General features: G+C 71.9%; 47 protein-coding genes (1 of these 47 running past the window's edge). 30 read left to right on the top strand and 17 right to left on the bottom strand.

Features of this window, described 5'->3' with window-relative positions:
• Positions 1–605, bottom strand: the 5' portion of a protein-coding gene (locus ACIBR0_RS21940) for a DUF4241 domain-containing protein (RefSeq protein ID WP_396718449.1). The gene continues 43 nt to the left of window position 1, outside the view; 605 of the gene's 648 nt are visible here — the first part of the coding sequence; its start codon is at positions 603–605; the stop codon falls past the left edge of the window.
• A gap of 117 nt (positions 606–722) precedes the next feature.
• On the opposite strand from ACIBR0_RS21940, the gene ACIBR0_RS21945 reads away from it, so the two are divergent.
• Positions 723–1,115, top strand: coding sequence for a PPOX class F420-dependent oxidoreductase (locus tag ACIBR0_RS21945; RefSeq protein WP_357028614.1), 393 nt, complete (start codon positions 723–725; stop codon positions 1,113–1,115).
• A 90-nt stretch (positions 1,116–1,205) separates the two neighbouring features.
• On the opposite strand, the gene ACIBR0_RS21950 is transcribed toward ACIBR0_RS21945, so the two are convergent.
• Positions 1,206–2,237: a Ku protein gene (locus ACIBR0_RS21950; protein WP_396718451.1), complete on the bottom strand. Its 1,032-nt coding sequence runs from the start codon at positions 2,235–2,237 to the stop codon at positions 1,206–1,208.
• 85 nt (positions 2,238–2,322) lie between these two features.
• Between ACIBR0_RS21950 and ligD (ACIBR0_RS21955) the strand changes: the two genes are divergently transcribed.
• Both ligD (ACIBR0_RS21955) and ligD (ACIBR0_RS21960) read left to right on the top strand, forming a co-directional pair.
• Positions 2,323–3,264 (top strand): non-homologous end-joining DNA ligase, encoded by a 942-nt coding sequence (ligD, locus tag ACIBR0_RS21955; protein WP_396718453.1) that lies wholly within the window; start codon positions 2,323–2,325, stop codon positions 3,262–3,264.
• The gene (gene ligD, locus ACIBR0_RS21960; RefSeq protein ID WP_396718454.1) at positions 3,254–4,165 is read left to right on the top strand and encodes a non-homologous end-joining DNA ligase; all 912 of its coding nucleotides are present in this window, start codon (positions 3,254–3,256) and stop codon (positions 4,163–4,165) included. The genes ligD (ACIBR0_RS21955) and ligD (ACIBR0_RS21960) overlap by 11 nt, the downstream gene beginning before the upstream one ends.
• 41 nt (positions 4,166–4,206) lie before the next feature.
• Here ligD (ACIBR0_RS21960) and ACIBR0_RS21965 read toward each other — a convergent pair whose 3' ends face one another.
• Positions 4,207–5,367: a hypothetical protein gene (locus ACIBR0_RS21965; protein WP_396718456.1), complete on the bottom strand. Its 1,161-nt coding sequence runs from the start codon at positions 5,365–5,367 to the stop codon at positions 4,207–4,209.
• 187 nt (positions 5,368–5,554) lie between these two features.
• Here ACIBR0_RS21965 and ACIBR0_RS21970 point away from each other — a divergent pair, with 187 nt between their 5' ends.
• Positions 5,555–6,295, top strand: a complete 741-nt coding sequence (locus ACIBR0_RS21970) for a TIGR03089 family protein (protein ID WP_396718459.1) — start codon at positions 5,555–5,557, stop codon at positions 6,293–6,295.
• A 210-nt stretch (positions 6,296–6,505) separates the two neighbouring features.
• Positions 6,506–7,468, top strand: a complete 963-nt coding sequence (locus tag ACIBR0_RS21975; RefSeq protein ID WP_396718462.1) for a zinc metalloprotease — start codon at positions 6,506–6,508, stop codon at positions 7,466–7,468.
• 51 nt (positions 7,469–7,519) lie between these two features.
• On the opposite strand, the gene ACIBR0_RS21980 is transcribed toward ACIBR0_RS21975, so the two are convergent.
• Entirely contained in the window at positions 7,520–8,005 is a 486-nt protein-coding gene (locus ACIBR0_RS21980) for a carboxymuconolactone decarboxylase family protein (protein WP_396718465.1), read from the bottom strand.
• A 168-nt stretch (positions 8,006–8,173) separates the two neighbouring features.
• Between ACIBR0_RS21980 and ACIBR0_RS21985 the strand changes: the two genes are divergently transcribed.
• A complete protein-coding gene (locus ACIBR0_RS21985) occupies positions 8,174–9,103 on the top strand; it encodes an RNA polymerase sigma-70 factor (RefSeq protein ID WP_396718468.1) in 930 nt (309 codons plus the stop codon).
• Between the two features lie 55 nt (positions 9,104–9,158).
• Here ACIBR0_RS21985 and ACIBR0_RS21990 read toward each other — a convergent pair whose 3' ends face one another.
• Both ACIBR0_RS21990 and ACIBR0_RS21995 read right to left on the bottom strand, forming a co-directional pair.
• Positions 9,159–9,428, bottom strand: a complete 270-nt coding sequence (locus ACIBR0_RS21990; protein WP_396718470.1) for a hypothetical protein — start codon at positions 9,426–9,428, stop codon at positions 9,159–9,161.
• Positions 9,425–9,694 (bottom strand): DivIVA domain-containing protein, encoded by a 270-nt coding sequence (locus tag ACIBR0_RS21995; RefSeq protein WP_396718596.1) that lies wholly within the window; start codon positions 9,692–9,694, stop codon positions 9,425–9,427. The genes ACIBR0_RS21990 and ACIBR0_RS21995 overlap by 4 nt, the downstream gene beginning before the upstream one ends.
• 375 nt (positions 9,695–10,069) lie before the next feature.
• Here ACIBR0_RS21995 and ACIBR0_RS22000 point away from each other — a divergent pair, with 375 nt between their 5' ends.
• The 4 genes from ACIBR0_RS22000 to ACIBR0_RS22015 all read left to right on the top strand — a co-directional run bounded on the left by ACIBR0_RS22000 (position 10,070) and on the right by ACIBR0_RS22015 (position 12,750).
• A complete protein-coding gene (locus ACIBR0_RS22000) occupies positions 10,070–10,303 on the top strand; it encodes a winged helix-turn-helix domain-containing protein (protein ID WP_396718598.1) in 234 nt (77 codons plus the stop codon).
• Positions 10,304–10,844: 541 nt separating this feature from the next.
• Entirely contained in the window at positions 10,845–11,399 is a 555-nt protein-coding gene (locus tag ACIBR0_RS22005) for a hypothetical protein (RefSeq protein WP_396718600.1), read from the top strand.
• A gap of 124 nt (positions 11,400–11,523) precedes the next feature.
• A complete protein-coding gene (locus ACIBR0_RS22010) occupies positions 11,524–11,775 on the top strand; it encodes a hypothetical protein (protein ID WP_396718472.1) in 252 nt (83 codons plus the stop codon).
• Positions 11,776–11,778: 3 nt separating this feature from the next.
• Positions 11,779–12,750 carry a lysostaphin resistance A-like protein gene (locus ACIBR0_RS22015; RefSeq protein WP_396718474.1) on the top strand — a complete coding sequence of 324 codons (972 nt, stop codon included), beginning with the start codon at positions 11,779–11,781 and terminating at the stop codon, positions 12,748–12,750.
• A gap of 40 nt (positions 12,751–12,790) precedes the next feature.
• Here the strand turns inward: ACIBR0_RS22015 and ACIBR0_RS22020 are convergent, their stop codons facing one another.
• Together ACIBR0_RS22020 and ACIBR0_RS22025 are read right to left on the bottom strand one after the other, a co-directional pair.
• Positions 12,791–14,470: a DNA repair helicase XPB gene (locus tag ACIBR0_RS22020; protein ID WP_396718477.1), complete on the bottom strand. Its 1,680-nt coding sequence runs from the start codon at positions 14,468–14,470 to the stop codon at positions 12,791–12,793.
• A 100-nt stretch (positions 14,471–14,570) separates the two neighbouring features.
• Entirely contained in the window at positions 14,571–15,986 is a 1,416-nt protein-coding gene (locus ACIBR0_RS22025; protein WP_396718479.1) for a cellulose binding domain-containing protein, read from the bottom strand.
• A 251-nt stretch (positions 15,987–16,237) separates the two neighbouring features.
• Here ACIBR0_RS22025 and ACIBR0_RS22030 point away from each other — a divergent pair, with 251 nt between their 5' ends.
• The 4 genes from ACIBR0_RS22030 (at position 16,238) to ACIBR0_RS22045 (ending at position 18,932) form a co-directional block, all read left to right on the top strand.
• Positions 16,238–17,404 (top strand): glycosyltransferase family 2 protein, encoded by a 1,167-nt coding sequence (locus ACIBR0_RS22030; protein WP_357037956.1) that lies wholly within the window; start codon positions 16,238–16,240, stop codon positions 17,402–17,404.
• Positions 17,405–17,417: 13 nt separating this feature from the next.
• The gene (locus ACIBR0_RS22035) at positions 17,418–17,603 is read left to right on the top strand and encodes a hypothetical protein (protein WP_396718481.1); all 186 of its coding nucleotides are present in this window, start codon (positions 17,418–17,420) and stop codon (positions 17,601–17,603) included.
• A 111-nt stretch (positions 17,604–17,714) separates the two neighbouring features.
• A complete protein-coding gene (locus ACIBR0_RS22040; protein WP_396718483.1) occupies positions 17,715–18,599 on the top strand; it encodes a L,D-transpeptidase family protein in 885 nt (294 codons plus the stop codon).
• A 96-nt stretch (positions 18,600–18,695) separates the two neighbouring features.
• On the top strand, positions 18,696–18,932 hold the full coding sequence (locus ACIBR0_RS22045) for a hypothetical protein (RefSeq protein ID WP_396718486.1): 237 nt from the start codon (positions 18,696–18,698) through the stop codon (positions 18,930–18,932).
• A 13-nt stretch (positions 18,933–18,945) separates the two neighbouring features.
• On the opposite strand, the gene ACIBR0_RS22050 is transcribed toward ACIBR0_RS22045, so the two are convergent.
• Positions 18,946–21,423 (bottom strand): helicase-associated domain-containing protein, encoded by a 2,478-nt coding sequence (locus ACIBR0_RS22050; RefSeq protein ID WP_396718488.1) that lies wholly within the window; start codon positions 21,421–21,423, stop codon positions 18,946–18,948.
• 57 nt (positions 21,424–21,480) lie between these two features.
• Between ACIBR0_RS22050 and ACIBR0_RS22055 the strand changes: the two genes are divergently transcribed.
• Together ACIBR0_RS22055 and ACIBR0_RS22060 are read left to right on the top strand one after the other, a co-directional pair.
• Positions 21,481–22,104, top strand: a complete 624-nt coding sequence (locus tag ACIBR0_RS22055; protein ID WP_396718489.1) for an HAD family hydrolase — start codon at positions 21,481–21,483, stop codon at positions 22,102–22,104.
• A gap of 27 nt (positions 22,105–22,131) precedes the next feature.
• Complete coding sequence (locus ACIBR0_RS22060; protein WP_357039148.1) at positions 22,132–22,518, top strand: cold shock domain-containing protein; 387 nt, start codon at positions 22,132–22,134, stop codon at positions 22,516–22,518.
• Here the strand turns inward: ACIBR0_RS22060 and ACIBR0_RS22065 are convergent.
• Positions 22,479–23,336, bottom strand: coding sequence for a 1,4-dihydroxy-6-naphthoate synthase (locus ACIBR0_RS22065; protein ID WP_396718491.1), 858 nt, complete (start codon positions 23,334–23,336; stop codon positions 22,479–22,481). The two genes, ACIBR0_RS22060 and ACIBR0_RS22065, sit on opposite strands and share 40 nt — an antisense overlap.
• A 397-nt stretch (positions 23,337–23,733) precedes the next feature.
• Between ACIBR0_RS22065 and ACIBR0_RS22070 the strand changes: the two genes are divergently transcribed.
• Complete coding sequence (locus ACIBR0_RS22070; RefSeq protein ID WP_396718493.1) at positions 23,734–24,648, top strand: GNAT family N-acetyltransferase; 915 nt, start codon at positions 23,734–23,736, stop codon at positions 24,646–24,648.
• Here ACIBR0_RS22070 and ACIBR0_RS22075 read toward each other — a convergent pair.
• Complete coding sequence (locus ACIBR0_RS22075) at positions 24,619–25,290, bottom strand: futalosine hydrolase (protein ID WP_396718495.1); 672 nt, start codon at positions 25,288–25,290, stop codon at positions 24,619–24,621. The genes ACIBR0_RS22070 and ACIBR0_RS22075 overlap by 30 nt on opposite strands.
• Positions 25,287–26,906 (bottom strand): MFS transporter, encoded by a 1,620-nt coding sequence (locus ACIBR0_RS22080; protein WP_357033896.1) that lies wholly within the window; start codon positions 26,904–26,906, stop codon positions 25,287–25,289. The genes ACIBR0_RS22075 and ACIBR0_RS22080 overlap by 4 nt, the downstream gene beginning before the upstream one ends.
• An 87-nt stretch (positions 26,907–26,993) precedes the next feature.
• Here ACIBR0_RS22080 and ACIBR0_RS22085 point away from each other — a divergent pair, with 87 nt between their 5' ends.
• Positions 26,994–27,833 carry a DUF3027 domain-containing protein gene (locus ACIBR0_RS22085; protein ID WP_396718497.1) on the top strand — a complete coding sequence of 280 codons (840 nt, stop codon included), beginning with the start codon at positions 26,994–26,996 and terminating at the stop codon, positions 27,831–27,833.
• A 19-nt stretch (positions 27,834–27,852) separates the two neighbouring features.
• On the opposite strand, the gene ACIBR0_RS22090 is transcribed toward ACIBR0_RS22085, so the two are convergent.
• The gene (locus tag ACIBR0_RS22090) at positions 27,853–28,101 is read right to left on the bottom strand and encodes a DUF2530 domain-containing protein (RefSeq protein WP_357033892.1); all 249 of its coding nucleotides are present in this window, start codon (positions 28,099–28,101) and stop codon (positions 27,853–27,855) included.
• 89 nt (positions 28,102–28,190) lie between these two features.
• On the opposite strand from ACIBR0_RS22090, the gene ACIBR0_RS22095 reads away from it, so the two are divergent.
• The 5 genes from ACIBR0_RS22095 to thpR all read left to right on the top strand — a co-directional run bounded on the left by ACIBR0_RS22095 (position 28,191) and on the right by thpR (position 32,772).
• Positions 28,191–29,657, top strand: a complete 1,467-nt coding sequence (locus ACIBR0_RS22095; protein WP_396718499.1) for an NCS2 family permease — start codon at positions 28,191–28,193, stop codon at positions 29,655–29,657.
• Positions 29,658–29,774: 117 nt separating this feature from the next.
• Positions 29,775–30,224 carry a MarR family transcriptional regulator gene (locus ACIBR0_RS22100; protein ID WP_357033888.1) on the top strand — a complete coding sequence of 150 codons (450 nt, stop codon included), beginning with the start codon at positions 29,775–29,777 and terminating at the stop codon, positions 30,222–30,224.
• Between the two features lie 63 nt (positions 30,225–30,287).
• A complete protein-coding gene (locus tag ACIBR0_RS22105) occupies positions 30,288–31,568 on the top strand; it encodes an MFS transporter (protein ID WP_396718502.1) in 1,281 nt (426 codons plus the stop codon).
• Positions 31,569–31,679: 111 nt separating this feature from the next.
• Positions 31,680–32,183 (top strand): hypothetical protein, encoded by a 504-nt coding sequence (locus tag ACIBR0_RS22110; protein WP_396718504.1) that lies wholly within the window; start codon positions 31,680–31,682, stop codon positions 32,181–32,183.
• A gap of 10 nt (positions 32,184–32,193) precedes the next feature.
• Entirely contained in the window at positions 32,194–32,772 is a 579-nt protein-coding gene (gene thpR / locus ACIBR0_RS22115) for an RNA 2',3'-cyclic phosphodiesterase (protein ID WP_396718506.1), read from the top strand.
• Positions 32,773–32,794: 22 nt separating this feature from the next.
• Here thpR and ACIBR0_RS22120 read toward each other — a convergent pair whose 3' ends face one another.
• From ACIBR0_RS22120 to ACIBR0_RS22135, 4 genes are all read right to left on the bottom strand, one after another.
• The gene (locus ACIBR0_RS22120; RefSeq protein ID WP_396718508.1) at positions 32,795–33,781 is read right to left on the bottom strand and encodes an aldo/keto reductase; all 987 of its coding nucleotides are present in this window, start codon (positions 33,779–33,781) and stop codon (positions 32,795–32,797) included.
• A 57-nt stretch (positions 33,782–33,838) separates the two neighbouring features.
• Entirely contained in the window at positions 33,839–34,918 is a 1,080-nt protein-coding gene (gene sepH / locus ACIBR0_RS22125; protein WP_396718509.1) for a septation protein SepH, read from the bottom strand.
• Between the two features lie 185 nt (positions 34,919–35,103).
• On the bottom strand, positions 35,104–36,231 hold the full coding sequence (gene serC, locus ACIBR0_RS22130) for a phosphoserine transaminase (protein WP_396718512.1): 1,128 nt from the start codon (positions 36,229–36,231) through the stop codon (positions 35,104–35,106).
• A gap of 415 nt (positions 36,232–36,646) precedes the next feature.
• A complete protein-coding gene (locus ACIBR0_RS22135; RefSeq protein ID WP_357034035.1) occupies positions 36,647–37,753 on the bottom strand; it encodes a citrate synthase 2 in 1,107 nt (368 codons plus the stop codon).
• Positions 37,754–38,022: 269 nt separating this feature from the next.
• On the opposite strand from ACIBR0_RS22135, the gene pdxH reads away from it, so the two are divergent.
• The 7 genes from pdxH (at position 38,023) to ACIBR0_RS22170 (ending at position 43,988) form a co-directional block, all read left to right on the top strand.
• Positions 38,023–38,667 carry a pyridoxamine 5'-phosphate oxidase gene (gene pdxH / locus ACIBR0_RS22140; protein WP_396718601.1) on the top strand — a complete coding sequence of 215 codons (645 nt, stop codon included), beginning with the start codon at positions 38,023–38,025 and terminating at the stop codon, positions 38,665–38,667.
• On the top strand, positions 38,664–39,947 hold the full coding sequence (locus tag ACIBR0_RS22145) for an MFS transporter (RefSeq protein WP_396718515.1): 1,284 nt from the start codon (positions 38,664–38,666) through the stop codon (positions 39,945–39,947). Before pdxH ends, ACIBR0_RS22145 begins: the two co-directional genes overlap by 4 nt.
• 10 nt (positions 39,948–39,957) lie before the next feature.
• Positions 39,958–40,887 carry an aldose 1-epimerase family protein gene (locus ACIBR0_RS22150; protein ID WP_396718517.1) on the top strand — a complete coding sequence of 310 codons (930 nt, stop codon included), beginning with the start codon at positions 39,958–39,960 and terminating at the stop codon, positions 40,885–40,887.
• Between the two features lie 10 nt (positions 40,888–40,897).
• The gene (locus ACIBR0_RS22155; RefSeq protein ID WP_396718520.1) at positions 40,898–41,500 is read left to right on the top strand and encodes a nitroreductase family protein; all 603 of its coding nucleotides are present in this window, start codon (positions 40,898–40,900) and stop codon (positions 41,498–41,500) included.
• A gap of 136 nt (positions 41,501–41,636) precedes the next feature.
• A complete protein-coding gene (locus ACIBR0_RS22160; protein WP_091593012.1) occupies positions 41,637–41,942 on the top strand; it encodes a type II toxin-antitoxin system VapB family antitoxin in 306 nt (101 codons plus the stop codon).
• A 21-nt stretch (positions 41,943–41,963) separates the two neighbouring features.
• Positions 41,964–43,124, top strand: a complete 1,161-nt coding sequence (locus ACIBR0_RS22165; RefSeq protein ID WP_396718523.1) for an acyl-CoA dehydrogenase family protein — start codon at positions 41,964–41,966, stop codon at positions 43,122–43,124.
• A gap of 99 nt (positions 43,125–43,223) precedes the next feature.
• A complete protein-coding gene (locus tag ACIBR0_RS22170) occupies positions 43,224–43,988 on the top strand; it encodes a DUF4230 domain-containing protein (RefSeq protein WP_396718525.1) in 765 nt (254 codons plus the stop codon).
• The last annotated feature ends 137 nt before the right edge of the window (positions 43,989–44,125 follow it).

A 44,125-nucleotide genomic window follows, 5' to 3' on the forward strand; every position in this document is an offset into this window, starting at 1 on the left:
GTGACCCCGCCGTCGGCGTCCCGTCCGATCCAGGTGCCGTAGCAGCCGTCACCCCAGCCCGACGACACGGTCACCACATTGGCCCCGTCCGCCCCGTCGGGCTCGGCGATCACGAGACCGGGCACCGGCCCGTCCGCTGGCAGGCCGGCGATGAAGACGTCCTCCACCCGGTCGTGGTCCCAGGTCTCCAGCACCGCCATCGCCGCCGGGTCGGCGAGCGTGCCGGTGCCGCTGTCGACCCCGTACCCGAAGTAGTCGTCCGCGTCCAGCGCGGCCATGTCCTGGTCGCCGGCCACCGCCATCTCCCAGCCGACGGTCCGCGCCTCGCGGATCACCAGCTCCAGGGCCGCGACCCGGCGGTCGACCTCCGCGCCGTCCTCCCGCAGCACCGCGGCGACCCAGACCCGCGCCGGGTAGCTGCCGGGTGGCACGGCGACCGTGAACGGCTCCGACTCCGGGCAGACCAGGGGATCGCAACCGATCACCCGCCCGGACGGCAGGACGACCGGACCCACCGGGTGGACCTCCATGACGTACGAGCCGTGCTCGTCGGTCCAGCGTCCGCCGGGCGTGAGCAGCCGGTCCAGGTCGGGGGTGTACGGCATCGGGGTCCTCTCGGCGGGTGGCCGGCGGAGCGTACCCGCCCCGGTCCCGACGCCCGTGCGGGGAGCGGTCCCGGGAGATCCCGGTGGAGTTCACCCGACGGCGGTACCTTCGCAGACATGGCGATCCTCACCGATGAAGACCTAGCCCTGCTGGCCGAACCGCAGCTCGCCCACGTCGCGACCGTCGAGCCCGACGGTTCGCCGCACGTCACGCCGGTGTGGGTGGACACCGACGGCGAGCACATCATCTTCAACACCGCCAAGGGCCGGGTGAAGTACGAGAACATCCGCCGCAACCCGGAGGTCGCGGTGTCCGTGGTGGACAAGGAGAACGACTTCCGCACCCTCTGGGTGAAGGGCACCGCCGAGCTGGTCGACGAGGGCGCCGACGCGCACATCGACCGGATGGCGAAGAAGTACCTCGGGCAGGACACCTACCCGTTCCGCCAGGCGGGCGAGGAACGGGTGATCGTCCGCATCCGCCCCAGCCAGAAGCTCGGCCGCGGCTGAGGTGCAAGGAAGGGCCCCTTCTTAACGCGACGTGTTAAGAAGGGGCCCTTCCTCTACCGCAGGCGTTAAGCGGGGGCCCTTCCTTACACCTCACGCGGTTTTGCGGGCGGCCTTCTTCGGGGCGGCCTTCTTGGCGGCGGGCTTCTTCTCCGCCTCGGTGGCCTTCTTCGGGGCCGCCTTCTTCGCGGCGGTCTTCTTCGGCGCGGCCTTCTTCTCGGCGGTCTTCTTCGGCGCGGCCTTCTTCTCGGCGGCCTTCTTCTCCGCCGCCTTCTTCTGCGCCGAGCGGGCCGCCGAGATCGGCGTCGGCTCGCCGCCGCCACCGGCGCGCTCCGGCGCCTCCTCGCCGCGGGCCGCCCGGGCCCGCTCCACGGACGCCTTCAGGGCCGCCATCAGGTCCACCGCCGCCGCCGGGGCCGCCTCGACCTCCTCCGGCTGGACGACCTCGCGGCCCTCCACCTTCGCGTCGATGACCTCCTGCAACGCGGCGCGGTAGTCGTCGGTGAAGGCGTCCGGCTGGAACTCGCCGGCCATCGAGTCGATCAGGGAGCTGGCCATCGCCAGCTCCGGCGGCCGGACCTTGAGGTCCTCGTCCAGGAAGCCGAAGTCCGGCTTCCGGATCTCGTCCGGCCAGAGCATCGTGTTGAGCAGGAGCACGCCCTCGCGGACGCGGAGGGTGGCGAGCTGCTCCCGCTGGCGCAGCGCCACCTTGACGATCGCCACCCGCTCGGAGTCGGTCAGGGCGTCTCGCAGCAGCACGTACGGCTTGGTGGCCGCGCCGTCGGGCTCCAGGAAGTACGCCTTGTTGTAGAGGATCGGGTCGACCGACTCGGCCGGCACGAACTCCAGCACGTCGATCGCGTGCGAGGTGGTCAGCGGCAGGTCGGCGAAGTCTTCGTCCGTCAGGATCACCATCTCGCCGCCGCCGATGTCGTAGCCCTTGGCGATGTCGTCGTAGGTGACCTCTTCGCCGCAGACCTGACAGGTGCGCTTGTAGCGGATCCGGCCGCCGTCGTCGCGGTGCACCTGGTGAAAACGGATGTCCTTCTCCTCGGTCGCGGAGTAGAGCTTCACCGCGATCGAGACCAGCCCGAAAGAGACCGCTCCCTTCCAGATCGTCCGCATCCCGCTCTCCCTTCCCCGGTATCGACCATGCTCGCATCCGATCGAACCGGGCGCGAGGTGTTCCGCCTGCTACTACAGTCGGATCGTGCCCGGCGCGCCGCTCAAGCCGATGCTCGCGATGACCGGGCCCCTCCCGGCGGGTGACGGCTGGGCGTACGAGTTCAAGTGGGACGGCGTCCGGGCGCTCGCCGACATCTCCGGCGGCCACCAGCACCTGTACGCCCGCTCCGGCGTGGAGATCACCGTCGCGTACCCGGAGCTGATCCCGCTGGCCGAGCAGGTCGACGACGCCCTGCTCGACGGCGAGGTGGTGCTGTTCAACCAGACCGGTCAACCCTCGTTCACGGCGTTGGCCGAGCGGATGCACGTGCGGAACGCCGCCAAGGCGGCCCGGCTGGCGGCCACCGTCCCCGTCACGTACATGATCTTCGACCTGCTGCGGTTGCGCGGTGAGGACCTCACCGGCTGGTCGTACCGCGAGCGGCGGGCGGCGCTCGACGGCCTGGGGCTGGGCGCGGCCCGGTGGGCGGTGCCGCCGGTCTTCCCGGACGGCCCGGCCACCTACGAAGCGGCCGGTGAGCACGGCCTGGAGGGGGTGATGGCCAAGCGGGTCGAGTCGGTCTACCGGCCGGGTGTGCGCTCGCCGGACTGGGTGAAGGTCAAGCTGGAGGTCACCGGGGACTTCGTGGTCGGCGGCTGGCGACCGGGCGCGCGGAAGATCGGCGGGTTGCTGGTGGGGGTGCCCCGGCCGGACGGGCGGCTCACCTACCGGGGGCGGGTCGGCGGCGGGATCGGCGCGGCGATCGAGCGGGAGCTGCTGCGCGAACTGGAGCCGCTGCGCACCGGCGCGTCACCCTTCGCGGACGACGTGCCGCGCGAGGATGCCCGTGGCGCGGTCTGGGTAACTCCCCGGGTGGTGGTGGAGGTGAAGTACGGCCAGCGCACCCCGGACGGGCGGCTGCGGTTCCCCCGGATCCTGCGCCTGCGCCCGGACAAGCCAGCAGAGGAGGTCGACGATGCCAGCTGACCGGTTCAGGGTGGACGTCGAGGGGCGCACGCTGGAGTTGTCCAACCTGGACAAGGTGCTCTACCCGGAGGCGGGGTTCACCAAGGGCGAGATCATCGACTACTACACCCGCATCGCCCCGGTGCTGCTGCCGCACCTGGCCGACCGGGCGCTGACCCGGATCCGCTTCCCGAACGGCGTCACCGGCGGCTCGTTCTTCGAGAAGAACGCACCGGCCGCAACCCCCGACTGGGTACGCACCGAGCGGCTGCCCGCCCCCGGCTCCACCAAGGGGCGGGAGACCATCGACTACGTGGTCGCCGACGACCTGCCCACCCTGGTCTGGTTGGCCAACCTCGCCGCGTTGGAGCTGCACACGCCGCAGTGGAAGGTGGGCGAGCACCCGGACATGATGGTCGTCGACCTGGACCCGGGCGCGCCGGCCGCCCTGAAGCAGTGCTGCCAGGTCGCGCTGCTGATGCGGGACCGGCTTGCTCTCGACGGCGTCGAGTCCTACCCGAAGACCTCCGGGAAGAAGGGCATGCAGCTCTGCTGCCCGATAAGCGCCACCCAGTCGTCCGATGTCGTTTCCGACTACGCCAAGCGCATCGCCCAGGAGTTGGAGCAGGCGCATCCCAAGCTGATCGTGTCGAAGATGGCGAAGAACCTGCGGCCGGGAAAGATCTTCATCGACTGGAGCCAGAACAACGCGGCGAAGACGACGGTGGCGCCGTACTCGCTGCGGGCCCAGTCGGTGCCGTCGGTGTCGACGCCGCTGACCTGGGACGAGGTGGAGGCCGGAGCGGCGGGCAAGCGGCCGGCGACGAAGCCGTACACCGCGACGGAGGTGCTCAAGCGGGTCGAGAAGCAGGGGGACCTGCTGGCCCCCCTGCTCGACGGCGGCCCCGAACTGCCCGGCTGACGACCACCACCGGCGTCACTGGACGTCGGCGGGGCCGCTGGTCAGCCAGCCGGCCAGGTGGTGAAGGAGATCCGGGCGTTCAGGTTGGCCGGGACACCGAAGTACGCGTAGCAGTTGACCAGAACCCGGGTGTCGGGTCCAGCGCTTCCCCAGCCGGCCACCACGCACCAGCCGCGTGGCCGGCTGCCTTCCAGGTTGTCCAGGTGGGCGTTCGCGAGGGCGGTGCCGAAGGCGGTCGCCGTGCCCTGAAAGGCGATCTCGTAGCGGCCGGTGCCGAGATGCCGGCCGGACGCGCCGGTGGACCAGCTACCGACGGTCGAGTTGTAACCGTCGCCGCTGATCCGGCCGTCGGAAATCCAGTTGGCGTAGAGGGTGCCGCTGGCGAACCGGGGGCCGGTGGCGCGACCGAGCAGGTCGACGCGGGAGCCGTAGGTCACCGTGAAGAGCGCGTCGACCGGGTTGCCGGCCGCGTTGACGCACCACACCTGCCGACTGTCAGGCCAGCCGGTCTGGCAGTGCACGGCGGTGCTGCCGAGCGCCGTCACGTGCGTCATCGGGAAGGTGTACCCGACCTCGGTGTCCGGGTTCGGGTTCAGGTGAAAGCGGTACCGGCCGGTGCTCAGCCGCTCGTAGCTGATCACTCCGCCGGTGGAGTCGTACCGGTAGGAGCTGGGGATCGTCCGTACCCCCGTCGGCACCGTCTGGTCGGTCACGAAGTACGCCAGCCGGCCCCGACTGACCTGCCGCACACTGGTGAAGCTGGCCACGAACCGGCTGTCCGTCGGGGTGCCGGTCGCCGCGAAGCAGCGCACCAGGATCAGTTGGTCGTCGCCGCCGAGGAGACTCGGGTACCAGGCGGTGACGGTGCAGTGGACCGGCCCACCGCCGTACGCGACGGCGTGCGCGACCCCGCCGGTGGTGGCCGCCCCTTCGAGGATCACCGTGTAGGCCCCGGTCCCGGTCCGCCTGACGAAGACGTCCCCGCCGGTGGAGTTGGCGGTGTAGCCGCCGCCGGGCCGGTACTCGGCGGTGGTGGTGGGCGAGTTGGCCCAGACCGTGGCGGTCACCGGCTGATAGGTCGTGGGAAGCGGCTCTCCCGAGGCGGGTGCCGGCGCGACCAGTCCCGCTCCGATCAGCAGCGCCGCGAGCACCGCCCCGCCCCGGCGCAGCCGCGGCGTCCCGCTTCGTCCATCTGATCGCATGACAGCAGACCTCCCACGGGACCACGGGCGTGGTGTCGGTCGACGGGCCGTATGCCCGCCTCGTCGCGAGTCTCCCAGCGCCTGTCAAGGCGTGAGGTGCGCCGCCGCTGTCCGACATGCCCGGCCGGTGACTGCTCACGTGCAGACGATCATGCTTCCGGCCGACGGCGGTCGTTAGGGTGAACCGATGACCGGTCTGACCCTTGCCGCCGCCGGGCCCGTCGGCACCGAAGCGCCGCTGCTCACGTACGTCGACGACGCGACCGGCGAGCGGGTGGACCTGACCGCGCGGCAACTCGGCAACTGGGCGGCGCGCAGTGCCGGCCTCCTGCGGGACGGCTGCGGCCTAACCCCGGGCAGCCGTGTGGCGGTGCTGCTGCCGCCGCACTGGCGTACCGCCGCGGTTCTGCTCGGCGCCTGGTCGGTGGGCCTGGCGGTGTCGTTCCGGCCGCGCGCCACGGCCGGGTTGCCGGTCCTGGAGCCGGGCGGCGACCTGCCGTACGACGCGGTGTTCGTGACCCCGGAGCGGCTCGACGACTGGCTGGAGGACGTACCCGAGGGGACGCACCGCTACCTGGTCGGGAACGGGCCGCTGACCGACCGGCCCGTCGGCTGGCTGGACTGGTCGGCCGAGGTGCTCCGGCACACCGACACGCCACCGGACCACGCCTCGATCCGCTCGTCGGACCCGGCCAGCCCGGACGGCACCAGCTACGGCGAGTGGGGTGCCCTCGCCGCCGAGGTCGCCGGTCAGCTCGACCTGCGTGCCGGCGACCGGCTGCTGGTCGACGCGGCCGAGCACGACCTGCCGCTGAAGTGGCTGCTCGCGCCGCTGGCGGCCGGAGCGGCGGTCGTGCTCTGCACCAATCTCGATCCAGCCCGCCGGGACGCGGTGATCGCCGCCGAACAGGTCACCCGCGTTCTCTGACGCCCGACGGTGGGCATCGCCGTTACGCATGTCCTCCGCTTCGTGCCGGTCAGTGTCACGCGTACCTCCTCGACTCGGCCAGGCGATTCAGCCGCTGCGGGTCTGTTGCCGAACGGCAATGACGTGGTCTTATACCTGGACGACGACGTCATTGCCCGCAACATGACAACCCCGCGTCGGATCCGCACCCCCTTCTCGAAAGGTGCATCGATGCACAGGAGACCTACCTTCCGACTGGCGGTCCTCACCGCTACCGCCGCCACCTTCCTGGCGGGCGGTGGAACCTCCGCAGCGGTGGCCACGGCAGCCCCCGTGACCGCCTCCCCGGGCGTCGAGGCGTGCGAGCCGGGTGCCGACGAGCACAGCGTGGCCCGGGTCGCCGAGGGCGCCACCGCGCAGGAGCCGGAGCTGTACTCCAAGAACGAGGCGAACGCGTACGGCGTCATCAAGGACTCGCCGCGCCTGGCCAACGGCAGCGTCACCGTGCCGACGGTCTTCCACCTGATCTCCGATCACCCGCTCACCGCGGCGGAGACGACCCGGTTCAACACCATGATCGCGGACCAGATGGAGGTGCTCAACGACTCGTTCGCCGGCACCACGGCCCCGGATGCCGCCGACACGCCGTTCCGGTTCGACCTGGTGGACACGAACTATGTGGTGAACAGCGACTGGTACACCGTCGTGCCCGGCAAGAACGAGCGGGACATGAAGAAGGCGCTGTACACCGGTGACTCCCAGACCCTGAACATCTACGCGGCCAACATCGGCGGCGGGCTCCTCGGCTGGGCGTACTTCCCGAAGGGCTACAACAACGGCCGCGACTTCATCGACGGCGTGGTCATCCTGGACGAGTCGATGCCGGGCGGCACCGCCGGCAAGTACGCCCTCGGTGACACGCTGACGCACGAGGTCGGGCACTGGCTGATGCTGGAGCACACCTTCGCGCACGGCTGCTCCGCGTCCGGCGACTTCGTCGCGGACACCCCGCGCGAGGCGCACCCGCAGTTCAACTGCCCGGTCGGCGCGGACACCTGCACCGCACCCGGGCTCGACCCGATCCACAACTTCATGGACTACACGCAGGACTCCTGCATGAACATGTTCAGCGCCGGACAGGCGGACCGGATGAGCGACGCCTGGGTGGCGTTCCGTGCCGGTGGCGCCGGCTGACGTAGCACCAGCAGTGGTGGCGGCCGGTCGTTGACCGGCCGCCACTTTTGTTCAGTCGAACGCGGCGGCGAACATGCCCGGCTGGTAGGAACCGCCGCGCTGGTGCACGATCACGGCGAGCCGGTTGGCCGCGTTGATCAGCGCGACCAGGGCGACCAGAGCCGCGATCTGGTCGTCGTCGTAGTGCTTGCGGACCTGCGCCCAGGTCTCGTCGGACACGCCCTGGGAGGCGTCGGCGAGGCGGGTTCCCTCCTCGGCGAGTGCCAGCGCGGCCTGCTCGGCCTCGGTGAAGACGGTGGACTCGCGCCAGGCGGCGACCAGGTGGAGCCGGACCCCACTCTCGCCCTCAGCCACGGCCTCCTTGGTGTGCATGTCGATGCACCAGCCACAGCCGTTGATCTGGCTGGCCCGCAGCGACACCAACTCCTGCGTGGCCTTCGGCAGCGGCGACTGCTGGATCACCAGGCCGGCGTTCGCGAACCGCTTGAAGAACTTCATGGCGGTCTCGTTGTCGAACATGTTGAATCGGGCGTCCATGGTTCCGTCCTTCGCTTCCGGTGTTCGATGGGACGAACACGAGATGCCGGCGAGCAGCGCCCCGTGACGGTGCGGCCCGGTGACGACGGCCACAGCCGGTAGGTGTCACAGAACGGCCGAGTGCGGCATCTGATGGGTGACGTAGTCGAGAGCGAAGAGGAGTCACCCATGGTGGGCACGCCGCAGAACGCCGCCGCCGATGACCGCCCGGACCCGGCCACCGAGGCGTTCGTCGCCCACCGCAACCTGCTCTTCACCGTCGCGTACGAGATGCTCGGCTCGGCCGCCGACGCGGAGGACGTACTCCAGGAGACCTGGCTGCGATGGGCGGGCGTCGACCTCGGCGAGGTCCGCGACCAGCGCGCCTACCTGGTCCGCATCACCACCCGCCAGGCACTCACTCGACTGCGTACGCTCAGCCGCCGCAAGGAGTCGTACTTCGGCCCCTGGCTGCCCGAGCCGCTGCTCACCGCCCCCGACGTCGCCGAGGACGTCGCGCTGGCCGACAGCGTCTCGATGGCGATGCTGCTGGTGCTGGAGACCCTCGCGCCGACCGAACGGGCGGTGTTCGTACTCCGGGAGGTGTTCGACCTCGGGTACGACGAGATCGCCGAAGCCGTCGACAAGAATCCCGCCGCCGTCCGTCAGATCGCCCACCGGGCACGGGCACACGTCGCGGCGCGCCGGCCCCGCCAGGTCGTCTCCGCGACCGAGACCCGGTCCGCGCTCGACGCGTTCCGGCGGGCGGTCGAGACCGGCGACATCCAGAACCTGCTCGACATCCTCGCGCCGGACGTGGTCCTGCTCGGCGACGGTGGCGGCGTCAAGCAGGCCGTCCCGCGGCCCATCCTCGGCGCCGACAAGGTGGCCCGCCTGCTGACCGGCGGGTGGGGCAAGGTCACGGCCAGCACGTCGTGGCAGCCGACGCACATCAACGGCCACCCGGCGCTGATCCTCCACCTCGACGGTGCCCTGGACACCGTCCTGGCGCTGCGCGTCGACGACGGCCTCATCACCGGGATCTACGCCGTGCGCAATCCCGAGAAGCTGTCCCACATGGAACGGGAGACGGTGCTCAGCCGCCTCTCCGGGACGTGAGCGTCCGGGCGGTGGTCTCTGCGTGCGCCACTGTCGAGCTGATGTCGTGGATGAATCACCGCGGCCGGGGCCTCGGCGTCCGCCGGGTGCAGGCCGAGGTGTGCTCCACCGGCAGCGCACACCGGCCGCCGCCGTCCGGCAGCGGCCGATCGCAGAAGACCCAATGGCGTACGCCCTGCTCGTCCTCGGCCGACACGGTCACCCCGCCCGGCTCGACGTGAGCGCTGAGCCGGGCCAGCACGCGGGCGGCGGTCCGGGCGAAGATCCGGGCCCGGAGCAGGTCGGGTGCCGTGACCGGCAGGTGGATCACCCAACGCTCGGTCATCGGTAACGGTGGCTCGCCGACTGGGCGCTCTGCCAGGTGCGGAGGGCGTTCTTGATGCGTACGTTCTCCTCCTGCACCGCGACCAGGGCGGTCTGCGCGGTGGCCAGTTCGTCGGCGACCCGGTGCAGGAAGGCGCGGATCTCGACGGGGTCGAGGCCGCGCCGGCGGACGCTGAAGCACCGGTCGCGGATCTGCCAGGGGCGGAGCTGGGTTGTGTCTCGCGTCGGACGTGGTTCCTCGCGTCGGCTCGCCAGCCGGCGGATCAGGTCGCGCACGGGGGGACCGCCCTTCGTCGGGTCGCGTCGGAGTGGAAGGGGCGGCCTCCGCCGGTTGCGGTCGGCGGAGGCCGCCCCGCCCTGCCACCGCAGCCTCGATCGGCGGTACGGCAACAGGGCTGCCTATCTATTGCTGAACTCGTCCGTCGGGTACTGGCACGGCTGACGAGGGAAGCCAGCCGTGCCAGCGGTGTGGACGCCCAACCGGGAGGCCGGCTGCCTACCAGGCGATCCGATACCGGACGTCCGAGGAGCAACATACAATGCAAAGCATACGAAGAGCAAGAACCAAGCATGCTAAGCAGGCGAAGTGTTGGCTAGCGGAGCGTCGGCGTGGGAGGATCTTGGGGCCTACCAGGAGTTGCCATGCCCCGAATCTCAGACCGCCAGCGCATTGCCCAGGACATCCGCGACAAGATCGCGTCGGGGGAGTACGGCCCCGGCGCGAAGCTGCCTTCCCTGCGTGAGATGTCCGCGCACTACGGCGTGTCCGCCGAGCCGGTCCGATCCGCTTTGCTGATCTTGCAGGCTGAGGGGCTGGTCGAAGGTCATCAAGGTAAGGGCGTGTACGTGACTGAGACTCGGCCAGCGACCGACTAACTGGCGTTGACCTGCTGCGGTAGCCGCGTACTCCGTGTCGATCGTGTCGCGGGAGACAACGGTGTAGACCGCGGTGAAGCGGAAGATCGGCGCGGGCAGCAGGTGCACCTCGTCGTAGACGACCAGGCCCCAGTCGCGGGCCCGCAACTTGCTAACGAACCGTTAAATCTCATTGCCTGGTTCGACGCATGCCCGCCGATTGCGTTGTCGTTCGATTCACCAGCTCACCGGCCGGTGCGTCGATCAACAACATCACGGAAATCGATTAAGGCAACACTCTGCACAGTGTTACGGCAATGACCGGGACTGCAGCGAACCGCACCGTTGCCCTAGTGTCCTTCTCGCAGCAATTGACGCTGCCGCATCAACGGGGGATGCGCTCTTCAACGCATTGAGTTTCGGCGTCATCATGACTGCCATCGCGCTACCGTGCGTTGTCGCACAGACGCGCTCAATGTGTCGCCTCCCTGTTGGTGCGGAAATCACACGGGAGGAAACTGAAGTGAGATTGAAAAGGGCAGTGGGAGTCCTGGTGGCGACGATGGTCGCCTCGGTCTTCGGCTTCGCCGGCACCGCAGCGGCGGCTACGGACGTCAGCGTGCCGACCGCAGCGAACCGGACGGCAGGTGTCGCCATCGCGGATCCGGTCGCCAAGGCGGCGACGGAGGACCCGGACACGTTCGCGGCGACGGTGGATGCGGTCGAGCCCTACCTCGTCGCCGACCGTGGGGGCAACCTCCGCTTGGCCGTGCCGGCGCAGGTCGCCAGCGACCTCGACGCTCAGGCGCTCGCGGCTCTGCAGCACAGTGTGCAGGTGTTCAACGACCTGAACCAGGGCGGCGCGGTGACCGACGTCTCGGACGCGGAGCCGTTCGGCATCCCCAGCGCGATCGCGAAGTTCGTCAAGAAGTACTGGAAGCAGATCGTCGACATCGCGAAGAAGTCGGGGAAGTGGGCCTGGTACAAGTCGGCGCAGTGCTCCGCTGGGGCGCTGAACGCGCTGTACAAGGCGTACGGCGGTAACCCGGCTGGTATCGCCGAGGACATCAAGGTCGCGATCGCTATCGCCGGAGCGGGCTGCGTCGCCAACCTTTAGCCAGGTGCCTTCGATGCGCCGAGGGTGGCTCGTCCGCTTTGTGCAGGCGGGCCACCCCGTGCGCGAGGAGGCATGCGATGATGGTCGATCGAAGGTCGACGACGTCGGTCGAGCCACATGGAGAATGAGCGCAGGAACCATGCTGAATCCGTTATCTCCGGTACGCCGATGGATGGTCCGCACAGCCTTGCTGGTTCTGTTCTGGGGAATTGCCGCAGCGGCATCCGTGATGCTCGGCCACGGCATTGCTTTCTCCTTGTTCGGAATCTGTGTCCTGCTGTTGGTCGTGGCCGCCGACTGGATTGCGATCGTCGGTGGTGCCCGTAGGTCGTCCCCGCAGGACGACGAGGATCGATCCGACCGGCCAGCGGTCTAGCCCGTGAAGGTCGAAAATCAGCTGACCTACGATCGGCTGGCGCGACTGGGCTTCCATCGGTGGTGGACGCCACCGGCCGCCGTGCTGGCCGTGTTGTTGGTCGCCGCCGTGGCGGCCTGTGGGCTGGTGGCCATCGCCCTCACCGTGACGTGGGCGCTCGGCGGACGGATCGACGACAGCGCGTCGATCGGCAGTCCCCTGGTCGACAACATCCTGGCGCTGGCGTCTCTCGCCCTGTTCATCCCGGTCACCCTCGGTGTCGCGCGACTGGTGCAGCGGCGGCCGGCAGGGACGCTGCACTCCGTGGCCGGTCGGCTGCGCTGGCGGTGGTTCGCCGTGTGCGGATGCCTGGCCGTCGCCGTGGCGGTCCTGATCATGGTGGCGTTGGTCCTGGTCTACGACGACGGGGCCGAGCTGCGGCTGACTATCGACCCGTGGCGGTTCCTCGGGCTCACTCTGCTGCTCATCGTCCTGGTTCCGCTGCAGGCGGCCGGTGAGGAGTACGTCGCCCGGGGGTTCCTCCTGCAAGCCCTCGGGGCGTACCACCGCTGGGTCGGCATCATCGGCTCCGCTCTGGCGTTCACCCTGCTGCACGGCCTCGGCACCTGGTCCGGGTTCGTGGCCCTGTTCGTCGGTGCCATCATCTGGGCGATGCTGGTCATCCGGACCGGAGGTCTCGAGGTGTCCATCGCCGCACACGCGGCGACCAATCTGTTCGCCTTCGTCGCCACAGCTGCCACAGGCGGCCTGGACGTCGTCGACGACACGAACGCCGCGGACGCGCCGCTCGGTGCCACCCTGATCCTGCTGGGTGGTGACCTCACCTACATGGCCTGCGTGATCGCCGCCCTGCACCTGGTTGCGCGACACCGGCCGCAATGGATGCCCGCGAACCGCAGGGTCGTCAGGGTGCTGGCAGACGCGCCGCAGGATGTCGCGGAGGCGACGGCCACCGAAGACGCGACCCTTCGGTGATGATCGGGCGAGCCGTTCAGGGCCACCTGACCGAGGACGGTCAGTCGACCGTGGGGAGCTTCGGTCCCAGTACGTCGTCCGCGTCCACAATGGTGTACGCGTACCCCTGCTCGGCCAGGAACCGCTGCCGGTGCGCCGCGTACTCCGTATCGATCGTGTCCCGGGACACCACCGTGTAGAAGTGCGCCTGCCGCCCATCGGCCTTCGGCCGCAGCACCCGCCCCAGCCGCTGCGCCTCCTCCTGCCGCGACCCGAACGTCCCCGACACCTGGATCGCCACCGCCGCCTCCGGCAGGTCGATGGAGAAGTTGCCGACCTTGGAGAGGACCAGGGTGCGCAGCTCGCCCGTGCGGAACGCCTCGAAGAGCCGTTCCCGTTCCTTGTTGGTGGTCGAGCCCTGCACGATCGGCGCGTCGAGGTACTCGCCGAGCTGGTGCAGTTGGTCGATGTAGGCCCCGATCACGAGCACCTGGTCGTCCTTGTGCCGGTCGACCAGCGCCTTGATCACCGGCAGCTTGGTGCGGGCGGTCGCCGCCATCCGGTACCGCTCCTCGGCCTCCGCCGTCGCGTAGGACATCCGCTCGGCGTCGGTCAGCGTCACCCGTACCTCGGTGCACTCGGCCGGGGCGATCCAGCCCTGCGACTCGATGTCCTTCCACGGCGCGTCGTACCGCTTCGGTCCGATCAGGCTGAACACGTCGCCCTCCCGGCCGTCCTCGCGTACCAGGGTCGCCGTCAGCCCTAGCCGGCGGCGGGCCTGGAGGTCCGCGGTGAAGCGGAAGATCGGCGCGGGCAGCAGGTGCACCTCGTCGTAGACGACCAGGCCCCAGTCGCGGGCACCGAACAGGTCCAGGTGGGTGAACGCGCCGCCGCGCCGCGAGGTGAGCACCTGGTACGTGGCGATGGTGACCGGGCGGATCTCCTTGCGCTCGCCCGAGTACTCGCCGATCTCCTCCTCGGTCAGCGAGGTGCGGGCGATCAGCTCCCGCTTCCACTGCCGGCCGGCGACCGTGTTGGTGACCAGGATCAGCGTGGTCGCCTTCGCCTCGGCCATCGCCGCCGCACCGACCAGCGTCTTGCCGGCGCCGCAGGGCAGCACCACGACGCCCGACCCGCCGGCCCAGAACGCCTCCACGGCCTCCCGCTGGTACGACCGCAGCGTCCACGGCTTGCGGCCCTCCTTGCCGGCCTCGGCCAGCTCGATCGGGTGCGCCTCGCCGTCGACGTACCCGGCCAGGTCCTCCGCCGGCCAGCCGAGCTTCAGCAGCGCCTGCTTGAGCCGCCCCCGCTCGGAGGGGTGCACCTGGATGGTGTCGTCGTCGATCTTGTTGCCGAGCATGCCGGCGAGTTTCTTGCTCTTGGCGACCTCGACCAGCACGACCCGGTCCAGGGCGCGCAGCACCAGGCCGTGCGCGGGGTCGTTGGCGAGCTGGAGCCGGCCGTACCGGTCCATGGTCTCGGCCACGTCGACCAGCAACGCGTGCGGCACCGGGTAACGCGAGTACTTGATCAGGGCGTCGACCACGCTCTCGGCGTCGTGGCCGGCGGCCCGGGCGTTCCACAGCCCCAGCGGCGTGAGCCGGTAGGTGTGCACGTGCTCCGGGGAGCGCTCCAACTCGGCGAAGGGCGCGATGGTCATCCGGCAGGCCTGCGCGTCGGGGTGGTCGATCTCCAGCAGCAGGGTCTTGTCCGACTGCACGATCAGGGGTCCACCGCTCACGCCAGCGCCTCTTTCCCACGTCGGTGTCGGCCACCGGCCGACCATCCAGTGTTGCACGCGTTCAGGCGACCCCGAGGAAAGCGCGAGGACGGACCGTCTCCTACGGCCGCTTCGTCGTGTTCACGTAGTTGATGCCGTTCTTGTAGAGTCCGTCGACGGCACGCTGCACCTGCGCCGTGCTCACCTTCTTGCCGTCCACCGCGTACACCCAGTCGACCTGCATGTCCCAGGTCCGTTCACCCGCGAAGGGCAGGTCGATCAGCCAGGTGTTGAGGTGGATGTTCATGGGCTCGCGCGGGAAGGTCCGGCCGCTGCTCGTGAAGACCGGCTGCCCGTCGATGGAGTACGTGACCTTCCCGTCGACCGCCGTGATCATCAGGGTGTGCCAGCCGTCGAGAGACCGCTTCAGCGCTCGGGTGGCGCGGTCGCCGGGCGTGGCGCTGCGCCAACTGGTGGTGTCCAGCTTGGGCCCGGGAGCGCCCCAACCGCCGTTCGGCTGGTACTCGAAGTCGAGTTCGGTGTAGCGGTCCGAGTCCGGGTTCGGCGAGATCGCGCAGAAGGACTCCATGACGTGGTCGCCGTTGCGGCCGTCGGTCGGGTCGTCGGTGAAGTGGATCCGCGCGGCGATGGTGCCGGTGAAGAACGTGTTCTCGACGCCGACCAGTTCGGCCTGCCGGGTGCCCTCGCGGGTGCCGTCGGTGGTGACTCGCAACTGGAGCACCTGCCCGCCGTGCGCCTTCCGGTTGGCGGGGAAGCTGATGTTCTCCGCCGACCAGGTGTCGGCGATCCCGGGTCCACCACCGTCGGTGCGGGCCTGCCAACCGTTGGCGGTCACCGCCGGGTCACCGACGCCGGTGTAGTGGAAGTTGTCGAAGAGGGTCCCGGCCGGTACGGCCGGAACCTTCGACGGCCGGGCGGCGGTCGCCGTCGCCGTGCCACCGGGTTCCTCCCCCCACCGGAGGACACCGTCGACATAGGCGGTCACGCGCGTCGAAGGCGCGTAGGTGGTGAGCGCCGGATCGAACGACCGGTCGTCGGTCTGGTCCAGACCCTTGCGGTCGAGCCGGTACAACTGGAGCCCGATGCCCTGGCTGGTCCCGCCCGGTGCGAGCGTGCCGGCGGCGGACGTGAAGCCCACCTTCAGGTAGTGGGTGGCGTTGGGGGCCGGTTCCGGCATCGGGCTGACGACCTGGGTGACGTTCGAGCAGCCGAGGGCCGTCTGTACGCAGTTGGCCCCGTGCCCGGCGCTGTCGTCGCTGAAGTAGTAACGGAGTGTCACGGTGTGCAGCGCCACCGGCTGGTCGGAGTTGTTTATCAATTCCAGCCAGGGCTTCCCGACCGGAGCGGTGGCGGGGGTGTCCGTCCGGTAGCGGACGGTCAGCGGTGAGTTCCCATCGGCGGCCTGGTCGGCACTCTTCGTCCGCCACACGCCGTAGAGCGCAACCCCGGCCCCGAGGACCACCACCATGGCCATGAGCAGGCCGAGCCAACGGTGAGAGGAACGCGAGCGGCCCATACGACTCCTTGACACTGGACGCCCGTGTAACAGGAAATCTCGCCGGGACGCCTTGGCAAACAGGCGCCATCCTACTGATGCCCGCCCGCGCCGTGGGTGGTCGTCGCCCCGGGCGGCTCGTCCGAACGTGCGGTTGACCTGGCCGCACGGGGGCGGTACCTCATTGATCACGTCGGCTATGGTTCACCTGCTCCAGACCGCGACGGTGGCCTGGACGATGATCACCAAACGGGGAAATCTTGTCACACAACATGACCGGCGTAGCGGGGCTGGAGAAGACCGCTTTCCTGCAGGGTCTCCGCTGGAGACACCACGGCACTCCGAAGCCCAGCGGGCCGACACTGCACGACATTGTCGCCATCATCCCGGCGCGTAACGAGGAAATCGGGATCCTCACCTCCCTGAACTCGCTGGCCCGGCAGAGTTGGCGCCCCGACCGGATCGTCGTGGTCGTCAACAACTCCACCGACCGGACGGAACACTTCGCCCAGCAGTTCGCCGCCGATCCGCGCACACCACGTACCGACGTCCTGGTGATGCGGGAGAACGAGCACAAGAAGGCCGGTGCACTCAACTACGGCCTCGCCTGGTTGAGCCAGCGGGTCGGCGGGCGGCTGGACCCGGTCCAGCACGTCCTGGTGATGGACGCCGACACGGAACTGCACCACAAGTTCATCGAACGGGCCCGCAAGGTGATCACCGAGGATCCAAAGATCGGCGGCGTCAGCGCCGTCTGTCTGGGTCGCACCGGGCTGTGGCGCAACCCCTGGCAGAGGTTCCTGCTGGGCATGCAGATCATCGAGTACGGCCGTGCCGCCAACGCCCGCTTCCAGACCGACGTGCACACGATGTCGGGAGCCGGATCGTTCTACCGGGGCGTGGCGCTGCAGTCGGTCATCGACAAGCGCGGCGCGGTGTTCTGGGAGGACCACCGCAACCTCGTCGAGGACTACGAGACGACGCTGACGCTCAAGGAATGCGGCTGGAAGGTGACCGCGAACCAGCTGTGCATCGCCTACACCGACCTCATGCCCACGCTGCGTGAGCTGCTTCAACAACGTCAGCGCTGGGTCCGCGGCACGGTCGACGCGCTGCGAGCCCGGGGCTGGACCAAGTTCACCTGGCACTCGATCGTGTCGATGATCCTCGGGCTGCTCGGCGTCGTGTACCTCATCGGCTGGGGGGCCACCCAACTGGCCAACGCCGTCGCGAGCGGCTTCACGCAACAGCCCATCTTCTGGTTCCTGTTCGCGTTCTGGGTCATCTACCCCGCGGTGATGGTACGCAACCTCGGCTGGAAGGCGATGCTGGTCGAGGCCCTGCTCATTCCCGAGCTGGTCTACACGGTCGTACGCATGTACTGGCTCCTGTCATCCCTCCTCAAGTCCTATTTCACGCCCGTGTCGACATGGAAGTAAGGCAGCGCCTCAGATGAACTCCCTCAAAGGCTTCGGGGTCTGCTTCCTCCTGGCGGTCACCCTGATCGTCATGCGCGAACTCGCCCAGGTCGAGTACGCCCTCCTCGTCCTGACGGTCATCCTCATCACCGGCTCCACCGGGATTTACGTTGCGTCACGTCAGCGATACCGGCGGGACCGCCGCATCGCCGGCGACTGAGCGGTTTCCGAGCACGCATTCAGGTGACGCCGAGAAAACCCGCACGCGAGCGCAACCTACGTGCTGTTTCGTACGTCTAGCAGAGTGACAGCTGTCTCTCAGGGGGGCGACATGACGCAGTTCCGGATCGCCGTTCGGCTCGTCGCCCTGGCAGCGGTCACGCTGGTCGGCGCCGGTGCGTGTGCGTTCGATCCGCAGGCCGACCGTGGCGGGGGCGGGGGACCCGTCCCGGTCGGGGCTGCGGAGCGGGTAACGGGGGCGAGCGGCACGCCCGGGCCGGACCGGTCGGCCGGGGCCGTCGAGTCACCGAAACCCCGGCCGACCCGGAGCCGGCCCGCGCCCAGCCCGCGCGCCCCAGAACCCACCCGCACCGCGCCGACGCCGCGGCCCTCGCCGTCGACCGCCGGCTGTCCGCAGGGCGAGCACCAGCGCGAGGTGGAGACGTACCTCGCGCGCCTCGGCGGGTTCGGCGCGGTCACCGTCGACGGCCGGCAGTCGGCCGCCGACTGCGCCGCGATCAAGCGCTTCCAGCGGCGGTACGACATCCGCCCGGCCCACGGCCGCGCCGGACCGACGACGTACGACGTGGCGAAGCGGCTCGCCACCACCGACACCGACCGCTGCGACGCCGGCTCCGGTACGACGTTCTGCATCGACCTGACCCGGCAGACCACCTGGGTGATGCGCAACGGGAAGGTCGTCGCCGGGCCCACCGTGACCCGTACGGGCATGCCCGGCTACCGCACTCCGGCCGGCACGTTCGAGATCAACTATCGGAACATGAAGGAGTGGTCGAACCCGTACGAGGTGTGGCTCCCGTACTGGCAGCACTTCACCCAGGGGATGGGCTTCCACGAGACCACCACGTACCTGCACGACAAGTCGATCGGCTCGCACGGGTGCGTCAACCTGCTGCACGCCGACGCCGTCCGCTGGTGGGAACTCGGCAGGGTGGGCTCGCGGGTGGTCCTGGTCGGCCGCCGCCCCGGCACCTGAGGTGTCGCACATCCGGTCCGTCGGGGGTTTTATCCCCTGTCACTTCCGTCCCGTCGGTGCCACGCTGGACCCCTGGGTGGGACGCGGGGAGGCGGGATGACGGTCGACCGGGACGCGATCCGGGAACAGCAGGGCGAGCCACCGACGGACGTGTCCACGACGACAGTTGTCGCGTACACGCTCGCCGCCGTGCTGCTGGTGGGCTGGTTCCTCTTCGGCTGGCTGGTGCAGCGGCAGGGCTTCGTCGCCTCGGTCGGTGAGGCCGCCGGCACCGGGTTCGGGCTGCTGCTGGTCGTCGCGGTCGTCGGGACGGTACGCCGCAGCCGGCGCTGAACCCGGTCGCCGGTCACTCCTCCAGCACTGCGGCGGTGATCCGGTGCAGGGCGAACGTGTGCAGCATCTCGGTCCGCTCGTCCTCGGCGCGCAGGTAACCCGCGCCGATCGACACCGGCCGCACGAGTCGGGACGCGGTCGCCCCGTGCGCGTCGACGTACCCCACCCAGACCAGCGCCTTGTCCCGGATGGCCTGCTGGAGCACCGCCAGGGCGTCGCTGTGGGTGTGCGCCGGCACGGGACGGGTGGGCGCGCCGCCCCGGACCACCGCGGGCGCGCGGCGGGCCGCCCGGGCCGCCGCCTCACCCCGGCGGATCTGCTCGACGACGCCGAGCAGTCGGGGCAGGGACAGCTTCGGCCCGGTCAGCGGGTCCACCGTCCGGGCACCCATCGGCACCCGCGCCGGCGCCCGCCGGGCCTTCGGCCGGGCCAGCACGGCAGCGCCGGTGGCGTCCTCGGGCACCGGCGCGTACCCGGCCTCGCGCAGCGTGGTGAGCATCCGGTTGACCTGGTACGGGGTGGCCAGCACGGTCGGCGCCAGCCGCCGCAACGCCAGCGCCTCCAGCCGCCGGTCGGCGAGCACCTCGACCAGCAACGCCTCGTCGTCGCTGCGCACGTACGCCCCGGCGGAGCCGACCCGCAGCCCCCCGTGCTTCCGCGCGATGTCGTCGATCAGGTACGTCAGGCCCTGCGGGACCGGCGTGCGGGAGCGGCGCCGGAACAGCCCGTGCAGGTCGTCGGCCGAGTAGCCGGCGTCCAGGGCGTGGCGGACGCTGGCCGGGGTGACCCGGTGCACGCTCGCCCCACCGGCCGACTCGTGCTCGGCCACCACGTCCAGTTCGGCCGCGAGCGCCGGGTCGGGCGGGCCGGGTACGACCACGGTCAGGTCGGCCTGCACCAGGAAGTGGTCGACCGGGGCGGGCAGCAGCGCGTCCAGCGCCCGTACGGCGGTGGACGGGTCGCCGCTCTCGGTGTCGGCCCGCAACCCCAGTGGGTCGTCGGTGCCCCGCTCGTCGGCCGCCGTCACGTCGGCGAGCAGCAGCCGCCCGTACGAGGTGAGCGCCCCCAACCCCGTCACGCCCAGCGTGGCCGCCTCGGCCAGCACCTCCCGGTGTGCGGTCTCCCGCCCCCGGGCGCGGCGCGGCGCCCGCCAGTCGAGCAGTTCCAGCACCTCCTCGGCGGTGGGCGCGGTGGCGGGTTCCAGGTCGGCGAGCACCGCGAGCACGGCCCGGCGGGCGGCCGGCGCGCCGGCCCGTTCGGCCTCGGCGGAGAGCACGGTGATCGGGCGGTCCCGGTCGTCGCGCTGCCCGACCAGGCCCACCTGCCGGGTCATGGTCAGCCAGGCCCGGGCGAGCTGCTCCCAGCGCTGCGCGAGGGAGACGGCCCGGAACACCTCGTACCCGCCGGTCGGCAGCACCTGCTGGTCGGCGCCGTACCGGCCGGTGGTGGCACCGGGCAGGTCCATCTCGCCGATCAGGCCGGCCGCGTACGCCACCTCCAGCAGCAGAGCGGTCGTCGGCTCGTCCAGCCCGGCCGCGCGGGCCAACCGGCGCAGGTCGCGGACACCGAGGCCACCGGAGCGCAGCACCGGCGCGGGTTCGGCGGCGAGCTGGTCCAGCAGCGCCTCGGTCTGGCGTACCGCCTCCATGGTCTGCCCGGCCCCCGCGGAGTCGGCGGCCTTCGGCTCGCGGGCCGGCGCCGCGACCGGCGGTGGGCTGGTGCGCAGCGGGCCGAGCGGGCCGGTGTCCCGACGCAGCAGCAGGCCGACCTCGCGGGGCAGTTCCACGGTGCCGGCGCCGCCGGCCTTGCCGCCGGAGACGGGCACCAGCAGCCGGTGGTCGACCAGCCAGCGCACCGGCGAGCCGGTCGGCGCGCCACCGTTGGTGGCGTCCGGCGGCAGGTCGTCCTCCGCGCCGACCGGTGGCGCCTGGAGCGCACCCGGCGGGACGCTGCCCACCGGCGGGCCGGCGGCGAGCCGGTCCAGGATCGCGCGGGCCGACGGCGGTGCGGCCAGCAGCGTCCGCCGGAGCTTCGCCGGGTCCGCGCAGAGGGCCGCCGTCCGCAGGTCCAGCTCCTCCGCCGGGCGGCCGAGCCCCGCCGGGTACGGGGAGATCTCGTCGATGCCGCCGACGAGCTGCACCCGGGTGTCCGGTCCGTACAGCAGGAGGAGCCCGCGCAGCCGGTCCACGGCGGCGCGCACCTGGGCCGGTGTGGGTGGGCGCGGGCCGGCGGTGGCCATGGCGAGCACCGCGTCGACCGAGGTGCTGCCGTCCGAGGCGTCCCGGGTGAGCCGGGCCGCGTCGAGGATCAGGAGGGTGAACTGGTCCAGCCCGTCGAGGGCGCGCGCCACCGACACCCGGGACTGGGCCCGGATGGCGAGCGCGGACATGTCGGCCGGCACGGGTACGACGAGGTCCGGCCGCAGCTGGAGGAGCGCGGCGAGGGAGTCGTCCGGCAGCGACCGCAGGTGGTCGGCGAGTGAGGTGGTCATCGTCGTTCCACGCTAGCCCGCCGGTGGGACTTCCCGCCCCTCGACTAGGTTCGGCGCATGTCTGTGCTGACGGTCGGATTCGACCTCGACATGACCCTGGTCGACTCCCGTCCCGGCATCGCCGCCGCCTACCGGGCACTGACCGCGCGGACCGGCGTCCACGTGGACGCCGAGGCCGCCGTGTCCCGGCTCGGCCCTCCGCTGCGCACCGAGATCGCCCGCTGGTTCCCGCCGGAGCAGGTGGAGGAGGCCGTCACCATCTACCGCGAGCTGTACCCGGCGTACGCGATCACCCCGACCGTGCCGCTGCCCGGCGCCCGGGCCGCCCTCGACGCGGTACGCGCACGCGGCGGACGGGTGCTCGTGGTCACCTCCAAGATCGGCCGGTTGGCGCGGCTGCACCTGGACCACCTCGGCCTGGCCGTCGACGAGCTGGCCGGGGACCTGTTCGCGGAGGAGAAAGCCAGCGCCCTGCGGGCGCATGGCGCCACCCACTACGTCGGTGACCACGTCGCCGACATGGCGGCGGCGGGGGCGGCCGGCGTGCCCGGGATCGGCGTGGCGACGGGGCCGTGTTCGGCCGACGAACTGCACGGCGCCGGTGCGGCGGTGGTGCTCGGAGACCTCGGCGGATTCCCAGCGGCGCTCGACCGCATGATCCGGCTAGCCTTGGAGCAGTAGACGTACCGAGCGAAGCAGGGGTTACACGTGCCGACGGGTCGAGTGAAGTGGTATGACGCGGCCAAGGGATACGGGTTCGTCACCAGCGACGAGGGTGGCGACGTGTTCCTGCCCAAGGGCGCGCTGCCGACGGGTGTCACCGACCTCAAGGGCGGTCAGCGGGTCGATTTCAGCGTGGTGGACAGCCGCCGCGGCGCCCAGGCGATGGGAGTCAAGGTGCTGGACGCGCCGCCCTCGGTGGCGGAGCTACGCCGCCGGCCGGCGGAGGAACTGCACGGCCTCGTCGAGGACATGATCAAGGTGCTGGAGGCAAAGGTCCAGCCGGACCTGCGCCGTGGTCGCTTCCCGGACCGGAAGACCGCCCAGAAGGTCGCTCAGCTGGTCCACGCCGTCGCGCGCGAGCTGGAGGTCTGAGGCACGAGCCCGGCGTCGGTGGCCCGACCGAGCAGCGCCTCGACGGCGGCGAACCCGGCCTGACCCAGGTCCGCGGTGAACTCGTTGACGTAGAGGCCGATGTGCCGGTCCACCACGTCGGGCTCCATCTCCTGCGCGTGCGCCAGCACGTACTCCCGGCTCGCCGCCGGGTCGGCCCAGGCCCGCCGGACCGACTCGCGGATCCACCCCGCGGCGGCCTCGGGGTCGACGGCGCCGCGCCGGGCCAGGATCGCTCCGAGCGGGATCGGGAGGCCGGTGTCGGCCTCCCACCACTCGCCCAGGTCCACCAGCGCGGTCAGCCCGTGCCGCGGATAGGTGAACCGCGCCTCGTGGATGACCAGCCCGGCGTCGTACCGTCCGGCGGCCACCCCGGGCATGATCTCGTGGAACGGCACCACCTCGATCCGCGCCGGCGGCCGGTCGGCCGACCAGAGCCGGAAGAGCAGGTACGCGGTGGTGCGGTCGCCCGGCACCGCGACCGTCGCACCGGTCAGGTCGGCCCGCCCGGTCGGGTCGGTGCTCCCGGCGCGGTCGCCGCGGGTGAGGACGAGTGGGCCGCAACCCCGGCCGAGCGCCCCGCCGCAGGGCAGCAGGTGGTAGTCCTCCAGCAGCCACGGCAGCGCCGCGTAGCTCACCTTGACCAGGTCGAACGCCCCCCGTTCGGCGGCCGTGTTGGTGACGTCGACGTCGGCGTACGTCACCTCGACCGGCGGGGCCCCGGGCACCTGGCCGTGCACGAGGGCGTGGAAGACGAACGTGTCGTTGGGACAGGGCGAGATCGCCAGTGAGAGCGCCACGCCCCCACCGTAGCCCTGGACCGGGCGGACGCCCGTCGACGACCTCCGTCGTGTGACCTGGCCTGTGTCCCGGCTGCCTTGTGTCCCGCTGACCTCTGCCGCGCTGGGTCGTCCTCGTCGTCGCCGCCGTCGGGCCGGGTCGATGACCTGTGTCACGCGTCCTGTCGAGCTGATGTCGTAGATGGATCAGACGGCTTGCCGTCCCTGACTCGCAGCTCGCAGCTCGCAGCTCGCGGCTCGCGGCTCGTGGCTCGTGGCTGTGATGTCGTCGGTGACTCAGCTCGACAGTGCGCTGAAGTACTACTGCCGTCCCCAGGCCGGAGAGTTGTCCACAGGGTTATCCACAGAATGGGCCGGCCTGTTGAACGGGGCGGACACGGCCGTCAGCATGGATCGCGTGAACGCGCTGACCAAGCCCGATGAGCCGGACGAGCGGGGCGAGCCGGATGAGCCGGATGAGCCGGATGACCTGGGCGTGATCCTGCGCGCCCTGCGGCGTCGCGCGGATCTGAGCCAGCGCGAGTTGGCCGAGAGAGCCGGCGTCCCACAGGCGACGCTGGCGCGGATCGAGGCGGGGCGCACGGCCGACCCGAGGTACCGGACGGTGGAGCTGCTCGTCCGTGCGGCCGGCGGACAGGTGACGATCGGCGCGCCGGCCGAGGCTGCGCCGGCCGGTGGCCCGCTTCCGGGGGTGCCGCACGACGGGCTGCGGGACACGGCGGGACGCCGGTACCCCGCTCATCTGGACGTCTGGGAGGTCCACGAACCGCGGGACTGGCCGGGTGCCTGGTGGGCCCACTGGTACACCCTGCCGCCGGCGCTGTGGCCGCTGCGGCTTCCGCCGGCGAGCTACCACCGCAACCGCGTCTACCGGGACGAGCGCCGGTGGGGCGAGGAGGTGCGGCGCACCGTCCGGGTCCGACGGGTGACGGGCTCGGGCCTGCCGGCGACGTCGTGGCGGTTCGTCGCCGAGCTGCCCGATGGTGAGCTGGTCGGCGAGCTGAGGGCTCACGAGCGCAGCCCGCACCTGAGGTACGGCGACGACCCCGGCGAGGAGCGGGAACTCGTCCTCGACGGCGTCCTGGTCGCCGACCCGTACCGTCTGCTCGGGATCGGACGTCGGCTGGTGCTTCGGGTCACCGAGGAGATGAGTCTGGCGGGCATCCGCACCGCCCACGCCATCGCCGAGGGCCCGGGGGTCCGCCTGCTGCGCGCCTGCGGATACCGCGAACAGGCGAGCCGACCCTGGAGCATGCGGCTCGACCGACCGGGCGGCCCCGGGTCAGGTCCCGGTGGCGGTCGCGGTCGATAGGGCCGCCGCGGCGGCGGTGAGGGCCTCAAGGGCCTCACGGAGGCGCCAGGCGTCGCGGTCGCGCGGGCCGATCGGGTTGGAGATCGTCCGCAGCTCGACGAAGGGCACCCCGGCGTGGGCGGCGGCGACGGCCACCCCGTACCCCTCCATGGCCTCGGCCACGGCGTCCGGGTGCCGGCGGCGCAGCTCGTCGGTGCTGGTGGCGGTGCCGGTCACGGTGGTGACCGTGAGCACCGGGCCGACCGTGGCGGCCGGGAGGCCGGCGCGGAGGGCGGCCAGCAGCGCGCGGTCGGCGGTGATCCTGACGCCGCCGCCCAGCAGCTCGGCCGGCATGCCCAGCTGGTCCACCGGGATGAAGCCCTCCGGTGACTCGGCGCCGAGATCCGCGGCGATCGCGCTGCTGCCCAGCACGGTGCCCCCGACCGGCACGTGGTCGGGGAATCCGCCCGCCACGCCGGCGCTGACGACACCCCGGTACGGCCGCCCGCCGGCCTCGGCGAGCGCCAGCAGGCGGGCGGTCGCCGCGCCGGCCACGGCCGGGCCGACGCCGACCGCCACCACGGTCGTGGCCGGGTCCGACAGGCCGGCACGGACCGCCTCGGCCTCGGCGGGCACGGCGGTGATCACCAGCAGGCCCGTCACGACAGCGGTCCCCGCGTCTCCCGCCGGGTCTCGTCGTCCGTTCCGCCCCCGCCCGGACCGCCGACGGCGGAGGAGGGGCGGTAGATGTGGTACCCGGGCGGGGCGAGCCCCGCGTCCCCGGAATCGTCGGAGGCGGGCGCCGGTGAGGTCGGGGCCGGGTCCTCCGCGGCCGGGCCGACGTGCGCCGGATCGGTCGGGTCGGACTCGTCCTCGGTCAGTTCGTCATCGGCCAGCGGGCGGCCCTGCAACCGCTCCGCGCGCAGCCGGCCGGCCATCACCACACCCCGCGCGGCGGCCAGGGCGGCCACACCGGCGGCGACGGCGATGCCGATCCGGCCGTCGAACGGCACGAGCCCGAGCCCGCCACCGGCCACGAAGGCGAGCATCAGGACCGTCTCGGAATGCGCGAAGGAGCTGGCCCGCAGCCGCTCCGGGATGCGCTCCTGGATGGAGGCGTCCACCGTCAGCTTGGAGATGCCGCTGATCAGGGCGGTGACCAGGCAGAGCAGCGCGACCATCGGCAGCGAGAACTTCAGGGCGGCGAGCACGGCCACCCCGGCCACGATGACGATGCCGCTGGACTGGATGGCGGTCGGTCGGTGGATGCGCAGTCGGGTGCCCACCGCGGTGGCGAGGAAACTGCCCACCGCGAGCGCGCCGCCGACCAGACCGAGGGCTCCCTCGTCGCCCAGGTCCCGGCCGAACACCACCGTGGTCAGGTCCCCCGACTTGATCGCGAACGCGAGGAAGAGCAGCAGGAAGCCGTACACCGCGCGGAGCGTCGCGGCACCGACCAGGGTGGCGATCACCAGCCGGCCGGCGGGACGGCCCCGGCCGAGAGGCCGGTCCCCGGTACGCCGCCCGAGCGCCCGCAACGGCCGGGGCACCCGCTCCGGCGGCTCCGAGTCGGCCTTCGGCGGCAGCCGCAGGGAGATCACCATGCCCACCAGGAAGATGACCGACGCCACGCGGAGCGGCCACTGCGGCCCGAACCAGAAGGCCGCCAGCCCGATCGGTGCGACCAGCGCGCCGGCCACCGTCCCGTACACGCTGGCCCGTGCGCCGACCTGGGACAGCCCCAGCCCCTCCGGAAGCAGCCGGGGCACGGCGGCCGAGCGGGCCACCCCGTACGCGCGGGAGAGCGCCAGCACCCCGAACGCCGCCGGGTAGAGGCCGAAGCCGTGGATGTAGTCGGAGATCAACCAGGCCAGGAAGGCCCGGCCGAGCATCGTGGCGGCCAGCGCGTAGCGGCGTCCGTGCCGGAAGTGGTCGAGCAGCGGGCCCACCACCGGAGCGAGCATGGCGAACGGCACCATGGTCACCAGCAGGTAGAGGGCGACCTTGCTGCGCGCCTCGCCGAGCGGGACGCTGAAGAAGATCGTGCCGGCCAGCCCGATGGCGATCAGCGTGTCCCCGGCGCACGAGACGGCGTGCAGGTCGAACAGGCGCACCATGCCCACGTCGCCGCCGGCGCCCCGGGTCCGGGCCCGTCCGGCCCGGCGGGTCATCCACCGGCCACTGCTCAGCGAGCCGCGGAACAGCAGGCGGACGGCCTTCACGCCCGTGCCGACGGTCCGCCCCAGGACGGACCGCTCGGGGCGGGAGAACAGCGGCATGTGCACCATCCTCGCCCATTCGGCCCCCACACGCCGCACCACCGCCCGAGAACCTCTGGAGGGAGTGCCTGTCGGCGAGCCGTACGCATGGGGAACAATGGTCGGGTGACCAGGCCCGCCTCCGCTCGTGCCGCCCGCCTCGACCAGGTTTGTGCCGCCGCCGTCGACGTGGCGCGCGACGCCATCACCGAGGTCGACCCCACCGACGTCGGCGACCATCTCCAGGCGGTCGCCGAGGGCGACCGACTCGTCACGCACTACTTCGAGTGCCGGCTCGCCGGTTACCGCGGGTGGCGCTGGGCGGTCACCGTCACCCGGGTGCCCCGCAGCCGTACGGTGACGATCTGCGAGACCGTGCTGCTGCCCGGCCCGGACGCGCTGCTGGCGCCGGGCTGGCTGCCGTGGCAGGAGCGGCTCAAGCCGGGCGACCTCGGCCCCGGCGACCTGCTGCCCACGCCCGCGGACGACGAGCGGCTCCAGCCCGGTTACCTGCTCTCGGACGACCCGGCGGTCGAGGAGACCGCCTGGGAGCTGGGACTCGGCCGGGCGCGGGTGCTGTCCCGGGAGGGGCGCGCCGACGCCGCCCAGCGGTGGTACGACGGTGACCACGGCCCGTCGGCGGCGATCTCCGTCTCCGCCCCGGCCGCCGCCCGCTGCGGAACCTGCGGCTTCTACCTGCCGCTCGCCGGTGCCCTGCGGCAGTCCTTCGGCGCCTGCGGAAACTTCTACGCCCCCGACGACGGTCGGGTGGTCAGCGCCGACCACGGCTGCGGCGCCCACTCGGAGACGCTGATCGAGGTCGGTGAGTCACCGGTCGAGGAGATGCCCACGGTCTACGACGACAGCGCGGTGGAGGCGGTCTCGGTGAGCCGGGCGCCGGGTTCGGTGGAGGCGGCCGAGCCGGCGGAGCCGTACGGGCACTCCTGACGCGACAACCGCCCGTTGATCAGCGGGCGGCGCGGCGGCGACGGCGGTTGGCGTCGTGCCGCATCATCGTGGCGAGACCGGGGAAGCCCCACAGGAAGCCGGCGAGGCAGGTCCACAGCCAGTTCTCGTGATCGTTGTCGGACAGCCAGTCCCGGAAGAACACCAGCAGCACCAACCCGGCGACCGCCCAGGCCGCCATTCCGGCGAGGGCGAAGGGCACCATCGGCGGGTCGAGCGGCTCGGGCCGCGGCTGCTGCTGCTTCGGCACGGGGCAAGCGTACGCGATCAACTTTCCCTCTCCGTCGCTGATCTGGGACGATGCGGCGCGACAACGGATGATCACCTGCGAGGGATTCGATGGCAGTAGCCCCGCCCGAGAACGACCCCCCGTCCGCAGCGCCGCGGAACGGTTTCGACCGGTACTTCGAGATCACCGCCCGCGGCTCGACGATGAGCCGCGAGGTCCGAGGTGGTCTGGCGACCTTCTTCACGATGGCGTACATCGTGGTGCTCAACCCGCTCATCCTCGGTTCGGCCGTCGACGGCGACGGCCAGAAGCTCTCGATTCCCGCTCTCGCCGCCGCGACCGCGCTGGTCGCCGGCGTGATGACGATCCTGATGGGCGTGGTCGGCCGGTTCCCGCTGGCGCTGGCCGCCGGCCTCGGCGTGAACGCGCTGGTCGCGTACGAGATCGCGCCGGAGATGACCTGGGCGGACGCCATGGGTCTGGTGGTGATCGAGGGTGTGATCATCGCGGTCCTGGTGCTCACCGGCCTGCGGACCGCGGTGTTCCGCTCGGTGCCCACGCAGATGAAGACCGCGATCGGCGTCGGCATCGGCCTGTTCCTGACCATCATCGGCCTGGTCGACGCGGGCTTCGTGCGCCGGACCGAGGGCAACACCACCGTGCCGGTGGGCCTGGGCATCGGCGGCAAGCTGGTCAGTTGGCCGATGCTGGTCTTCGTGGTGGGTCTGCTGCTGACCCTCGTGCTGGTGGTCCGCAAGGTCAAGGGCGCGATCCTCATCGGCATCCTCGCCTCGACCGCGCTGGCGATGCTCGTGGAGGCGGCGGGGAACATCGGTCCCTCGTTCGTCGACGGCAAGCCCAACCCCAAGGGCTGGGCGCTGAACGTGCCGGAGCTCCCCAGCAGCGTGGTGGACGTGCCGGACCTGTCGCTGCTCGGCAACTTCAACGTGCTCGACTCGTGGGGTCGGGCCGGCTGGGTCGTCGTGCTGATGTTCGTCTTCACCCTGCTGATCACCGACTTCTTCGACACGATGGGCACGATGGTCGCCGTCGGTCAGGAGGGCGGCATGCTCGACGAGCGGGGCACGCCGCCGCGGGCGAAGGAGATCCTGCTGGTCGACTCGATCGCCGCGGCCAGTGGCGGTGCGGCGAGCGTCTCCAGCAACACGTCGTACATCGAGAGCGCCGCGGGTGTCGCCGAGGGTGCCCGGACCGGTGTGGCCAACCTGGTCACCGGCGTGCTCTTCCTGCTGGCGATGTTCCTCGCGCCGCTGGTGGTCGTCGTGCCGTTCGAGGCCGCGTCCACCGCGCTGGTCGTGGTCGGCTTCCTGATGATGACCGCGGTCCGCACGATCGACTGGTCGGACTACGAGATCGCCATCCCGGCGTTCCTCACGATCGTCCTGATGCCCTTCACGTACTCGATCTCCAACGGCATCGGCGCCGGCCTGATCACGTACGTGGTGGTGAAGCTCGCCAAGGGCAAGGCCCGCGAGATCCACCCGCTGCTGTACGGCGTGGCGGCACTCTTCGTGCTGTACTTCCTGCGCGGACCGATCGAGTCCGTGGTGCTCTGACGCCTCGCTCCGGGCCGGCGTTGAACCGGACTACCCGGCCCGGAGCAGGGCAAACCTCCTCGTGAGCATGGTCATATCGCATGTCGTTAGCCAGGCTCATTAGTTATGCTAACTATCGTGACGGAGCGGACGGTGACGGCTCACAGCGTGCCACCGGCGCAACTGGCACCCCAGTTGCGTGATGCGATCATGCGGCTCAACCGGCGGGTCCGACAGACCCGGCCGGTCGGCGACCTCACGGTCACCCAGCTCTCCGCGCTCACCAGCCTCCGGCTGGCGGGCGCGCTGACGCCCCGGGAACTGGCCGAGGTCGAGCGGGTGCAGCCGCCGACGATGACCAAGATCGTCGGGAAGTTGGAGGAACGCGGTCTCGTGCGGCGTACCCCCCACCCGACCGACGGCCGGCAGGTCATCCTCGCGGCGACCGAGGGGGGCGAGGCGGTGCTCGACCAGTTCGAGCGCGCCCGCGACGAGTGGCTGGCCCACCGGCTGGCCGAACTGAGCGACGAGGACCGGGACACGCTGCACCACGCGGCGGAGATCCTGCACCAGCTCGCCCGCGCCTGACCCGCGCCACCGCGCCCGCGCCGTCCGACGGCGATGACGCGTACGCGAGGAGGCGCACCAAGAGTGCAGGCGAAGCTGAGCACGATGTTCCAGTCCCTACAGGTCCGCAACTACCGGCTCTTCGCATCCGGGCAGCTGATCAAACTGATCGGCGTCTGGATGATGTTCATCGCCCAGGACTGGCTCGTCCTCGAGCTCTCCGACGACTCGGCCACCGCGCTCGGCGTGGTCATCGCCCTCCAGTTCACCCCGGTCCTGCTGCTCACGCTGCTCTCCGGCCGGCTCGCCGACCGGTACGACAAGCGGATGCTGCTCTTCGTCGCCAACGCCTTCTGGACGGTGCTGGCGCTCGCCATGAGCGTCCTGGTGATCACCGACCTGGTGCAGCTGTGGCACGTCTTCACCTTCGCCGCCCTGCTCGGCGTCGCCAACGCGGTCGAAACCCCGGTGCGGCAGGCGTTCGTCTCCGAGCTGGTCGGCACACCGCTGCTGCCCAACGCCCTGTCCCTGAACGCGGCCGTGTTCAACTCGGCCCGGATCATCGGGCCGGCCCTCGCCGGTCTGGCCATCGCGGCCTTCGGCGTCGGCCCCGTCTTCCTGGTCACCGCGCTCAGCTCGGTCGCCCCGCTGGTCAACGTGATCCGGCTGCGTCCGGCCGAGCTGCACCGGGACGCCCTGCTGCCGCGCGACGAGCGCGCCTCGGCCAAGGTGGTCGACGGCCTGCGCTACGTCTGGGGCCGCCCCGACCTGCTGCTGCCGATGGTGATGATCTCGGTGATCGCCACGGCACTGTTCAACTTCCAGCTCACGCTCGCCGCACTGGCCAAGACCGTCTTCAACACCGGTGCCGCCTCGTTCGGCCTGTTCAGCAGCGCGCTGGCGGTCGGTGCCCTCGCCGGGGCGCTGGCCGGCACCAGCCGACGCAGCCGGCCGTCGGTCTGGGTGGTGCTGGGTGCCGCCGTCGCCTGCTCGACCTTCGGCACGCTGGTCGGGCTCGCCCCGGCGTACTGGCTGGTCGTGGCGCTGCTGCTCCCCACCGGGTTCTTCATGGTGTTCTTCGCCCAGGCTTGCAACCAGCGGATCCAGCTCGGTACGGACGCCGCCTTCCGGGGCCGGGTGATGGCCCTCTGGGTGCTCGTCTTCCTCGGCACCAACCCGGTCGGCGCACCGGTGATCGGCTGGCTCGCGGAGACGTACGGTGCCGGGGCGAGCATCTGGATCGGTGGCCTTGTCTCGCTGGCCACGGCCCTGCTCGCGCTCACCTGGCAGCTGCGCCGGTCCGGCGCCCGCCTGCGTTTCCGCATCCTGCCGGCCCCGCGCTTCTACGTCACCTCCCCGGAGTGAAAGGAAGGGCCCCCGCTTAACGCCTCACGTAGAGGAAGGGCCCCCTGTTAACACTCGACGGATCAGGGCAAATCGGTGGCGGGGGCGCGGCCAGCGGCTTAGCGTCGATCCGTGGAGGTCGGACGGGGACTGGTGCTCGCCCTGGCGGTCCTCGCCGTGCTCGGCCTACCGGTGCTCGTCGCCGTGGTCTGCTGCGCCGACGAGCTGCTGGACCGGGTCGTCTGCGGGTTCGCCGACTGGCGGCAGGGCCGCCGCGACCGCCGCACCATCGACCGGCTGAACCGGGCGATCGAGGCCGACACCCTCACCCGGGACATCGACATGAGCCGCTTCGACCGGCCCGACCGCCAGCCGCTGGAGACGCTCGCCGCCGACCTCCGCCGCATCGGCGGCCGGCGGGGCGGCGGGCGCGCGGTGGTCTGGCACGGCACGGTCCTCCAGGCGTACGACGACCGGCTCCAGATGGCCTGTGTCGCGCTCGGCATCCCCCAGCACCTGGGCGAGCTGACCGGTGTCGACCGGGAGATCGAACGGGTCCGGGTGGAGGGCCTGCTGCACGACGCCGGGCTGACCCTGCCCGCCGCCCGGGCCGAGCACCGGCTGCGCCACCCCTGAGCGGGTCGCGGTGAGGCTCTTCGTCGCCGTGTACCCGCCGGCCGAGGCCGTCGCGCATCTCGGCGAGCAGGTCGCCCGGCTGCGGCTCGGCACGGCCGCGGCCAACGGCACCAACGTCCGGCTCGCCGACACGGCCAACGCCCACGTCACCCTCGCCTTCCTCGGCGACGTCGAGGCCGACCGGCTGATCGCGGTGGAGAGCGCACTGGGACTGGCCGCCGAGTGGTTCCGCGACGGTCGGGCGTCCACGCCCCGGCTCCGGCTGACCGGCGGCGGGCGCTTCGGGCGGAACCGGTTCACCGTCGTGTGGGTGGACCTCGGGGGAGACGTCGAGGCCATGAACGTGCTGGCCCGCCTGGTCCGGTCCCGGCTGCGGCACGGCCGCCTCCCGCACGACGAGAAGCCCTTCCGCCCCCACCTGACCGTGGCCCGACCCGGTGACCGGGTGCCCGCGGAGGACGTGGCCGCCGACGTGGAGACCCTGCGGGCGTACGAGGGGCCGGAGTGGCCGGCGACCGAGATGGTGCTCGTCCGCAGCCACCCCGGCCCCCGGCCCACCTACGACCGGTTGGCCGCCTGGCCCCTCTGACCCTTCCGGTGCGGCGCCTCCGCTACCAGGCCCACGCCTCCGGGCCGGGCCCGCCGTTGCCGATCGGCGGGAAGAGCTCGTCGAGGCGCTTCGACGCCGCGTCGTCGAGGGTGACGGTCAGGGCACCCAGCGAGCGGTCCAGCTGCTCGGTGGTGCGCGGACCGATGATCGGCGCGGTCACGCCGGGCCGGGAGAGCAGCCACGCCAGCGCCACGTCCGCCGGGTCGTGACCGAGGTCGGCGCAGAACTTCTCGTACGCCTCGATGGTCGGCCGGTGCGCGGCCAGGGCGTCGGCGGCGCGGCCGGAGGTGCCGCGCGCCGCCCCGCCCTCGGCCATCTTGCGCAGCACGCCGGAGAGCAGCCCGCCGTGCAGCGGCGACCACGGGATGATGCCCAGGCCGTGGTGCTGCGCGGCGGGTACGACCTCCAGCTCCACGTGCCGGGTCAGGAGGTTGTAGATGCACTGCTCGGACACGAGACCGAGGAAGTTGCGCCGGCCGGCGGCCTCCTGCGCCACCGAGATGTGCCAACCGGCGAAGTTGGACGATCCGACGTAGAGCACCTTGCCCTGGGCGACCAGGGTCTCCATGGCCTGCCAGATCTCCTCCCACGGCGTGGTGCGGGAGATGTGGTGCATCTGGTACAGGTCGATCGTGTCGGTCTGGAGCCGGCGCAGCGACCCCTCACAGGCCCGCACGATGTGCCGGGCGGAGAGTCCCTGCTCGTTGGGCCAGTCGCCCATCTTGCCGTAGACCTTCGTGGCGAGGACGACCTTCTCCCGCCGGCCACCACCCTGGGCGAGCCAGCGGCCGATGATCTGCTCGGTGACGCCCTCGCCGGTCTGCCACCCGTAGACGTCAGCGGTGTCGAAGAAGTTGATGCCGTGCTCCAGGGCACGGTCCATGATGGCGTAGCTGTCCTGCTCGCTGGTCTGCGGCCCGAAGTTCATCGTGCCGAGGCAGAGGCGACTGACCGACAGACCGGTCCGGCCGAGGTTCGTGTACTCCATCGGTCCACCCTGTCACGCGGGCACTTCGAGTGCCCACCATCAGGGTGGACCGAAGGATCAGGAGGACTCGCGGGCCGCCGGGCCGCTGCCGAACAGGACGTCGTCCCAGCTCGGCAGGCGCTTGCGCGGCTTACCGCTGGCATCGGTGGACTCGCCCGCCGCGGCGGCCGGCGCACCCGTGCGGCGGGGCCGGAGCACCGCGAGCGACGGCACGGCCGGCACCTCCTTGGGCGCGTCCGAGTCGTCGTCGAAGGCCGAACCCTGCCCACCGCCGAGGAGCGCCGCGGCACCGCCGCCCATCGCCCGCTGGCGGGGCGAGTCCGACCCGGCCAGAGCGGCCGGCGTACGCGGCTCCAGGCCCCGGCCCGAGGTGGCGCCGAGCGGCCGGTCGAGCGAAGCCAGCAGGGCGTCCCGGCCGGCGCGGATCGGGTCGCGGCCCGGGCGGGCGTGCTCCCCGGGCGAGGGCAGGCCGTGGCCGCCCCGACCGGGCTCGGACCGGGACGGGCCGGGCAGCGCGTGACCGCCCCGCTCGGGTGCCGGCTCCTGGCCGAGGATCGGGGTGGGGCGTTCGGCGCACAGGTACTGCGCCATGTCGTCGTGCGGCGCGACGTTCTGCCGGGTCTTGTCCAGGTCCCAGACGGCCTGCGCGGTCGCCTTGCCCGACGGCCACGTGGCGACGATCCGCCAGGTGCCGTCGTCACGGCGCCACGCGTCCCAGGAGATCTTCTCGGTGTCGATCCCGTGCTGGGACAGCCGGCCGTTGACCACCTCGGCGAGCGGGGTGGGCTTCTCCGCGCCCTTGAGCCGGGTGCGGCGCGCGTGCTGGGCGAGCATGGCCCGCTCCTGGAGCACCGGACCGGCGTAGCGGAGAACCCGGTCGACCGGCACGCCGGCGATGCGGGCCACGTCCTCTGCGGACTCACCGGAGCGGATCCGGGCCTGGATGTCGCGCGGCGAGAGCGAGGGCGCGACGTCGGCGACGGCCGGGGCCGCCGCGAGCGGTGGCCCACCGGGCTCGGCGTGCAGGGCAGAGGCGATGCGCTCGTCGATGGGAAGGGCGAGCAGTCGCCCGACCTCGTCGGCGAGCACCAGTGCCTGGCCGTCCTCGGAGAGGGCGACGAAGCGTACTGGGCGCATAGCGTTGCCTCCGTCCCGCTTCGCTGACCGCACGCCACGAGTCGGCCACCCGGGCGTCTCGCACCACCGTACGCTGTCCTGCCCGGAGGTGGGGGAAGCGACACCCGCATGTCGCGACTGAGCTGCGACGATGATCACGGTCGGTGGCCGCCGGAGGCCCGGTGGCCACCGACCGTGACGGTAGGTCAGAGTCGCTCGACGACGTAGTCGATGGAGGCGGTCAGCGCCTCGACGTCGGCCGGCTCGACGGCCGGGAACAGCGCGACGCGGAGCTGGTTGCGGCCGAGCTTCCGGTACGGCTCGGTGTCCACGATGCCGTTGGCGCGCAGCGCCTTCGCGATCGCCGTGGCGTCCACCTCGTCGGCGAAGTCGATGGTGGCGACCACGTTGGACCGCAGTGCCGGGTCGGTGACGAAGGGGGTCGCCACCGACGACCGCTCCGCCCAGCCGTACACGATGTTGGCGCTCTCGGCGGTGCGCTTCGCCGCCCAGGCCAGGCCGCCCTGCGAGTTCATCCAGTCGGTCTGCTCGGCGGCCAGGAAGATGGTGGCCAGCGCCGGGGTGTTGTAGGTCTGCTCCAGCCGCGAGTTGTCGATCGCGGTGACCAGGTCGAGGAAGGCCGGAATGTAGCGGCCCGACGCCTTGATCTCGGCGGCCCGGTTCAGTGCGGCCGGCGACATCAGGGCCAGCCAGAGGCCGCCGTCGGAGCCGAAGCACTTCTGCGGGGCGAAGTAGTAGACGTCGGTCTCGCCGACGCTGACCTCCAGGCCACCGGCCCCGGAGGTGGCGTCGACCAGCAGCAGGGAGCCCTCGTCGGCGCCGGCCACCCGGCTGATCGGCACCGCGACACCGGTCGACGTCTCGTTGTGCGGGGTCGCGTACGCGTCCACCCCGGCCTCGGCCACCAGCGAGGGCGCGGAGCCGGCCTCCGACTTGCGGACGGTCGGCTCGCCCAGGAACGGCGCGTCCTTGACGGACTTGGCGAACTTCGCGCCGAACTCCCCGAAGCTGGCGAACTGCGCCCGGTCCCGGATCAGGCCGAACGTCGCGACCTCCCAGAAGGCGGTGGTGCCGCCGTTGCCGATGACCACCTCGTAGCCCTCGGGCGGGGAGAAGAACTCGGCCATGCCGCGGCGCAGCCGGGCGACCTGGTCGCGCACGGTCTTCTGCCGGTGCGACGTGCCGAGGTAGCTCGTCGCCACGTCGGCCAGGGCGGAGACCGCCGCCGGACGGACCTTGGACGGCCCGCAGCCGAAGCGGCCGTCGGCGGGCTTGATCTCGTCGGGAATCCGGATGGTCGGTGCGTCAGCCACGGTTGTCTCGATCCTTCCACATGGGCGAGGGCGGGCCGGTCCGGCGACACTGCCGACCCTCATCCTCGCACTCCGGCCGACCACCATCGCCGCTGGTCCCACGCCGGGCCCTGAGGCGTACGCCACAGCCCGCTCCGCCCTGCCCTCGGCCCGCCGTCCCGGTCCGCTCCGCGGTCTCCGTCATGTCGCGGGGCGCAGTACCGGTTCCGAGACATGATCGACTCGACGTCACTGACCTCGGGGTGTCCGGGTGCGTTTTTCGACCCGACTTCAATGACGTCGAGTGGATCTACACCGGGGCGGGCCGGGGCGGGTGGGGGCGGGGTGGGAGTGGGTTGGCGGTGGCCGGGACGGGCGAACCCCCGTCCCGGACTGGGACGGGGGTTCGGAGGTGCTGCGGGACCAGGCGAACGGGTCAGACGCCGTGCGGGATGGCGTCCCAGCCCTCGACCTCCTGCGGCTTGCGGGGGCTGTGGCCGACGTACCGGGCCGACGGGCGGACGAGCCGCTGGAGGCGCTTCTGCTCCAGGATGTGCGCGCTCCAGCCGCCCATCCGGGCGCAGGTGAACATGGAGGTGAACATGTGTGCCGGTACCTCGGCGAAGTCGAGGACGACGGCGGACCAGAACTCGACGTTGGTGGCGAGCACCCGGTCCGGGCGGCGGGCCTGGAGCTCGGCCAGCGCGGCCTTCTCCAGCGCCTCGGCGATCTCGAAGCGCGGCGCGCCCAGCTCCTTGGCGGTGCGGCGGAGCACGCGGGCGCGCGGGTCCTCGGCCCGGTAGACCCGGTGGCCGAAGCCCATCAGCCGCTCGCCCCGGTCGAGGACGCCCTTGACGTACCCCTCGGCGTCGCCGCTGCGCTCGACCGCCTCCAGCATGCTGAGCACGCGGGACGGCGCCCCACCGTGCAGCGGGCCGGAGAGGGCGCCGATGCCGGAGGAGATGCAGGCCGCGGCGTCCGCGCCGGTCGAGGCGACGATCCGGGCGGTGAACGTGGAGGCGTTCAGGCCGTGCTCGGCGGCCGAGATGAAGTACGCGTCGACGGCCTTGACGTGGCGCGGGTCGGGCTCGCCCCGCCAGCGCTTCATGAAGCGCTCGACGATCGTCTGCGCCTTGTCGATCTCCTTCTGCGGCACGGCCGGTAGGCCCAGGCCGCGGGCGGACTGGGCGACGAAGGACAGCGCGGTGACGGACACCCGGGCCAGGTCCTCGCGGGCCTGCTCGTCCGAGATGTCCAGCAGCTGGCTGAGACCCCAGTACGGGGCGAGCATGGCGACGGCCGACTGCACGTCGACGCGGATGTCGCCGGAGTGCACCGGCACCGGGAACGGCTCGGCCGGCGGCAGGCCCGGGCCGAAGCGCCCGTCGACGAGGAGCGCCCAGACGTTGCCGAAGGAGACCTGGCCGATCAGATCCTCGATGTCGACCCCGCGATAGCGCAGCGCGCCGCCCTCACGGTCGGGTTCGGCGATCTCGGTCTCGAAGGCTACGACGCCCTCCAGTCCGGGTTTGAAATCGGCCATGTCGCTCTCCTGGATCTGCTCGGTGCGCCAGCCCGGGCTCGGATACCCGGCCCAGCCGGGCGAGCGCCTCAGGCGACCCTCAGGGATGTGTTCGTGACATCTTGCCTGCTGGTTACGCAAGTGCGCGACCCGCTACCGCTGTGCTACACGCGACATCCCCGAATGGGCGACGGCCCCGGTCGTCGGTGAGACTGGGCGGTACGTGCTGGCCTGCGCGCAGCGCGGTGACCGGCCGGTGGGGGAGGAGTAACAACGTGACGGGGGACACAATGCCGCCCGCGGCGATGCGTAACGAGTACGCGGCGGACCGGGGCCTTTCCGAGGCCGAGCTCGCCACCGACTGGCACACCCAGTTCGACCGCTGGTTCGCCGACGCGGTGGCCGCCGGCCTGCCCGAGCCGAACGCCATGGTGGTCGGCACCGCCGACGCCACCGGCCGGCCGAGCGCCCGTACCGTGCTGCTGAAGGGGTACGACTCCGACGGCTTCGTCTTTTTCACCAACTACGACTCGCGCAAGGGCGCCGAGGCGACCGCCAACCCGTACGCCAGCCTGGTCTTTCCCTGGTTCCCGATGCAGCGGCAGGTGGTGGTGGCCGGCCGGGTGGAGCGGGTCGACCGGGCCGAGACCGAGGCGTACTTCGCCAGCCGCCCGCGCGGCTCCCAGCTCGGCGCCTGGGCGAGCACCCAGTCCCGGGTGATCCCGGACCGGGTGGCGCTCGACGGCGCGTACCGGGCGGCGGCCGAGCGGTTCGCCGACGTCGAGCCGATCCCCGCCCCGCCGCACTGGGGCGGCCTGCGGGTACGCCCCGAGTCGGTGGAGTTCTGGCAGGGGCGGGCGAGCCGGCTGCACGACCGGCTGCGGTTCCGTCTGGTCGGGCCCGGCGAGTGGGGCGTGGAGCGGTTGGCACCGTGACGGACGTGAAGGACCGCCGGCGGAGCGCGGCACGCCGGCTGGCGATCGACCTGCGTCCCCTGTCCGTGCCCGCCTACCGGCGGCTGTGGCTGGGCAACACGGTGGCGTCGTTCGGTTTCCAGGTCACGGCCGTCGCGGTGCCGGTCGAGATGTACGCGCTGACCCAGGACTCGCTCTGGGTGGGCCTGCTCGGCGTCGCCGGCTTCGTACCCCTGCTGGTCTTCGGGCTCTGGGGTGGCGCGGTGGCCGACGCCCGCGACCGGCGCCGGGTGCTGCTCGGCGGATCGGCGCTGCTCTGGGCCTCGGTGCTCGCGCTGCTGGCGCAGTCGCTGGTCGGCGTGGGCAGCGCCGCGCTGCTGCTCGGCCTGGTGACCGTGCACTCCATCGCGTTCGCGATCAGCTCCCCGGCGCGGTCGGCGATCCTGCCCCGGCTGCTGCCGCCGGAGCTGGTGCCGGCCGCCACCACGCTGAACTACACCACCTTCACCGCGGCGGCGGTGGCCGGGCCGCTCGCCGCCGGCCTGGTCCTCGCCGCCTTCGGCACCGGCGCCGGCCTGCCGGTGGCGTACGCCCTCGACGCGGTGCTCTTCACCGGGCTGGTGGTGGCGACCCTGCGGCTGCCCGCGATGCCGCCCGAGCCGCCGGCCGACGGCGAGGTCCGGCGCGGCGGGCTGGCCGGGATCGTCGACGGCCTCCGGTACCTGGCGACCACGCCGGTGCTGCTGCTCTCGTTCGCGATCGACCTGATCGCGATGATCCTGGCCATGCCGCGGGCGCTGTTCCCGGAGGTGGCCCAGGAGCGGTTCGGCGGCGGGGCGGCGGTCGGCTGGCTCTACAGCGCGATCGCGATCGGGGCGGTGCTCGGCGGGCTCAGCTCCGGCTGGATCGGCCGGCTGCGCCGGCAGGGTCTCGCCCTGGTGGTCGCGGTGGTGGGCTGGGGGCTGGCCGTCGCCGCGGCCGGCCTCGCCGGACAGCTCTGGCTGATGGTGCTGCTGCTCGCCGTGGCCGGCGCCGCCGACCTGGTCAGCGCGGTGCTGCGCCAGTCGATGCTGCTGGTGTACGCCCCGGACCGGATGCGCGGCCGGCTCCAGGGCGTCAACATCGTCGTCGTCGCCGGTGGCCCCCGCCTCGGCGACCTGCGGGCCGGCGCGATGGCCGCCGGCTTCGGCGGTGGCGTCGCGTGGATCGGTGGCGGCCTCGGCGCGGCCGTGCTCGCGGTGGCGCTGGCGGTGGCCTTCCCGGCACTGCTGCGGTACCGGGCGGCGGGCGTGTCCCGTTAAGGTCGCCGACATGGACAACCCCGACCAGCGTCCCCCCTCGGGCGCGCAGTGGACCATCTCCGCAGCCGGCCACGAGGCCGTCGTCGTCGAGGTGGGCGGGGGTCTACGGACCTACCGGCACGACGGCGTCGACTACCTCGACGGGTACGCCGAGGACGAGATCTGCCCCGGCTGCGCCGGGCAGGTGCTCGCCCCCTGGCCGAACCGGATCCGGGACGGGCGGTACGCGTACGGCGACCGGGAGCTGCAACTGACCCTCAGCGAGCCGGAGCGGGGGGTTGCGATCCACGGCCTGGTCAACTGGGTGTCGTGGTACCTCGTGGAGCAGTCGGCGGACGCCGTGACCGTCGGCTACGACCTGCCGCCGACCCCCGGCTACCCGTGGCCGCTCCGGCTGCGCACCCGGTACTCCGTCGGGCCGGACGGCCTGCGCGTCGCGCACGAGGTGACCAACACCGGCGGGGAGCCGTGCCCGTTCGGGCTGGCGGTGCACCCGTACCTGCGGCTGCCCGGTGTGGCGGTGGACGACCTGACGCTGGGGCTGCCGGCCCGCAGCCGGGTGCAGGTGGACGGCCGACTGCTGCCGATCGGGGTCAGCCCGGTGGCCGGGACGGAGTACGACTGGACCAGCCCGCGCCGGATCGGTGGGGCACGCCTCGACATGTGCTTCGGCGACGTGATCCGGGACGACGAGGGCGGCTCCTCGGTCAGCCTGGTCGCGCCGGACGGCTCGTCGGGGGTGCGGATCTGGGCCGACCGGGAGTTCGGCTGGTGGCAGGTCTTCACCTCCGACGCGCTCACCGGGGAACGGCACCGCCGCTCGGTGGCGATCGAGCCGATGACCTGCCCGCCGGACGCGTTCCGCTCCGGCCGGGACGTGATCGCGTTGAAGCCCGGCGTCGGGTGGCGGGGCGTGTGGGGCGTACGGCCCGGGGCCTGAGGAGATCGGCGTGGAGTTCGGTGAGGTGGTCCGGCGGCGCCGGATGGTGCGCAACTACGACCCGGATCGTCCCGTCCCGCCCGACGTGGTGGACCGGCTGCTCGACCACGCCATCCGGGCACCCTCCGCCGGGTTCGCCCAGGGCTGGGGCTTCCTGGTGCTGGAGAGCCCGGAGGACCGGGAGCGGTTCTGGTCGGTGGCCACTCCGGTGGGTGGTGGCCGGGAGCGCTGGCTGACCGGCATGCGGCGGGCACCGTTGATCATCGTCCCGCACGCCAACCGATCGGCGTACCTGGAGCGGTACGCGGAGCCGGACAAGGGCTGGGCCGACCGGTCGACGGAGCGTTGGCCGGTGCCGTACTGGATCGTCGACACCGGATTCGCCGCCCTGTTGATGCTCCTCACCGCCGTGGACGAGGGGCTGGGGGCGTGCTTCTTCGGCATCCCCCCGCAGCGGACCGACGACTACCGGTCGGCGTTCGGGGTGCCGGAGGAGTACCAGCCCGTCGGGGCGATCACGGTGGGTTATCGTGCCCCGGACCACCGGTCACCGTCGCTGCGTCGCGGGCGTCGTCCGGTGGACGAGGTGGTCCGCCGAGGCCGGTGGAGCTGAGCGACTGCGCAAGGTTCGTCCGGGTTGAGAAACGGACGGGCGGTAGCGAAACTGGCATCAGGGAGCAGAACGCGGTGTGCGGAGGGCGGCTACGCTGGCACGGTCATCGGTGCCGCGGGGAGGGGAGCGTGCCGTCGTGATCTTCAGAGCGGTCCGGGACGGGCGTCCCTATCCGGAGCACAATCTGACGCTCAAACAGTGGGCGGAGATCCCTCCGCGCCCGCTGCGCCTGGATCAGTTGATCACCACCAAGCGCGAGCTGGCGCTGGACAAGCTGCTCGCCGAGGACTCGACCTTCTACGGGGACCTGTTCCCGCACGTCGTGCAGTGGAACGGTGGCCTCTACCTGGAGGACGGGCTGCACCGGGCCCTGCGGGCGGCGCTCCAGCAGCGCAACCAGATCCACGCCCGGGTGCTCGTCCTCTCCGAGGCCGTGGAGTGAGTCTTCGTTAAGGTGGCCCGCATGAGCCCTCTGGACCTGCTCGACCTGGACGCGTCGCTCACCTCCGAGGAGCGGCAGATCCGCGCCGTCGTGCGCCAGCTCATCGACGACCGGGTACGCCCGCACGTCGCCGGCTGGTACGAGGAGGGCCAGGTGCCCGCGCGGGAACTGGCCCGCGAGTTCGGCAAGCTCGGCCTGCTCGGCATGCACCTGACCGGGTACGGCTGCGCCGGCTCGTCGGCCGTCGCGTACGGGCTCGCCTGCCTGGAGCTGGAGGCCGGCGACTCCGGGGTCCGCTCGCTGGTGTCCGTGCAGGGGTCGCTGGCGATGTACGCGATCTGGAAGTACGGCAGCGACGAGCAGAAGCAGCGCTGGCTGCCCGCGATGGCCACCGGTGAGGCGATCGGCTGCTTCGGCCTGACCGAGCCGGACCACGGCTCCGACCCGGCGTCGATGGCCACCCGGGCCCGCCGCGACGGCGACGACTGGATCCTGCACGGCGGCAAGATGTGGATCACCAACGCGCCCGTCGCGGACGTCGCGGTGATCTGGGCGCGCACCGACGAGGGCGTACGCGGCTTCGCCGTACCCATGGACACGCCCGGTGTCACGGCGCGGGAGATCCGGCGCAAGATGTCGCTGCGCGCGTCGGTGACCGGCGAGATCACGCTCGACGACGTCCGGCTCCCGGCGGACGCGCGACTGCCCGGGGCGAGCGGGCTGAAGGCCCCGCTGAGCTGCCTGACCGAGGCCCGGCACGGCATCGTCTGGGGTGCGCTCGGCGCGGCCCGGGACTGCCTGGAGACCACCCTGACGTACGCGACCACCCGCACCCAGTTCGGCCGGCCGCTCGCCGGGTTCCAGCTCACCCAGGCCAAGCTCGCGGACATGGCCGTCGAGTGGAACAAGGGCTTCCTGCTCGCGCTCCAACTGGGGCGGCTCGCCGACGCCGGGAAGCTGCGCCCGGACCAGGTCAGCGTGGGCAAGCTCAACAACGTCCGGGAGGCGCTGGCCATCGCCCGCCAGTGCCGCACGATCCTGGGCGCCAACGGGGTGTCCGGCGAGTACCCGATCATGCGGCACGCCAACAACCTGGAGAGCGTGCTGACGTACGAGGGCACCTCCGAGATCCACCAACTGGTCATCGGGCAGAAGCTCACCGGGCTGTCCGCGTTCGCGTAGGGCAGGCCCTCACCCGTTCGGGTGGCTCGCCGAGCGGGTGTCGTACAGGGGTCGTAACGTCTGAGGAAGACGACGTGTCTGACGAGGACGGAGAGGGCCATGGCCCGCGACGCTGAGATCAACGAACCCACCAGGGAGTTTCCCGGCTACCCGACCGCCGACACGCTCAAGACGCGCTCGGAGGAGCCGCCCGAGCCCACCCCGGGCTCGCCGGTACCGTCCGGTGGGCCGGCCCGCGGCCTGCTCTGGGTGCTCGGCGCGGCGGCACTGGCCGTGGTCGCGCTGCTCGGCGTGCAGGCCACCGGCCTGCTGCCCGACTTCCGCAACCCGTTCGCGAAGGAGCAGACCGACCGCAGCCAACCGCCGCTGCTCCAGTCGATCCAGGACCTCAGCCGCTACGTCGCCGCCGAGGGCAACTTCCAGGTGGTCGTCGACCTCCAGAACGACCGCAACAACGTGCCGGACTGGCTGGTCAACGAGCGCACGCTCTTCGTCGGCGCGGGCAGCGTCGAGGCGTACGTCGACTTCGCCAAGATCTCCGAGGGCGCGATCGTCGAGTCGGCCGACGGGAAGTCGGTGGAGATCAAGCTGCCGGCGCCACAGCTCGGCAAGACCAACCTCGACCTGGAGAAGAGCTACGTCTTCGCCGAGGAGCGGGGTCTGCTCAACCGCGTCGGCGACCTGGTCGGGGGCGACCCCAACCGGCAGCAGCAGGTCTACCAGCTCGCCGAGGAGCGGATCACCACCGCCGCCCGGGACAGCGGGCTCAACCAGCGGGCGGAGGAGAACACCCGCAAGATGCTGGAGGGGCTGCTCCGCTCCCTGGGCTACGAGAAGGTCACCGTCACCTACACCGCTCCCTGACCCAGCAACGCGGCGGGGGGCGCCCCCCCCCCCGGGGGGGGGGGGGCCCGCCGGGGGCCCCCCCCCCCCCCCCCGCCGGAGGGGGCCCACGGGCCGGACCCCGCCGGGGGGGCCCCGGTGCCCCCCACCCCCCCGGC

The organism is Micromonospora sp. NPDC049497 (assembly GCF_044465805.1).
Classification (GTDB): domain Bacteria; phylum Actinomycetota; class Actinomycetes; order Mycobacteriales; family Micromonosporaceae; genus Micromonospora.

Coding starts and splice junctions, on each gene's coding strand:
- ACIBR0_RS21945 (WP_357028614.1), top strand. CDS start 723: ATGGCGATCCTCACCGATGAAGACCTAGCCCTGCTGGCCGAACCGCAG.
- ACIBR0_RS21950 (WP_396718451.1), bottom strand. CDS start 2,237: ATGCGGACGATCTGGAAGGGAGCGGTCTCTTTCGGGCTGGTCTCGATC.
- ligD (WP_396718454.1), top strand. CDS start 3,254: ATGCCAGCTGACCGGTTCAGGGTGGACGTCGAGGGGCGCACGCTGGAG.
- ACIBR0_RS21965 (WP_396718456.1), bottom strand. CDS start 5,367: ATGCGATCAGATGGACGAAGCGGGACGCCGCGGCTGCGCCGGGGCGGG.
- ACIBR0_RS21970 (WP_396718459.1), top strand. CDS start 5,555: ATGACCGGTCTGACCCTTGCCGCCGCCGGGCCCGTCGGCACCGAAGCG.
- ACIBR0_RS21975 (WP_396718462.1), top strand. CDS start 6,506: ATGCACAGGAGACCTACCTTCCGACTGGCGGTCCTCACCGCTACCGCC.
- ACIBR0_RS21980 (WP_396718465.1), bottom strand. CDS start 8,005: ATGGACGCCCGATTCAACATGTTCGACAACGAGACCGCCATGAAGTTC.
- ACIBR0_RS21985 (WP_396718468.1), top strand. CDS start 8,174: ATGGTGGGCACGCCGCAGAACGCCGCCGCCGATGACCGCCCGGACCCG.
- ACIBR0_RS21990 (WP_396718470.1), bottom strand. CDS start 9,428: ATGACCGAGCGTTGGGTGATCCACCTGCCGGTCACGGCACCCGACCTG.
- ACIBR0_RS22000 (WP_396718598.1), top strand. CDS start 10,070: ATGCCCCGAATCTCAGACCGCCAGCGCATTGCCCAGGACATCCGCGAC.
- ACIBR0_RS22005 (WP_396718600.1), top strand. CDS start 10,845: ATGGTCGCCTCGGTCTTCGGCTTCGCCGGCACCGCAGCGGCGGCTACG.
- ACIBR0_RS22010 (WP_396718472.1), top strand. CDS start 11,524: ATGAGCGCAGGAACCATGCTGAATCCGTTATCTCCGGTACGCCGATGG.
- ACIBR0_RS22025 (WP_396718479.1), bottom strand. CDS start 15,986: ATGGGCCGCTCGCGTTCCTCTCACCGTTGGCTCGGCCTGCTCATGGCC.
- ACIBR0_RS22030 (WP_357037956.1), top strand. CDS start 16,238: ATGACCGGCGTAGCGGGGCTGGAGAAGACCGCTTTCCTGCAGGGTCTC.
- ACIBR0_RS22035 (WP_396718481.1), top strand. CDS start 17,418: ATGAACTCCCTCAAAGGCTTCGGGGTCTGCTTCCTCCTGGCGGTCACC.
- ACIBR0_RS22040 (WP_396718483.1), top strand. CDS start 17,715: ATGACGCAGTTCCGGATCGCCGTTCGGCTCGTCGCCCTGGCAGCGGTC.
- ACIBR0_RS22045 (WP_396718486.1), top strand. CDS start 18,696: ATGACGGTCGACCGGGACGCGATCCGGGAACAGCAGGGCGAGCCACCG.
- ACIBR0_RS22050 (WP_396718488.1), bottom strand. CDS start 21,423: ATGACCACCTCACTCGCCGACCACCTGCGGTCGCTGCCGGACGACTCC.
- ACIBR0_RS22055 (WP_396718489.1), top strand. CDS start 21,481: ATGTCTGTGCTGACGGTCGGATTCGACCTCGACATGACCCTGGTCGAC.
- ACIBR0_RS22080 (WP_357033896.1), bottom strand. CDS start 26,906: ATGCCGCTGTTCTCCCGCCCCGAGCGGTCCGTCCTGGGGCGGACCGTC.
- ACIBR0_RS22085 (WP_396718497.1), top strand. CDS start 26,994: ATGGGGAACAATGGTCGGGTGACCAGGCCCGCCTCCGCTCGTGCCGCC.
- ACIBR0_RS22095 (WP_396718499.1), top strand. CDS start 28,191: ATGGCAGTAGCCCCGCCCGAGAACGACCCCCCGTCCGCAGCGCCGCGG.
- ACIBR0_RS22120 (WP_396718508.1), bottom strand. CDS start 33,781: ATGGAGTACACGAACCTCGGCCGGACCGGTCTGTCGGTCAGTCGCCTC.
- sepH (WP_396718509.1), bottom strand. CDS start 34,918: ATGCGCCCAGTACGCTTCGTCGCCCTCTCCGAGGACGGCCAGGCACTG.
- ACIBR0_RS22135 (WP_357034035.1), bottom strand. CDS start 37,753: ATGGCCGATTTCAAACCCGGACTGGAGGGCGTCGTAGCCTTCGAGACC.
- pdxH (WP_396718601.1), top strand. CDS start 38,023: ATGCCGCCCGCGGCGATGCGTAACGAGTACGCGGCGGACCGGGGCCTT.
- ACIBR0_RS22150 (WP_396718517.1), top strand. CDS start 39,958: ATGGACAACCCCGACCAGCGTCCCCCCTCGGGCGCGCAGTGGACCATC.
- ACIBR0_RS22165 (WP_396718523.1), top strand. CDS start 41,964: ATGAGCCCTCTGGACCTGCTCGACCTGGACGCGTCGCTCACCTCCGAG.
- ACIBR0_RS22170 (WP_396718525.1), top strand. CDS start 43,224: ATGGCCCGCGACGCTGAGATCAACGAACCCACCAGGGAGTTTCCCGGC.